The organism is Mesorhizobium sp. Z1-4, assembly GCF_004000235.1.
GTDB lineage: Bacteria > Pseudomonadota > Alphaproteobacteria > Rhizobiales > Rhizobiaceae > RCIO01.
Genome location: NZ_RCIO01000001.1, coordinates 1365997 through 1421031 on the forward strand (window position 1 = coordinate 1365997; position 55035 = coordinate 1421031).

Genomic DNA, 55035 nt, shown 5'->3' on the forward strand with positions numbered 1-55035 from the left:
GAAACGATGTCTGTTCAGATACAGGACGACTACAAGTCGCAGGCCAAGAGGCTGCGTGCGGCACTCGCGGATGACGGCCACACCGTCAGCCACTCGCGGGCACTGGAGCTTGTCGCACGGCTGCATGGCGCGCGCGACTGGAACACGCTGTCTGCCACCCCGGCTGCCACGGGAAGGGTTTCCGCACCTTTCATGGTGGGCGAGCGCGTGACCGGCACATTTAACGACAGTCCGGCGCAGGGCCGCGTGATCGGGGTTTCGGAAACGATCAAACCGGATCTGTGGCGTGTCACCGTGGCATTCGACCCGCCGGTCGATGTCGTGACGTCGAAGCTGTTTTCGAACGAGCGCCGGCGCATTCAGATGATCGTCGGGGCGGATGGCCGCTCGCGACGGCTGACCGGCAGCGAAACCGGCGTGATGGCGCTAAAACGCGCCTGATGCCATGAGCTATCGTGGCCGAAGGGGCGATCTTTGCGGATCGCCCCTTTGCCTCGCCGCCCGGGCTAGTATAAAGCCGGGTCACGCAACACCGAGCGAGCATTCGAAATGGACAAGTTCACCACGCTGACCGGCGTCGCCGCGCCGCTTCCGATCGTCAATGTCGACACCGACATGATCATTCCCAAGGACTATCTGAAGACGATCAAGCGCACCGGGCTTGCCGCCGGTCTGTTCGCTGAGATGCGGCTCAACGAGGACGGATCGGAAAACCCGGATTTTGTGCTTAACAAACCGGCTTACCGCAACGCGCAGATCCTGGTCGCGGGCGACAATTTCGGCTGTGGCTCGAGCCGCGAACATGCGCCCTGGGCGCTGCTCGATTTCGGTATCCGTTGCGTGATCTCGACCAGTTTTGCCGACATCTTCTACAATAACTGCTTCAAGAACGGCATCCTGCCGATCGTTGTCAGCCCCGAGGACCTCGACAAGCTGATGGACGATGCGGGGCGCGGCGCCAATGCGACGCTGACAGTCGATCTGGAGGCCATGGAAATCCGCGGGCCCGATGGCGGCGTGATCAAGTTCGATCTCGACGAATTCAAGCGCCACTGCCTGTTGAACGGCATCGACGACATCGGCCTGACCATGGAAAAGGCGCCGGCCATCGACGCCTTCGAGAAGCAACTGGCCGAAAGCCGCCCCTGGGCCTGACCGCCTGCGGCAAGCAACCATTCGCGCTGGCCCTGCCATGAAAGACCAGGCGTATCGTATACCTGCCGTTCGTTCAGCAGGAGGAATTGATGCGCAAGCTGATTTCGACCGGCTCGCCTTTCGAAAAGACCGCAGGCTATAGCCGCGCTGTGGCCGACGGCGACTGGTGTTTCGTTTCAGGCACGACCGGCTATGACTATGCGTCCATGGCGATGCCGGACGCGGTGGAAGACCAGACCCGCAATGCACTCGCCACCATCGCCGACGCGCTCGAACAGGCCGGGTTCGAGATGGCCGATGTAGTGCGCACGCATTATTACGTGACCGACCGTTCTTATGTTCAGCGCGTGTTTCCGATCCTCGGCGAAGCATTTGGCGACATCCGCCCTGCGGCCACGATGATCGTTTGCGAGCTCAACGAACCCGAGATGAAAATCGAGATTGAGGTCACGGCTTTGAGGCGCGAGCGCGGCTGAACCGCCTGCTTGCGCTTGCCTTTGTGCCCGGCGCCCACTAGCAAGGCGCCGGTTCACGAAATCCGAAAGGCAATTCCATGGCATCGCGCAAACTCCTCCTCCTTCCCGGCGACGGCATCGGCCCAGAGGCCATGGGCGAAGTGTGCAAGCTGATCGCGCTGATGAACGAAAAGATGAGCGCCGGCTTCGAGGTCGAGGAAGGGCTTGTCGGCGGCGCTGCCTATGACGCACATGGCGCGGCGATCTCGGAAGACGATATGGCGAAGGCGATGGCTGCCGACGCGGTGCTTTTCGGTGCCGTGGGCGGGCCCAAATGGGATGGCGTTCCCTACGATGTCCGCCCCGAAGCCGGCTTGCTTCGCCTGCGTAAGGACATGGAGCTTTTCGCCAATCTGCGCCCGGCGATCTGTTACCCGGCCCTGGCGGCGTCCTCCTCGCTGAAGCAGGACGTGGTGGAAGGTCTCGACATCCTGATCGTGCGCGAGCTCACCGGCGGCGTCTATTTCGGCGAGCCGAAGGAGATCACCGATCTCGGCAACGGCCAGAAGCGCGCCGTCGATACGCAGGTCTACGACACCTACGAGATCGAGCGTATTTCGGGCGTGGCCTTCGAACTTGCGCGCACCAGGCGCAACGAAGTCTGCTCGATGGAAAAGCACAATGTGATGAAGTCGGGCGTGCTTTGGAAGGAGGTCGTGGAGGCGACCCACAAGGCGCGCTACTCCGACGTCAAGCTCAGCCATATGCTGGCAGATGCCGGCGGCATGCAGCTTGTGCGCTGGCCTAAGCAGTTTGACGTGATCGTGACCGACAATCTGTTCGGCGACATGCTGTCGGACGTCGCGGCGATGCTGACCGGATCGCTGGGCATGCTGCCGTCGGCCTCGCTGGGCGCGCCGGACGAAAAGACCGGAAGCCGCAAGGCGCTTTACGAGCCGGTGCACGGTTCAGCGCCCGATATCGCCGGCAAGGGCATAGCCAATCCGATCGCCATGATCGCCTCTTTCGCCATGTGCCTGCGCTACTCGTTCAACATGGTGGCCGAGGCGGACCGGCTGGAAGCAGCGATTGCTGAGGTTCTCGACCAGGGCCTGCGCACCGGCGACCTGATGTCGGACGGCATGACGCAGGTCGACACTGCCGGCATGGGCGACGCGATTGCGGCGAAGTTCCTCGAACTCGGGGCCTGACGAACGGCGCCCGCAGCGCATGGATTGACGCTGCGCCCGGCTTGGGCGAGTTTCGGCCAAGCCATTCTCGCCCGGCAACCCGCTGAACGGACCGCATAATGATCGAGTTTCTCGCGCCGCACTTCGTCTGGCTGAACGATCCGACCGCCTGGGTCGCATTGTTCACCCTCGTTGTTCTCGAGGTCGTGCTCGGCATAGACAATCTGATCTTCATCTCGATCCTGACCAACAAGCTGCCCGTGGAACATCAGGCGCGGGCGCGGCGGCTCGGCATCGGGGCGGCGCTTGTCATGCGGCTCGTGCTTCTGGCCACGATTTCCTTCATTGTTCAGCTGACGGACCCGCTCTTCGAGCTCTTCGGACACGGTTTCTCCTGGCGCGACCTGATCCTCGTTGCGGGTGGCCTCTTCCTGGTCTGGAAAGCGACCAAGGAAATTCACCACACGGTCGATCCCGAAGACGACAAGGACACGATGGTCGGCAGGGCCGTACAGATGACGGTGGGTGCAGCGATCTTCCAGATATTGCTGCTCGATCTGGTGTTCTCGATCGATTCGATCATCACCGCTGTCGGCATGACCGACGAAATCGCGATCATGTATATCGCGGTTATCTGCGCGGTGACGGTAATGCTGCTTGCCGCGGAGCCATTGTCGAAATTCATCGCCAAGAACCCGACCGTCGTGATGCTTGCGCTCGGCTTCCTCCTGATGATCGGCATGACGCTGATCGCCGACGGGTTCGGCTTCCATGTGCCGAAAGGCTACATCTACGCCGCGATGGGCTTTTCCGCCCTGGTGGAAGGGCTCAACATGCTGGCAAGGCGTGCCCGCAAGCGCGAGAAGGAAGGCGCCGGGCATTAGCATGCACGGCAAGGGCGTAGGCTTGGAAGCCCGCAACAGCGATTAATCCCTTTGAAACTCCTGCGTGCGAGGGTTGTCCGGTAACCCGTACAGGTGCGCCTATGCAGACGGTTTCGCTCCCATTGCCGCAAGCATCATCGGTTTTTCGCGCGCGCCTCACTGCCACCGCGGTGGTCGGGTTGGCTGTTCTTGCCGCTTCGCTTTTCGGCATATTGACGCGCCCGGTGGGCTTTCTGGCCGCCTTCTGGCCGGCCAATGCCATTCTTCTCGGGCTCATGGTCCGAAACAAGGACTATGCCAGCCTCCCAACCTGGCTCGCTGCGTTCTTCGCCTATCTCGTTGCCGATTTGGCGACGGGCAGCGAACTGGCGATCACCTTGTGGCTGACATCTGCCAATATGGTCGGCGTAATTACCGGATATCTGCTCTTTCGGCTGTTGGGCGACGATGACAGGGCTCTCCGCAGGCCGTTGTCGGTGTTGTACCTGTTCGCGATAAGCGCGGCTGCGGCGCTTGCTGCTGCGTTGACGGGCGGCGGCGCGGCAGAGGTGCTGTTCGGACGAGACTTCATATCCGGGCTGGAGTTCTGGTTTGTCACCGAGCTTGTAAACAGTCTCGTGATCTTGCCAGTCATTCTCGCGTTTCCAGGCTTCGTCCGGTTCAGGCTCACCGATCGCCGTGGCCTCGGCCGCGACGAAGTGGCACGACTACTTCCAGCGGCCGTGCTTTTCTGTTCGGCCGCGGCCAGCGTGGTTATTGGCGGACCTGGAGCCATTGCGTTTCCGGTTCCGGCCCTCATCTGGTGCGCCCTCAGCTATACGGTGTTCACGACATCGACACTGACACTGGTGCTGTGCGCCTGGATGCTCGTCGCGGCCTCAACCGGCCTGCTTGCGGGCCCCATTCCACCAGACGCGCTGGGCTCAACGAGCTCCGTCCGCCTGGGTATTGCGCTGATCGCCCTCGGGCCGCTCTCCGTAGCAAGTATCAATGCTGCGCGCGAAGAGCTGCTGCGCAAACTGACACATAGCGCGAACCACGACATGCTGACCGGTACTTTGTCGCGCCGCGCGTTCATGGATCAGGGCCATGTGATAGTCGGAAAGCAGGCAGGCCAAGGCGTTCCGACCTCACTATTGATGGTCGATGTCGACTATTTCAAGAGCGTGAACGATCACTATGGACATGCTGCCGGCGACCGCATCTTGACCGAATTCGCTCGCCTCTCAAGCCTGGCGGTGAGAAAAAACGATCTGTTCGGCCGCGTTGGGGGCGAGGAGTTTGCCGTGCTGCTGCCGGGAACCGGCCTCGAGGAGGCAACTGCAATCGCCGAGCGCATAAGAGGCATTGTGGAGAACTCAGAGATCGCCATTTCGGACGTCAAGTCCATCGGCATCTCGGTCAGTATCGGGGTCGCTGCCACAGATGGCATGGCCGATGCCTGCCTCGACGGGCTGATGGCTGCATCCGACGCGGCGCTTTACCGCGCAAAATCAAAGGGCCGCAACCTGGTGCAAGCCGCCTGACGCAGCCAGTTACAGCCTCGAGGGTATCCGGATCGTCGGGCGGCGCGGCAGCGTGCGCAGCGACACGGTGAAGCTGTTGCCGTCCATGAATTCAAGCGCGAAGTCCGAACCCATGCGCGACGTGAACTCCGACAATGGCGTCGCATTGCGGTGCATGGGCAGCACGATCGAGGAAAAGAGCCGTTTGACGATGGCGCTCACCGTGTCGGCCGAAAGCGTCAGCCCGCCGTCTATCGGCACCATCACGATGTCGAGCCGGCCGATCGCGGCGTAATGCTCGTCTTCCAGATGGTGGTGCAGATGGCCGAGATGGCCGATGCATAGCCCCGCCACCTCGAAAACGAAAATCGAATTGCCGCCCTCCTCCACCCAGCCGCCGCGCATGATGTCGGTGGGGACGTTGCGGATATAGATGTCTTCAACGACCACCCGATGTTCGGCCGGGCCGCCCTCCGGGTTCCAGCCGGGCAACACATATTCGATGTCGGGGTTCGGGTAGTTGGTGAAATGCGTGGTGTGGGCCTTGTTCATGGTTACCACGCGCGGCACCGGGTCAGTGCCGTAGACGCCGCTATAGTCGGTAGCGACGGTCACCCCGGCCGGCGTCTCGATCACATAGGTGGAGTGGCCCGCATAAGTGATGGTGACTTCCTCCGCCTCGGCCTGGGCGAGCGTGAAGGAGGCGAATTGCACCTTTGGCAGGCTTTGTGCGATCGCCAGGCACTGGCTTGGAACCGGGCCTTGCTGCGCTTGCGCCTGCACGGCAAGGCAGATTGCGGACAGTGCACCGGCAAGCGTCATTCGCAGCATGGCAGCCTCCGAAAACGATCAGAGGCACAGCTTAGCGCGCATTCGGCCCATTGCATCCGCCGCCGGTCCTGCCGCCGGTCACGATCCCGCGATCATCTCATCCCAGCGGGCGATTAGCGCTGCGTAGCCATCGTCGGGCTGGTGGTCCCAGCAGGGTTCGTCATCGCCTATCGTCACGAATTTCTGTTTCGATGCGGTCCAGATATGGCCGGCCGGAGCGAGCCAGGACGTGTCGTCCAGCGTTCCGGCCTTGATGTTGACCTGCTCGCTGCCCGCTGTGCCATGGACAATGCGCACGCCGCATTGGGGGCAGAAATAGCCTTCGCGGCGTTTGCCGGATTCCGACATGCGGGTGAAACGGGACATGCCGCCTTCAACTGCCAGATCTTTGCGCCGCAAACGCAGCGACTCGCCAAAGGCACTCGATGTGTGGCGCTGGCACTCCGTGCAGTGACACAGGTAAAAGACGATCGGCCGGCCGGTAATGCTGTAGCGCACTGCGCCGCACTGGCAGCCGCCGTTAATCGGCAGGGTTGGGAGAGTAACTTTCCGCATCGGCAGGTTCACATGCGTGCTTCTGGACGTATCAAGCACTTTTCACTATAAGGCGCGCCGTTTCCGACACTAGAGACTTTTCCAAGGAGTCACATGGCCGGCCATTCCCAATTCAAGAACATCATGCACCGCAAGGGCCGCCAGGATGCGGCGCGTTCCAAGATGTTCTCCAAGCTCGCGCGCGAGATCACGGTTGCCGCCAAGATGGGCACGCCCGACCCGGACATGAACCCGCGCCTCAGGCTCGCCATCCAGAATGCCAAGGCGCAGTCGATGCCCAAGGACAACATCCAAAGGGCGATCAACAAGGCTTCCGGCGGCGACAGCGAGAATTACGAGGAAGTGCGCTATGAGGGCTACGGCCCGGGCGGCGTCGCGGTCATCGTGGAAGCGCTTACCGACAACCGCAACCGCACTGCTTCCAATGTGCGCGCAGCCTTCACGAAATCAGGCGGTGCGCTCGGTGAAACCGGCTCGGTTGCGTTCATGTTCGATCGGGTGGGCGAGATCATCTACCCGACCGATGCTGCCACTGCAGATGCGGCAATGGAGGCGGCGATCGAAGCCGGCGCGGAAGACGTGCAGTCGGACGAGAACGGGCATGTGATTTCCTGCGCTTTCGAGGATGTTGGCGACGTGACCGCTGCGCTGGAGGCCGCACTCGGCGAGGCCGAATCGGTAAAGACGATCTGGCGGCCGCAGACGGGCACGCCTGTTGACGAAGACCGCGCGCAGTCGATTCTCAAGCTGATCGCGGTTCTCGACGACGATGACGACGTTCAGAATGTCTATGCGAACTTCGAGGTCGACGACGAGACGATGGCGAAGCTCAGCGCCGCCTGACCACCAACCGGCTGGCTGTATGCGATGGCCACAGCGCCTACCCCCGAATTGACGGTGCGCCCGGCGGCGGCCGCCGATCTGGCTGCGATTGCCGAGATTTACGCTCACGCCGTGCTGGAAGGCACGGCGAGCTACGAGCTCGAACCCCCTTCGCTGTCCGAGATGACGAACCGCTTCAATGCGCTGCGAAGCGGCGGGTTTCCTTATCTGGTCGCAGAATATGACAGCCGCGTCGTGGCTTACGCCTATGCCGGGCCCTTCCGGCCGCGCCCCGCCTACCGCTTCATCGTGGAAGATTCCATCTACGTCGCCCCACCGGCGAAAGGCCGGGGAGTGGGGCGCGCTTTGCTCGAACGGCTGATCGAGGAGGTGCGGCAATTGGGTTTCCGGCAGATCATCGCCGTCATCGGCGACGGGCATGAGGCCAGCGCCTCCGTGAGGCTGCATCGGCGCCTGGGATTTGCCGACAGCGGCCGGCTGGTCGGGTCAGGCTACAAACATGACCGTTGGCTCGACACGGTATTTATGCAGCTTTCGCTGAATGGCGGCACCGGGTTTCCACCTGACCCGCAATCGATGCCGGAGCGCAGGTTCAGGGGCGAAGCCTGAGGGTCAGGCTTTCACCAGCTTGAGATTGCGGTCGAAAACGCCGAGCACGCGCGGCAGCTCGTGGCCCCTCTTCAGGATCTGCCCCGATGCCGCGACAACCGAATAGGCGCCCTGGCGGTTTTTCAGCCGGGGTGTTTTGGTGATTCGGAAAAGGGGAACCTCGCTGGTGCGCCGGAAAACCGAAAAGACGGCCTGATCCTTGAGGTGGTCGATTGCATAATCGCGCCACTCCCCGGCGGCGACCATAATGCCGTAGACCCTTAATATCTGGTCCAGCTCGCGGCGATTGAATGTTACCGGAAGTCCATACCGCTCACGCCGTGCCTCGCTGAGCGGTATGGGTATCGAGGAATCGTCCTGACCCTCCGCGGCTGCGCCTCCATCCGTCATCCGGAACACCTTTCGTTACAGTCCTGCGACAAAGGTTGCGCGTCGGCTGCCGAATTGCAAGCAAAACGGGCGGTTTGGGGGTCGTCCAGAGGGGTGCATTCACAAAACGCCACATGCTGTTTGATTTGGTGATGGCGTGCCACATTCTCGCCGCGAAGCAATCAAGCTCGTGCCTCAATGTCCGAACACGATCCGCCTCGTTGCCTGAGACGGTTCGGTTCGATCAGGTCCCGAAACCCCAAGCCCCCCGCCCACGGGGCCGGTTGGACCGAACCAACTCCGCAGAGTACCCGGAGGATCAGGCACCGAATCCCGACACGCCGGTTCAGTCAGTTCGACGAACCGGCGTTTTCGTTTCCGGCGGCCACCATCACCATGCAGACGAGAAGTTGACGATGGTTGCGCCCAATATGGCGCCGGGCAGTCCATCGGTACTGGTTTCCTGCAACAGGACGGCACAGCCGCCATTGCCCTTGCCGGCAATGTCGCTCATGGGCAGTTCAAACCGCGCGGCAACGCCTTTCCACACGCCTACCGTCTGATAGGCGGTCACGGCGTTGTGGTAAGTCAGCGATTTCCCCCGGTTTTCCCCGCGCTTGACGTTGACCACATGGGTGGCGTCGAAATTCACCAGCACGACATGCGCCTTGCGGCGGCCGTTTTCGCTGCCGCCGGTCTCGATGACGAGGTTGTCGCCCTCATATCTGGCCGCAATATCGACCGACAGGCCTTCGGCTGTGCCGATACGGTCCTCAATCGCATTCATAACCGCCGTGCGGCGCGACCCGGCCATATGCGTGCGGCCGTTGACGATCATCTGCGGCGTGTAGATCGAGCTGGCCTGAAAAGACCGGCCATAAGCGCGCTGGCGCTGCGTGTTTTCCGGCCGGGCCAATGTGTCCTGCCAGCCGAGATAATCCCAGTAGTCGACATGGTAGCTGAGCGCGACCACATCGCCGCGTTTCGCAAGATCGCCGAGGAAGGCGTCAGCCGGCGGGCAGGAGCTGCAGCCCTGGCTCGTGAAAAGTTCGACCACGGCCACAGGCTCGCCGGCCGGTTCGGCAATCGCCGCATTTGCGCAAAGCATCAGCGGCGCCGCTGCCGCAAGCATGAAAATGACCGGACGAATCATGTCGCTCAGATAACCCGTATTGCCACGCCCCGCTTCTCCGATGCGGTTCGGCATGATCCCATCTGCAAATTAGGCTTTTCACGATCTCAATCGGAAGTCACGTTGCGGTGAGAGAATTGCTGCCTGCCGTTGCCGGTTTTCGGAGCCCGAATGGACGAGACACTTTTTACATCGATCGATAATTATTGCGAGCGAACGGGACCGGAAATCTGGTCCGAGCCGCTGAACGCGATCACCAACCTGGCCTTCGTTGTTGCCGGGATTGCCGGACATGTGCTTTGCCGGCGCCATGGTGCAGACCGGTTCGCGGTGTTCCTGTGCTGGTGGGCGATCGTGATCGGCGTGGGGTCGGGGCTGTTTCACACCTTCGCCAATGGCATAACCCTTTATGCCGACGTGCTGCCGATCGTCGCTTTCATTCTGCTTATCAACTGGTATGTCGTGACCCGGTTCCTGGACATCGACGCAATCCCGGCGCTGGCCATCCTTGCAGCGTTCTATCTCATTGCCGGAGCGCTGGCCGGGTTGGCACCGGAAAGCCTGCGCGCGGCGACCAACGGCACAATCGGTTATCTGCCGGCATTGCTTGGGCTTCTGTTTTTTGGCGGTTGGCTGTCGATGCACGGTCATCCCGCTGCCCGTTACATGTTCTGGGCGGCGGGCGTGTTCGTGGTGTCGGCCTTCTTCCGTTCAGTGGATATGGCGATGTGTGCGGCCCTTCCTATAGGGACGCATTTCCTGTGGCATACCCTCAACGGCCTGGTTCTGGGCGTGCTCCTGGCTGGCGCGGCCAAATTTGGCGGAAAGCGGGGCGCCGTTCAGGCTTTCGGCCGGTGACCGAAGATGGCAGAGCCCACCCGGACTTTGGTGGCGCCGAAGGCAATTGCGGTCTCATAGTCGCCGGACATTCCCATTGAGAGGTGCTCGACACCTGCTTCGCCGGCCAGTTTTTCCAGCAGAGCGAAATGCGGGCCGGGATTCTCGTCGAAGGGCGGAATGCACATCAGGCCTTCGATCTGGAGCCTGTGCTCGATGCGGCAGCGCTCTACGAAGGCGACAGCCTCTCCGGGTTCGATGCCCGCTTTCTGCGCCTCCAGCCCCGTGTTTACCTGCACATAGAGCCGCGGCGCTCTGCCCTGCTTTTCGATCTCCCTGGCAATTTCCTTCGCGATCTTTTCCCGGTCGATCGACTGAATGACATCGAAAAGAGCAACGGCCTCTTTTGTCTTGTTGGATTGCAGCGGGCCGATGAGATGCAGCACGATATCGGAGAAATCCGCCTTCAGCCCGGGCCATTTGCTCTGGGCCTCCTGCACCCGGTTTTCACCGAATGTGCGGTGTCCGGCATCGATGACAGGACGGATGGCTTGTGCGTCGAATGTCTTGGTGACGGCGACGAGCTCGACAGCGTCTTTCGGCCGGCCGGCCTCGGATTGTGCCCGGGCGATATTGCCCAGCACCGCCTTCAGCCCCTCCACCGCGTTTGCCTCAGCCGACATGCCTCGCCTTCCCTGCCATCGTTATGCCTGTAATCTCCCGCAGTTGACGCTTCCGCCAAAGCATGGTGAAGGTCCGCGGCGCAATTTCCGGCACTTTCTGGTTTGAATTCTCTTCCATGGCAACTGAACGTTACAATCCGCGTGTCTGTGAACCCAAATGGCAGAAGGCCTGGGCAGACGCCAAGCTATTCGAAACGGCGAACGACGACCCGCGCCCGAAATACTACGTGCTGGAGATGTTCCCTTATCCCTCAGGGCGCATCCATATGGGCCACGTGCGCAACTACACGATGGGCGATGTGGTTGCCCGCTTCCGGCGCGCCCGGGGCTACAATGTGCTGCACCCGATGGGCTGGGACGCGTTCGGCCTGCCGGCGGAAAACGCGGCGCGCGACAACAAGGTCAATCCACGCGACTGGACCTATGCCAACATCGACACGATGAAGGGCCAGCTCAAGACGATGGGCCTGTCGCTCGACTGGTCGCGCGAATTCGCGACCTGCGATCCCGATTATTACAAACACCAGCAGAAGATGTTCCTCGATTTCTGGAAGGCCGGGCTGGTCGAACGCAAGACCGCCAAGGTCAACTGGGACCCGGTCGACATGACCGTGCTCGCCAACGAGCAGGTAATCGACGGCAAGGGCTGGCGTTCCGGCGCTCTTGTTGAACAGCGCGACCTGACGCAGTGGTTCTTCAAGATCACCTCGATGAGCCAGGAGCTGCTCGACGGACTGGATACGCTCGACCGCTGGCCAGACAAGGTGCGGCTGATGCAGGAAAACTGGATCGGCCGGTCCGAGGGCCTGCAGATACGCTGGAAACTCGACAAGGCAACCGCGCCCGAGGGCGAAACCGAGCTCGAGGTTTACACGACGCGGCCCGACACCATTTTCGGTGCGTCTTTCATGGCTGTCGCGGCCGACCACCCGCTGGCGAAAAAGGCGGCGGCGCAGAATGCCGAACTCGCTGCGTTCGTGGCCGAGGTGAAGCGCATGGGCACGTCGGCGGCGGCGCTGGAAACCGCCGAGAAGAAGGGGTTCGACACAGGCATTCGCGTCGTGCACCCGTTCGACGAAAGCTGGACGCTGCCGGTCTATGTCGCCAACTTCGTGCTCATGGAATACGGAACGGGCGCGATTTTCGGCTGCCCGTCCGGCGACCAGCGCGACCTCGATTTCGCCAACAAATACGGCTTGCCGGTCGTTCCGGTGGTGATGCCCGCCGAAGCGGACGCCGCGACTTTTCAGGTTATCGACGAGGCCTATACCGACGACGGCGTGATGATCAATTCGCGCTTCCTCGACGGCATGACCCCGAATGACGCTTTCGAGGACGTGGCGAAGCGGCTGGAACAGGTGCCGATGGGCAACCGCCCGATGGCGGAACGCAAGGTGCAGTTCCGCCTGCGCGACTGGCTGATCTCACGCCAGCGCTTCTGGGGCTGTCCCATTCCCGTGATCCATTGCGATGCCTGCGGCGCGCAGCCCGCCTCAGAGGCGGAACTGCCGATCGAGCTGCCGAACGATCTTTCATTCGACAAGCCGGGCAATCCGCTCGACCATCACGCGACATGGAAACACGTCAAGTGCCCGAAATGCGGTGGCGACGCGCGGCGCGACACCGACACGATGGACACGTTCGTGGACTCGTCCTGGTATTTCGCGCGCTTTACCGATCCGTGGAACGCGGAAGCGCCGACGACGCTGAAATATGTCGATGGCGCGAATGGCTGGTTGCCGGTCAATCAGTATATCGGCGGCATCGAGCATGCGATCCTGCACCTGCTTTATTCGCGTTTCTTCGTGCGCGCGATGAAAGCGACCGGTCATGTGAACGCAATCGAGGAACCGTTCGAGGGCATGTTCACGCAGGGCATGGTCGTTCACGAGACCTATAAGGGCCCGTCGGGTTATGTGACGCCGGCGGAAGTGACGATCGAGGAAGCGGACGGCCAGCGCACGGCCAAGGTGACGAGCACCGGCGACGCGCTGCAGATCGGCCCTATCGAGAAGATGTCGAAGTCGAAGAAGAATGTCGTCGATCCCGACGACATCATCGGCTCGTACGGCGCCGATACCGCGCGCTGGTTCATGCTGTCGGATTCGCCGCCCGAGCGCGATGTGATCTGGACCGAATCCGGGGTGGAAGGCGCGCATCGGTTCGTTCAGCGCGTCTGGCGCCTGGTTTCGGAGGCGGCACCCGCGCTGAAGGATGTCAGCGCGGCCACAGCGACCGAAGGTGACGCCGTGGCGCTGTCGCGCGCGGCGCACAAGACTCTGAAGGCGGTCGGCGAGGATATCGAGAAACTCGGTTTCAACCGCGCGGTGGCGCGGCTCTACGAACTCGCCAATACGATGCAGCCGCTGCTCGCGCAGGCGGCAAACGGCAAGGCGGATGCCGCCACTAGCGCCGCGCTGCGGCAGGCGCTGGAGTTTTTCGTTGCCATGATTGCGCCGATGATGCCGCATCTGGCCGAGGAATGCTGGGTCGCACTCGGCGGCCGAGGCATGGCTGCAGAACAGGCATGGCCGGCGTTCGACGACAAGCTCACCATCGACGACGAGATCGTCTACCCGGTGCAGATCAACGGCAAGAAGCGGGCCGAATTGACAATCGCGCGCGACGCGGACCAAGCTGCGGTGGAAAGCGCCGTCATGGCGCTGGAAGCGGTGCAGAAAGCGCTCGACGGAAGCTCGCCCCGCAAGGTGATCGTGGTGCCACAGAGGATTGTCAATGTCGTCGTTTGACCCAATGCGCCGCAGCCTTGCCACCGGTCTCGGACTGGCGTTCATCGGTGCGGCATTGCTCGGTGCGGGCTGCACGGCCGGGCCGCTCTACGGCAATGCGGGGTCTCCGGCGTCGATACCTTCGCGCCTGGCGAGTGTCGAAATCGAGCCTGTTTCGACGCGACAGGCGCAGGAAGTGCGCAATCATCTGATCTTCATGTTCGGCGGCGGGCGGGGCAGCCCGGCAAACCCTGCCTATGTGATGCGGATCAATGTCACCAGCAGTTCCAGCGCTGCGGCTCAGATCGTGGTCAGCGCCACGGAACAGTCGCCCTCGTCATCCCTGCTGACTATGACCGCCGCCTATACGGTGCGCGATACCGAGGGCGGCCAAATCGTCGCAGAAGGCAGCCGGCAGGTCGTTTCGGCCTATGACGTTCCGCGCCAGCATTTCGCCGCGGACAGGGCGTTGCGCGATGCCGAGAACCGGGCCGCACGCGAGGTTGCGGAGCAGGTCAGGCTGGCGGTCGCGCAGCAGCTTGCATCCGGCCGCTAGGGCTATCGTCTTTTCGCCTTGTTGACGTCGTTTGTTGCCGCTGGCGCGTGTCATTCCCGCGTCACGCAAATCAATCAGTAAGCATTGCACCGGCATGCGCTTCCTGAACGGACGACAGGACGATGGTTTCGACTTTCACAGACCTCGTAGCGGCACGGTTGCTTCCCCGCGACCTTGCCCCAAAAGACAGTCACATTGTCGACCAGCTGATTGCGGAGCGCGCCGCCGGGTTATCGGCGCATCCGCTGTGGCCGCTGATGCGGCCGCTGCTCTACCGTTTCCTGCATTATTCGGAAGCGGTGCGGATGGCGGATCATATCGCGACGCTTTCCGGCCGCGGCGTGCTCGATTTCGTCAGTGACCTTCTGGCGCTCGACATTCAGGTCGCCGGTGCGGACAACATTCCGGCCGAGGGCGGGTTCATCATGGCCTGCAGCCACCCGACCGGCATTGCCGATGCGGTTGCCGCCTTCGACGTGCTGAAAACCAAGCGCAGCGACATGGCGATTTTCGCCAACCGCGATGCGCTGCGCGTGTCGCCGCGGCTGCGCGAAGTGCTGATCCCGGTCGAATGGCGGGAAAGCGAAAAGTCGAGGGCGAAAAGCCGGGCGACGCTGGAGCAGACTGCGCGGGCTTTTGCTACCGAGCGCGCTGTGCTGCTGTTTCCTTCCGGCCGCATAGCCTACTGGAACAAGGACCATGTGGCCGAACGCCCATGGCAGACGACGCTGGTTTCGCTCGCCAGGCGTTACCGGGTGCCGGTTGTTCCGGTGTCGATAACGTCGCGCAATTCCTGGTGGTTCTATTTCGTGTCGCCGCGCAGTACCGAACTGCGCGACATGACGGTATTTCACGAGCTTCTGAACAAGAAGCACAAGCCCTTTGCGCTCAATATCGGCAAGCCGGTGATGCCGGACGAGCTCGACGGCAATGCAGCCGACGCGACCCGGCAGCTGCAGGATCACGCGGTGAAGGTGCTGTGCGTAAATCCGGAAGCAGAGTTCAGGCGCGCGTGAACCCGTCCCAGCTGTTGCGTCAGGCGATCTTCTGGCCGGTCTTGGCCCAGTCCGCCAGGAACGCATCGAGACCTTTGTCTGTCAGCGGGTGCTTGACCAGCTGTTTCAGGATAGCCGGCGGCACGGTGGCTACATCCGAACCGATTAGGGCTGCCTGCTTGACGTGATTCACGGTCCGAACCGAAGCCGTCAGGATCTCGGTGTCGAAGTCGTAGTTATCGTAGATCGTCCTGATCTCGGCGATCAGCTCCATGCCATCCTCGCCGGTGTCGTCGATGCGGCCAACGAATGGCGAAATGAAAGTCGCGCCTGCCTTTGCCGCCAGCAGTGCCTGATTGGCCGAAAAGCAGAGCGTGACATTGACCATGCGACCGTCACCGGTGATCGCCTTGCATGCCTTGAGACCGTCGAAGGTCAGCGGAACCTTGATGCAGATGTTGTCGGCTATCTTCGACAGAACGTCGGCCTCGCGCATCATCTGATCATATTCGGTCGCGGCAACCTCGGCCGATACCGGGCCGTCGACGATGCCGCAAATCTCCTTGGTGACTTCCAGGATATCGCGGCCCGATTTCAGGATCAGCGATGGGTTTGTCGTCACGCCGTCGAGAAGCCCGAGTGCGTTGAGCTCGCTGATTTCAGAGGTGTCGGCGGTGTCGACGAAAAACTTCATGGATGTCTCCTGGGCAGATGGGCGGTTGGCGCGGGCGCCATTCGGCCTTGCTCTATCGCAAGAACCGGGCAAGGTCACCCACCATGAGCAAAGATTCGCCCAGAACGGTTCCGGTGCTTGTGCCGACGCCGGTAGACCGGCCGTTCTCCTACGCCGTGCCGGAAGGTGCGGAGGTACGGCCGGGCTCCATCGTGCGGGTGCCGATCGGCCCGCGCGAAGTCGCGGCAGTGGTTTGGGACGGGGCGGGCGAAAATGTCGATGCCAGGAGGCTGAGGCCGATTTCGGAGGTTTTCGACTGCCCGCCGCTCGGCGAGGCGGCGCGGCGTTTCGTCGATTGGGTCGCCGCCTATACGATGACTTCGCCGGGCATGGTGGCGCGGATGTTCTTGCGGGCGCCTGCGGCCTTCGAGCCGGAGCCGCCACAGCCCGGGCTTCGCTATTCGGGCGGCGAGCCGGAGCGGGTGACAGCAGCCCGCAGCCGCGTGCTGGAGCTTGCGCGCAACGGCATGGCCTGGACCCGGTCGGGGCTGGCCCATGCGGCCGGCGTGTCGCTCAGCGTGGTCGATGGGCTCGTTGCACAGGATGTGTTCGAAACGGTGCTTCTGCCACCGCAGCCCGTGGTTGCGAAACCCGACCCCGACTACGCGCAGCCCGAACTTACCGTCGATCAGGAGGAAGCCGCCGGCAGCCTGCGCGAACGGGTGCGGGAAAGTGCTTTTTCAGTCACCATGATCGATGGAGTGACTGGCTCCGGCAAGACGGAGACCTATTTCGAAGCAATCGGTGAGGCGATTCGGGCAGGCAAACAGGTGCTGATCCTGATGCCGGAAATCGCGCTGACCCAGGCATTTCTGGAGCGCTTTCACGATCGATTCGGTGCCAAGCCGGCGGAGTGGCACTCCGATGTCACGCCACGTATGCGCGAGCGCGTCTGGCGGCAAGTCGCGCAAGGCAATGTGCAGGTGGTGGCGGGCGCGCGCTCGTCGCTCTTCTTGCCGTTCGACAATCTCGGGCTGATCGTGGTCGATGAAGAGCACGACACCGCCTACAAGCAGGAAGACCGGGTTTTCTACAACGCGCGTGACATGGCGGTGGTGCGCGGCAATATCGGCCAGTTTCCGGTGATACTGGCATCGGCCACGCCCTCCGTCGAGACGCGGGTCAACGCCGAGACCGGGCGTTACCACAGCGTGGCGCTTCCGACGCGCTATGCCGAGGCCGTTTTGCCGGAACTCAAGGCGATCGACATGCGGCGCCATCCGCCAGCGCGGGGCGGGTTCCTGTCGCCGGTCCTGATCCAGGCACTGCGCGGTGCGCTGGAGCGAGGCGAGCAGTCGCTGCTTTTCCTCAACCGGCGGGGTTATGCGCCGCTGACACTGTGCCGGGTGTGCGGGCACCGGTTCCAGTGCCCGGACTGCTCGTCCTGGCTGGTTGAGCATCGTTTTCGCGGTCAGCTCGTTTGCCACCATTGCGGGCATCACGAGGCACGGCCGGAGGCCTGTCCCGAATGCGGGACCTTCGATCACCTCGTTGCCTGCGGCCCCGGGATCGAGCGAATCGCGGAAGAGGCGATGGAGCATTTTTCCGATGCGCGCATCATCGTCCTGTCTTCCGATCTTGTCGGCGGCGTGAAGCGGCTGCGGCTTGAATTCGAGGCCATTGCCAAGGGCGAGGCCGATATCGTGATCGGAACGCAGCTTGTCGCCAAGGGGCACAATTTTCCCGGCATTACGGTGGTTGGTGTCGTCGATGCCGATATCGGGTTGGCGAACGGCGATCCGCGCGCGGCGGAACGGACGTTCCAGCTGCTCAGCCAGGTGACCGGCCGGGCAGGACGCGCGGGCGGGCGCAGCCAGGGCCTGATCCAGACTTACCAGCCGGACCATCCTGTGATGCAGGCGCTGATTTCAGGCGATGCGGAAAGCTTCTACCAGCGCGAGATCGCGGAACGGCAGCGGGCGGCCATGCCGCCTTTCGGCCGGCTGGCGGCGATCGTGGTGAGCGCCGCAACGCGCGGCGAAGCCGAAGCGCATGCGCGCGCCCTGCGCCGGGCAGCGGCCCCAAGCGACCAGATCAGCGTCCTCGGACCCGCCGAAGCGCCGCTGGCCCTGATTGCCGGGCGGTACCGTTTCCGGCTTCTGGTCCATGGTACGCGCCGGGCCGGCATGCAGGACTACCTGCGGATCATGCTGGAAGCCGCACCCAGGCCGCGCGGCTCGGTGCGCGTGCAGGTCGACATCGATCCGCAGAGTTTTCTTTGACGTTGCGGAAGCTCCTCCCTAGAGTTCCGGCTCAACTTCGGGAGACGTCATGAAGAAGATCGCAGCGTCGGCAGCCGCCATATTCATCAGCTCAGCCCAGATGGCACAGGCTCAGCAGCCGATCATCACGGACATTCTATGGCCCAACATCAACTCCTATTGCACCTTCCAGCGCAACGGCCAGAACTTCGACTACAACAATCCCGACAGCTGGCGTTTCGTCTTCTTTGACAATACCGACACGATTACCGGCTCCAATGCGCGCTACGCCTATATCGGGCTGCACCACCAGGTGCGCCAGCTTGAGGAAATCGACACAATGACGTCGGGCGAGGGCGAGTTGCGCAGCTACCGTACCTGGGGCGAACCCAGCTACGAGGTGAAGGTCTCAATGATCAAGGGTGAGAGCGGCGGCGAAAGCACCTCCTATACCGGAACGATCTCCGTCAGCGGGCCGGGCGGCTCGGAAGAGGTGGAGTTTCACGGTGACTGCGGCGTCTGACACCGCGCTGGCCATCCAGCCGCAAGCTGCTAGACTGGCCGCATTGATGCGCAGTTCGAGGGGCGCCAGATGGAATTTGCTTTTCCTTGGCCGTTGAGCCTCGGGGAATGGCTGGCGTGGAGCTGCGCCGTCGTTACCGTGCTGCTCGGGCTGTTTCTGCTTTTCGCACCCACCAGCGGGCTGCGCCTCTACCGGCTGCAGACGCTGCCGGAGCATCCCGAGGCGGTGGCCAGTGCCCGCGCGAATCTGGCCGGCTTTCAGATCGCGCTGGGGCTCTGCTGCATCCTGCTAGCGCAACCGCTGCTCTATATCGCCCTTGGGCTCGCCTGGGCACTGACGGGATTCGGGCGGCTCGTGTCGATGCTCTCTGACGATGGCAATACGCTCTACAACTGGATTTCGCTGATACTCGAGATCATTCTGGCGCTGTCGGTGCTGCTGTTTGCCTTCGGGCTGGTCCCCTGATCGCAGGCTTTCCGCGGTCAAAGAGGGGCGTGCGACAAAAACGCGCCAAAAGGCCGACTTCCGGCGTGTTGCGAGTCCCGGAAGCGTATGCTAGACGGCGGTCAATATTTGGCTGGGGGAGCCGGTGTGTCCCGGTGGCTGGCCAAAAATAATCAGCAAGGTCAAAGATTTAGCAAGAGCTCAGAGCTCCAGCGTAAATCTTGCGGCCAATCAGACAGGAAGAGCGGCACTTCGTGGCGAATTCTGGTTCGATGATTTCTGGAATGGCCGAGCGTTATGCGGGATCACTTTTCGACCTCGCGCTCGAAGCCAAGTCGGTCGAGAAGGTCGAAGCGACTCTCGGCGAGGTTGAAGACCTGATCAACGCAAATGCCGATCTGAAGCGTCTTATCGAAAGCCCGGTCTTTTCGGCGGACGACCAGTTTCGCGCCATCGACGCGATCGCCAGGAAGGCGGGCATCGAAGGCCTGGTCGGCAACTTCCTGCGTGTCGTGGCGCGTAACCGGCGCCTGTTCGCCGTGCCGTCCATGATCGCCGCTTACCGCCGCGTCGCCGCCGCGCATCGCGGCGAGGTGGCTGCCGAAGTTACGTCGGCACATGAACTCACGGCCGAACAGATGCGGGAGCTGAATGCCTCGCTGAAGGAAGTGGCCGGAAAAGACGTCGCGATCAAACTCAACGTTGATCCCGCCATTCTCGGTGGTCTGATCGTGAAGATCGGCTCGCGCCAGATCGACACGTCGCTACGCACCAAACTCAATTCGCTTAAGCTTGCACTGAAAGAGGTCGGCTGATGGATATCCGCGCCGCGGAAATTTCCGCAATCCTCAAGGACCAGATCAAGAACTTCGGCAAAGAAGCCGAAGTTTCCGAAGTCGGTCAGGTTCTCTCCGTTGGTGACGGTATCGCCCGCGTCTACGGTCTGGACAATGTCCAGGCCGGCGAGCTGGTCGAATTTCCGGGCGCCATCAAGGGCATGGCCCTCAACCTGGAAGCCGACAATGTCGGTGTCGTTATTTTCGGCAACGACCGCGACATCAAGGAAGGCGACACCGTCAAGCGGACCGGCGCCATCGTCGACGTTCCGGTAGGTCCTGGCCTGCTCGGCCGCGTTGTCGACGCGTTGGGCAATCCTATCGACGGCAAGGGCCCGATCAAGTCTGCCGAGCGCCGCCGCGTTGACGTGAAGGCGCCGGGCATCATTCCGCGCAAGTCGGTGCATGAGCCCATGTCGACCGGCCTCAAGGCCATCGATGCGCTGATCCCGGTCGGCCGCGGCCAGCGCGAGCTGATCATTGGCGACCGCCAGACCGGCAAGACCGCGATCATTCTTGACACCTTCCTCAACCAGAAATCGCTCAATGCAGGCGACGACGAGAGCCAGAAGCTCTACTGCGTCTACGTCGCCGTCGGTCAGAAGCGTTCGACCGTCGCGCAGTTCGTGAAGGTTCTGGAGGAGCGTGGCGCTCTCGAATATTCGATCATCATCGCCGCGACCGCTTCCGATCCGGCCCCGATGCAGTTCCTGGCCCCAATGGCCGGCTGCGCCATGGCCGAATATTTCCGCGACAACGGCCAGCACGCGCTGATCGGCTACGACGATCTGTCCAAGCAGGCCGTTGCATACCGCCAGATGTCGCTGCTGCTGCGCCGCCCGCCGGGCCGCGAAGCCTATCCGGGCGACGTGTTCTATCTGCACTCGCGCCTGCTCGAGCGCGCCGCGAAGATGAACGAAGACAATGGTGCGGGTTCGCTGACGGCGCTGCCGGTCATCGAGACGCAGGCCAACGACGTGTCGGCCTACATTCCGACCAACGTGATCTCGATCACCGACGGTCAGATCTTCCTTGAAACCAACCTCTTCTTCCAGGGCATCCGCCCGGCCGTGAACGTCGGCCTGTCTGTTTCGCGTGTGGGCTCCTCGGCTCAGATCAAGGCAATGAAGCAGGTTGCAGGCTCGATCAAGGGCGAGCTGGCGCAGTACCGCGAGATGGCGGCGTTCGCTCAGTTCGGCTCCGACCTCGATGCGGCAACGCAGCGCCTGCTCAACCGCGGTGCGCGCCTGACCGAGCTTCTGAAGCAGCCGCAGTTCTCGCCGCTGAAGACGGAAGAGCAAGTCGCAGTGATCTTCGCCGGCGTGAACGGTTATCTCGACAAGCTGACCGTTGCTCAGGTCGGCAAGTTCGAGCAGGGGCTGCTGGCCCATATGCGCTCCGACGGCAAGGACGTACTCGCCGCCATCCGCAAGGAAAAGGCACTTTCCGACGACCTCTCCGCGAAGCTGAAGGCACAGATCGACGCCTTCGCCAAGAACTTCGCCTGAGGCCGACGAACCGAGACTGACAGGATCAGGGTCGCCGCATGGCTTCTTTGAAAGACCTTCGTAACCGCATCGCCTCCGTTAAGGCGACGCAGAAGATCACCAAGGCGATGCAGATGGTCGCCGCGGCGAAGCTGCGTCGTGCGCAGGAGGCGGCCGAGGCTGCACGCCCTTATTCGGAACGGATGGATGCCGTGCTGGCCAACATCGCGCAGGCGGTGGCTGGCGGCGGCGAAGCGCCGGCTCTGATGACCGGCAACGGCAAGGACGATGTGCACCTGCTCGTCGTTGCAACTGCCGATCGCGGCCTTTGCGGTGGCTTCAATTCGCAGATCGCGCGTCTGGCGCGCGATCATATCCGCAAGCTCACAGCCGAAGGCAAGAAGGTCAAAATCCTTACCGTCGGCCGCAAGGGTTATGACATGCTGCGGCGCGATTATGCGCAGCTGATCATCGACCGTGTCGAGCTCAAGGAAGTCAAGCAGATCGGCTTCGCCAATGCCGACGAGATCGCGAAAAAGGTCATCGCGCGTTTCGACGCCGGGGAATTCGACGTCTGCACGCTGTTCTATTCGCGCTTCAAGTCGGTGATCAGCCAGATCCCGACCGCGCAGCCGCTGATTCCGGCGGCTACCGGCGAGACGGAAGAAGGCAGCAACGCGGTCTATGAGTACGAGCCGTCGGCCGAGGAGATCCTCGGTGATCTCGTGCCGCGCAACATCGCGGTGCAGATTTTCCGGGCCCTGCTGGAAAACGCTGCCGGCGAGATGGGCGCCAAGATGACCGCCATGGACAATGCGACGCGCAACGCCGGCGAGATGATCGACAAGCTGACGATCACCTACAACCGCCAGCGCCAGGCGCAGATCACCAAAGAACTCATCGAAATCATTTCGGGCGCGGAAGCGCTCTAGGACAGGACGAAGGGTACGAAAAATGGCTAGAGCAGCTACCCCGAAAAAGGCTCCGGCGAAGGCCGCGACGGCCGCGGCCGCCAAGAAGACAACCGCGCGCAAGCCGGCTGCAGCAAAGGCAGGTGCGGCATCCAAGAGCACCAAGGCTTCCGGCGCCACCGGCAAGGTGCACCAGGTTATCGGCGCCGTCGTCGACGTCGCGTTCGGCGATCACCTTCCGCCGATCCTGAACGCGCTCGAGACCGACAACCAGGGTACCCGCCTTGTGCTGGAAGTCGCTCAGCACCTGGGCGAAAACATCGTCCGCACGATTGCCATGGACACCACCGAAGGTCTGGTGCGCGGCCAGGCAGTCACCGACACCGGCAGCCCGATCGCGGTGCCTGTCGGCCCGGAAATGCTCGGTCGTATCGTCAACGTCATCGGCGAACCGGTCGATGAAGAGGGTCCGGTCAAGGGCAGCGAAGTGCGCGCCATCCACCAGCCGGCTCCGGAGTATATCGAGCAGTCGACGGAGGCCGAAATTCTGGTCACCGGCATCAAGGTCCTCGACCTTCTGGCGCCCTACGCCAAGGGCGGCAAGATCGGCCTGTTCGGCGGCGCCGGCGTGGGCAAGACGGTGCTCATCCAGGAGCTCATCAACAACGTTGCGAAGGCGCATGGCGGCTACTCGGTGTTCGCCGGCGTTGGCGAGCGTACCCGCGAGGGCAACGATCTCTATCATGAGTTTATCGAGTCCGGCGTGAACAAGAAGGGCGGCGGCGAAGGCTCCAAGGCCGCGCTTGTGTACGGTCAGATGAACGAGCCGCCCGGCGCGCGTGCCCGCGTTGGCCTGACCGGCCTGACCGTTGCGGAGTATTTCCGCGACCAGGGCCAGGACGTGCTGTTCTTCGTCGACAACATCTTCCGCTTCACGCAGGCGGGCTCGGAAGTGTCGGCGCTTCTCGGCCGTATTCCTTCTGCCGTGGGCTATCAGCCGACGCTGGCGACCGACATGGGCGCGCTGCAGGAGCGCATCACGACCACCACCAAGGGTTCGATCACCTCGGTGCAGGCCATCTACGTGCCCGCCGACGACTTGACCGACCCGGCGCCTGCTACCTCGTTCGCACACCTTGATGCGACGACCGTGCTGAATCGTGCGATTTCGGAAAAGGGCATCTACCCGGCCGTGGATCCGCTCGACTCCACCTCGCGCATGCTCGACCCGATGATCGTCGGTGAAGAGCACTACCAGGTAGCGCGTGACGTGCAGCAGACGCTGCAGCGCTACAAGTCGCTGCAGGACATCATCGCGATCCTGGGCATGGACGAGCTGTCGGAAGAGGACAAGCTGACCGTTGCCCGCGCCCGCAAGATCGAGCGCTTCCTTTCGCAGCCCTTCTTCGTGGCCGAAGTGTTCACCGGTTCGCCCGGGAAGCTGGTCGACCTCGAGGACACCATCAAGGGCTTCAAGGGTCTTGTTGCCGGCGACTACGACCACCTTCCGGAGGCTGCCTTCTACATGGTCGGAACGATCGAAGAAGCGGTCGAAAAGGGCAAGAAGCTGGCTGCCGAGGCGGCCTGATCAGGGCGATAACGGCAGTAAGGCAATAGGGCAATAAGGAGAGCGGAAGAGGGACATTGGCATAGCTACTCGGGGAGCGTCCCCTACTGGCCTACTGCCTACAGCCCTACTCCCCCAAGTCTATGGCTGAAAGCTTCAAATTCGAACTGGTTTCTCCGGAACGGCTGCTGATCTCGGAAGAGGTCGAGCAGGTGATTATCCCGGGAACCGATGGTGAGATGACCGTGATGGCGTCGCATGCGCCGATCATGACCACCATCAAGCCAGGCGTCGTAACTGTGAAGCCGGTTTCCGGCGGCGAACAGCGTTATGCGGTGTTTGGCGGCTTTGCCGACATTCTTCCGCAGGGATGCACGCTGCTGGCGGAATCTGCCGTACCGGCGGACAGACTCGACCGTGCCGAGCTGCAGAAACGGATTGACGATGCGAGGCATAAGGCCGAGCACGCCGAAGATCTGGACGAGCGCAGCCGTGCCGAACTCTATCTGCATCAGCTGACGACGCTCGAAGGCGCACTGATTCCGGCCTAGCCGGTCCCATCAGCAGGAACCTAAAGCCGGGCCATGAGCCCGGCTTTTTTGTTGCCGGTCCGGTAGAGTCAGGGAGCGAGGTGCCTGAAGGCGGTCACAACCTGCCGGTAGACGCCGCGTTTGAAAGGCACGATAAGCTCAGGCATCTCAGCCATAGGTTTCCAGTCCCAGGCATCGAATTCGGCCGTGTGGCCACCTGGCGGTGGATCGATGGCAATCTCGGTTTCATCGCCATCGAAACGGAAGGCATACCATTTCTGGGTCTGGCCGCGATATTTGCCACTCAGTGCCTTGCCGAGGATATCGTCGGGCAGGTCGTAGTTGATCCATTCCGGGGCTTCGGCGAGCAAAGATACGCTTCGGATGCCCGTCTCTTCGTAGAGTTCGCGCTTTGCGGCCTCGAAAGGGTCTTCGTCCTTATCGATGCCGCCCTGCGGCATCTGCCAAAGCATCGGTGACGCCAGCAGCTCGGAGTCCGTATCCACAATCCGCCGGCCGGCCCAGACAAGTCCCTCTGTATTGAGCACCAATGCACCGACGCAGCGCCGGTAGGGCATCGCCTCGCGGTCCGGCGTTTGCCTGCGCTTGTCTTTGCCCATTCGGTCAGCCGGCCTCCGGGTCATTCGCCAGCGCCGAAATCGGGACGACCTCAATGCCGCGCTTTCTGGCTTCTGCGATCCATTCGGTGACTGCCGACACGGTTCCTTGAAACGCCGAACCGATGGCTATCGCATAACCCTTGGCGCGGGCAGTGCGTTCGGCTTCGTCCAACTTCTTGAGGATATCGCCGCGATCGCGCGTTTTGTCGATGTGAAGATCGGCGGCGGCATAAGGTCCGCGCGCCCCGGCGGCCAGCTCTTCGGCCATGCTGCGCGCCGATGTACCGTCATCGAGAAACATGAGGCCGCGCGCGGCAAGTTCATCCATGAAAGGTTTCATTGCCGCATTCTCGGTAACAAACCGCCCGCCGAGATAGTTCATGACACCGACATAGTTGGTCGTGCGCGACAGAGCGACATGAAGGCGCTGTGCGTTTTCAGAGGCGCCGGCGTCCACCGTGAGCGTATTTTTGCCCGGGTCGACATTGGGATAGTCGAAAGGCTCCATCGGAACTTGCATCAGGATTTCGTGGCCCTTCTGACGGGCCGTCTGCATCCAGCGGTCGATCGAATTGCCGCCGCTGGCAAATGCGAGCGTTACTTCGGCAGGCAGGCTGGCGATGGCCTCCTGCGTGCCGGTCTGAGAGACAGCGAGGCCACCGATCACGATGGCGATGCGGGCGCCCCGGGCGCCGGACCACGGACGCGCATAAACGTCGAAAGGCCTGCGCCCGTCGGCACCGCGCACCGGCAAAGGGCCCAACTCGGTTTCCTGGATCAGCGCCCTGTCCGGAAGGTGCGCCACCCGCAGGTTCTGTCCTTTGGCGCTCGGGTCGAACACTTCAACAGATGTGCCCGATGCGGGTGGGGGAACGCGGATGATAGAGGCGCCGCCGTCGGTGCGGGTTTCGGTCGGCTGAGGCCGCGACGCCTGTTGGGATGCGGTTGCCGTCTGTTCCTGCGGCACCGACACCACTGCCTGCGTAGCGGACCGGAAAGGCCGATCGCGCAGCGCGATTGCAGTGGAAGTACCGAAAACTGCCAGCACTGCAATCCAGAAAGCAAAAACCGAAAGCGGGGGAAACGAAAAGCGCGGCCGGCCGCGCCTGACATTCAGGCCCAGCGGCTGTTCGATCTCGCTGCGTTCGGCCTTGCTGTCCACTAAAAGGTCCTGTCGGTCGCTGTTATTGGGGCCGGCTGGACGATGGACAAAGCTGCGGCTGCCGGTAGTTCTCTAACGAACCGGTCCGCGGCTGGCGCGGACCGGCGATTTACGGCCTTACTCCTGGAGCTGTGCCTGGTCCGGATTTGGCGGGAAGGCAGGGTCTGTCTTGACGCCACGAATGAGGTCGAGCGCATGACCGAGCTGGACATCATCTTCCGGATCCGGCGGCACATAGGCCGACGAGCCGGAACCCTCGTCATCTTCCTCGACGCCCTGGATGTGGCCCCGCAGTTCCGATTCGCCGCGGGTGACGTCGCGTCCCAGCAGTTCGTCCGGCAGCGGCTGTTCAATCCGGATGTCCGGCGTGATGCCCGTGCCCTGAATGGATTTGCCCGACGGCGTGTAATAAAGCGCCGTGGTCAGTCGCAGGGCTCCGTTTTCGGCCAGCGGGATGATTGTCTGAACCGACCCCTTGCCGAAGGACTTGGTGCCCAAGACAGCCGCACGCTTGTGGTCCTGCAGTGCGCCGGCAACGATCTCCGAGGCGCTCGCCGAGCCGCCATTGATCATCACGATGACCGGCTTCCCGCCCGTAGCGTCCCCGGCGCGTGAATCGAAGCGCGTCACATCCTTGCGGTCGCGGCCGCGGGTGGAGACGATCTCGCCGCGTTCCAGGAAGGTGTCGGTTACACCCACGGCCTGATCGAGCAGACCGCCTGGATTGAGCCGCAGATCGAGAACGAAACCCTTGATCTTGTCGGCGCCGCCGGCCTCTTCCTCGATCTTGCGGATCGCGTCGCGCAGATCGTCGGAGGCACGTTCGGTGAAGGAGTTGATTTTCAGATAACCGACATCCTCCTCGACGCGATACCGTACGGCCTTCACCTTGATCACATCGCGCACGATGGTGAGCTTGATCGGCTTGTCGGCGCCTTCGCGCAGAATGGTCAGTTCGATCGGCGAGTTCACTTCGCCGCGCATCTTGTCGACAGCGTCGGAAAGCGTCAGGCCGCGTACGTCCTCGCCGTCGATCTCGGCGATGTAATCGCCGGCCAGTACACCGGCGCGGGCCGCGGGCGTGCCCTCCATCGGCGCGATCACCTTGACCAGCTCGTTTTCCATCGTGACCTCGATACCGAGGCCGCCGAACTCGCCGCGCGTCTGCACGCGCATGTCCTGGGCTGCTTCCGGATTGAGATAAGAGGAGTGCGGATCAAGCGAGGTGAGCATGCCGTTGATCGCGTTTTCAACCAGCGATTTCTCGTCCGGCGGGGTCACATACTGGGCCCGTACACGTTCGAACACATCGCCGAAAATCGCCAGATTCCGATAAGTGTCGGAGGCCGCGGCATTGGCGGTGGAACCGGGTGTGCCGTAGACCAGGCTCATGGCCGATGCGCCCATGAGGGCGCCGGCGAGCAGAAGCGACATCCTACGAATCATTTCCAGTCCTTCCAGAATAACTCTGCGCCCACCATGGCGCGGGATCGATGGGTTTTCCGTCCTTGCGAAACTCCACGTAGAGCTCCGGTTCCCTATTTCCATCCGCGAGGGCCACCGCACTCGCCAGTCTGGCCTCCCCCATCGTGCCCACGGGTTCACCGGCCAGTACCGATTGACCGAGCGAAACGTTGATTCGGTCCATGCCGGCCAGAACGATATGATAGCCATCGCCAGCATTGAGGATCAATAGCTGCCCGTATGAACGAAAGGGTCCAGCGTAAAGAACCGAGCCGTCAGAGGGTGCAGTCACGATTGCCCCCGATTGTGTTGTAACGATGTCGCCAAAGCTGGTGCCGCCGGCCCCGTCGTCCTCCCCGAAGCGCAGGTCGATGCGCCCGCTGACCGGCATGGAAACCTGCCCCAGCATCGCCTTGAACGGCACCGGTCCCGCGAGGCGGTTCTGCTCCGGAACCGGGCGCTCGGAAGGTGCATTCGCCGCCTCGGCTGCGGCGCGCGCAGATACAATTTCGTTCTCGAGCGTTGAGATGAGCTCCTGCAGACTGCTGGCCTTAGCGGCCAGTTCGCCTGCTCTCTGACGCTCCGCCTCCAATACCTCCTGCGACTGCTCGCGCAGTTTTGCCTTCTCGGCGATCAGGGCGGCAAGGCGCTCCTTCTCCGTCACCTGTTCGGCTACTGTCTCCAGAAGCTTGTCGCGTTCCGCCGAAATCGTGGCGACCAGCCTTCTGAGCTCGGAAAGATCTGCGATCAGAATTTCGGTTTCGGCCCGCATCTCCGGTACCACCGAGCCCAGCAGAATGGCGCTTCTGACGGATGACAGCGCGTCCTCGGGGCGAACCAGAAGCGCAGGCGGCGGGTTCAAGCCCATGCGTTGCAGCGCACCTAGCACCTCGGCAAGAACGCCGCGGCGTTCCGCAAGCGATGCGCGCAATGCCTCTTCCTGTCCGCCGAGCGCATATATGCGTTCGCCGATCGCATGCGCTTCGTCGCTCAGCTTGCGCTCGGTCCTTGCCGCCTGGATCAGCAACGCCGTCAGCGTCTGCTCGTCGCCCTTCAGCGCAGCAACCTCGGCTGCGATCGCAGCCAGCCGCTCCTCCGACAGGCTTATCTGTCTGGCAACTTCGGCATAGGCATTGCGGCTTGCCGTTTGCCTGTCGACGATAACGTCGACCGTTTCCGCCCGCGCCGCGGGCGCGGCCAGCATGCAGAAAAGAACAGCAAAGAACCCGGCGAGTGCCGGACGGAAAACCATCATCGAAGCCCGAGCGTTTGCGACCGATTCTATGTGCGGCTCCGTTAACGAACGATCAACCTTATGAGCACCGAAGATGGCCGCATGAAGCCAAGGGATGCGGCTGTCAATTTCACGTGAACTTCCCGGGCGAAGGCCCGTCATGCGCGGTGGTAGGGGTGACCTGAAAGGATCGTCACCGCGCGATAGAGTTGTTCAGCGAGCATGATGCGCACGATCTGATGCGGCCAGGTCATGGCGCCGAAGGCAATTCTGCGCTCGGCTGCATCAAGCAGCGATTGGTCCAGCCCGTCCGGGCCGCCGATCAGGAAAGCGGCGGCGGAGCGGCCTTCGTCGCGCATGGCCGCAAGCATGCCGGCGAATGATTCGCTGTCCATCGGGCGGCCGCCCTCGTCAAGAGCTATCAGCGCGGCGCCCTGCGGCAGCTGGGCGGAAAGCTTCTGTGCCTCTTCGCGCTTGCGCTGTGCAGTATTCGCGGCGCGGCCCTCCGCATGCTCGCTCACACCGCCGAATTCCAGGCCGAGCTGCGGTCCGGTTTTTGCCAATCGGTCGAGATAACGCATCGCAAGCTCCCTTTCGGGGCCGGCTTTCAGCCGTCTGACAGCGTGTATCTCTATTCGCATTCCAGTCCGGTGCGTTACCCGCTGTCAGCGGGTCAGTGCACCGTCTCTTCTTCGAGATCCGGAGCCTGCCACATCTTTTCCAGATTGTAGAACTCCCGGATTTCCGGCCGGAACACGTGGATGATCACATCGCCCGCATCGATAAGAACCCAGTCGGAACTGGAAAGCCCTTCAACGCGTGCATTGCCGTATCCACCATCCTTCAGCGCCTTGAGCAGATGCTCGGCCACGGCCGCGACATGGCGATGCGAGCGCCCGGAGGCGATCACCATGAAATCGGCGAGGCTGGACTTGCCATGGATGTCGATGGGTACGATCTGTTCGGCCTTGGAGTCTTCAAGACTGGCAAGAGCCGTTTTGAGGGCCGGAGGGGCGGCATCAAATCCGCTCATCTGGACCGGCGAAGGCATGGTTTCTGCCTTCTTCCGTATTGCTGTTCTCAGCGTCTTCCCTTTCGTACAAGAACAACGGAATCGCGCACGGAATCTGCACGACACCCTGAAGATAGGCAGAGTCCTGCAACAGTTTCAAGACATTGCCGGCAGATTGCCGCCATTCAACGGTGGTTGAGGGCTGTTCAGCGGCTTTCCTGCGGCGCCAATTCGAGCTCCTCATCGGGTGTCACGAGGTCGACAGGCAGCGGCGTCTGCGCCGCCAGAGGTGCGAAACTGCCGGTCTCGTCGGCCGGCACCTGCTCGCGCTGGCTGATGCGCCAGAGCGCGAATGCCGCAAAGGCAATGGCGATAACCACCGCCACATAGATGAAGGCGACGGTTCCGAACACTGCGGTGAGCGCGGTCGCGACGGCCGGGACAATGACGCCCGACAGCGACCAGGCAAACAGCATGGTGCTGGCAAGCGTGACCATTTCCTCCTTTGAGGCACGGTCGTTGGCATGCGCGTTGGAGAGCGAGTAGATCGATTCCGTGGTTCCGCCCCAGACCAGGTAGATCGGAATGATGTAAAGCAGCGCGTAGCCGTCGAATATGCCGGCTGTGATGCCAGCCAGCGCCACCAGGATCGCGGTTGCGACCATGACGATACGCCTGTCGATACGGTCGGATACCCAGCCCAGGGGAATCTGGAACAGTACCGAACCGAGCGGCATCATCGACATCAACAGTGCCACTTCGACCTGGCTGTAACCGCTCGCCGCAACATGGATGGGCGTGAAACCGGCGACCATCATCGACATGCCGCCGACAGCCAGCATGCCGACCAATCCAACCGGCGAAATGCGCCAGGCGCGCACGATGGCGACCGATGCCGATTCAGGCGGCGGGGGCAGCGGCAGGCGCGTCATGCCGACCGGCAGAATTGCGAACGCGGCAAAGGCGATGCCGAGAAGCGGCGCAGTTGCAGAGGCAAGGTCGATCTGGCCGGTCAGGAACGAGCCGGTGCCGAGGCCGGCAACATAGGCGACGTAGAAGATCGCCATCACGCGACCGCGTATTTCGTTGTTGACTGCGTCGTTGAGCCAGCTCTGCGCGACGATGAACATGCCGGAGATGGCGAAGCCATATAGGGCGCGCGCGCTGATCCAGCTTGCCGCGTTGACGCCGCCGCCAATGACGGCATTGGAGAGAATAATCAGCGCCGAGAAGATCATGAATGCCCGCGCATGGCTGACGCGCCGCGTCAGCGCGCCGGTGACCAGGCAGGCGATGAGCCCGCCCGCGGACAGGGCGGTGAGGATCAAGCCGGCAAGGCTCGGCGCATATCCGGCACCCGCCAGGCTCAGCGGTATGTAGGCAAACATCAGGCCGTTGCCGACGGCGGTCAAAAACGTGGAAACGATAATCGACGCGACGGCCACGACCGTGCCCGCTTCAGCGGGCAGGACCGAATCAGAGTTGGGCGGTGCGGGCGTCGTCATGCCCGCAATCTGCTCCGCCGCGGCAAATCCGGCCCCTAAAAATGCGACATTCCGCTGCCGCGAAACCGCCAGTCAGGGCTGTTGCGCGCCATTGCGGATAGCGGTTGACGACAGCGAACTGCGGGGTCCGTGAATAAAGGTCCATGCCGGCGCCCGCATGCGGGCGAGCAGCGGCGCATCGGCCTCGTCGACGCGTGCGTAATCGAACGTCTTGGCCATGACCGACGACAGGAAAGCGAGTGTTGAACCGGGGCGATCGATGACGGCGATCGGAATCGAACGCGCGATTTCGCGCCACCGCTCCCAACGGTGGAAGTCACGCAGGCCGTCGGCACCCATAATCCAGACGAAATTGACGCCCGGCCGGCGGCTTCGGATCAGGTCGATCGTATCGGCGGTGAAACGCATCTGATGGCTTGCCTCAAACGCCGTCACCTTGATACGCGGGTCTTCGGCAAGTGCTTCCGAAGCCGCGATGCGCTTCGCCAACGGTGCGAGTTCGCGGGTATCCTTCAGCGGGTTTCCAGGCGTTACCATCCACCACAGCTGCTGCAGGCCGAGCCGGCGGATCGCGATCTCGCTTGCCAGCGCGTGCCCTGCGTGCGGTGGATTGAACGAGCCGCCGAACAGGCCGACCGCCATGCCCCTTTCGACGTAAGGGATGCGCAGGTAGCGCGCGGGTGGAGTATCGGAAGGTGCCACGTTCATCGCCTTGCCGGCGGGCTCAAGGACGTGTCTGACCCGAACCGCGGACGCGGTATTTGAACGATGTGAGCTGCTCGACCCCGACCGGACCGCGCGCATGCATGCGGCCGGTGGCGATGCCAATCTCCGCTCCCATGCCGAACTCGCCGCCATCAGCGAATTGCGTTGAGGCGTTGTGCAGCAAAATGGCGGAATCGACTTCATTGAAGAAACGCTCCACCGCAGCGGCGTCCTCCGCCACGATCGCCTCGGTATGGTGGGACGAATAGGTTTCGATGTGGTCGATCGCTTCACTGATGCCGTCGACCAGCTTCGCCGAGATAATCTTGTCGAGATATTCGGTCGTCCAGTCGGCTTCGGCGACCGGCTTCGCGCCGGGAAACAGCGCCCGGATTTCGTCGGTGGCGCGGATTTCGCAGCCGGCCGCGTCGAGTGCTTCCAGAATCGGGACAAGAAGTGTTTCAGCAACCGCGCGGTCGACGAGCAGGGTTTCGGCGGCACCACAAATGCCGGTGCGCCGCATCTTGGCGTTCATGGTTATTGCCACGGCCATATCCAGCCTGGCCGAACGGTCGATGTAAACGTGGCAGAGGCCTTCGAGATGCGCAAAGACGGGCACACGCGCCTCTGTCTGCACGCGCTCGACCAGCCCGCGGCCGCCGCGCGGCACAATGACGTCGATGTTGCCGCCAAGACCTTTCAGCATCTCGCCTACGGCGGCACGGTCGCTGGTCGGTACGATCTGGATCGCATCGGCGGGCAGGTTCGCGGCCTTCAGCCCTTCCACAAGGCAGGCATGAATTGCTGCGGACGAGTTGGCGGAATCGGAGCCGCCGCGCAGGATTACCGCATTGCCCGCCATCAGGCAGAGCGCGCCGGCATCCGCCGTCACATTGGGGCGGCTTTCGTAGATGACGCCGATCACGCCGAGCGGCGTACGAACGCGCTCGATGCGGAGGCCGTTGGGCCGGTCCCACTCGGCGATCACGTCTCCTACCGGGTCTTTCATCGCGGCAATGGCACGAATGCCGTCGGCCATGGCGCGAATGCGGCCCTCATCGAGGGTAAGCCGGTCGAGGAAAGCCGGCGTCAGTTTTGCTTCCTCGCCATTGGCGACATCGATTGCATTGGCGTTGAGGATAGACTCGCGGTCGCGCCAGATCGCGTCGGCCATCGAAATCAGCGCGGCATGTTTGCGTTCTGCATTTGCCATGGCCAGCGGGCGAGCGGCGGCGCGGGCGCGCCGGCCAATCTCGGCCATCAGAGCTTCCAGATCCTGATGTGCGTCGCCGCGGGTCTGCAACATGATCTACTCTCCCGCCGTCCCGTTTGCGGCTTTTGCACGTCCGCCGATGCGGGACATCACAAGATCGTCCCTGTGCACCATGGCGCCGCGCGCCTCATAACCCAGAACCCCGGCAATCGCAGAGGTCTTCAACCCGGCGATCTTTACGGCATCGGACGCGTCATAAGCAACCAGCCCGCGCGCCACCTCGTGGCCGTCCGGGGTGACAATCGCCACGGTGTCGCCGCGCGCAAAGGCGCCGGAAACGCTTTTCACGCCGGCGGGCAGAAGCGACTTGCCGGAGGCAAGAGCGGCTTTTGCGCCGTCATCGACGACGAGCATGCCGGCAGGCTCGAGATTGCCCGCGATCCAGGTCTTGTAACCCTTCACGGGATCGGAGGACGGTTTGAAATAGGTGAAGCGTTCGCCAGCGCTGATCGCGGCAAGCGGGTTGAGGCGGGTGCCCGATGCGATGACCATCGCGGTACCCGCCGCCGTCGCAATCTTGCCGGCGTCGAGCTTGGTGCGCATGCCGCCGCGCGACAGCTCCGAGCGGGCAGCGCCGGCCATCGCTTCGATCTCCGGCGTTATTTGTTCCACATGCGGAACGAAGCTTGCATCGTCGGATGTTCCGGGCGGTGCGGTGTAAAGGCCGTCAATGTCGGACAATAGCACCAGGAGGTCGGCGCCCATCATGGTCGCGATGCGCGCGGCGAGCCGGTCATTGTCGCCGTAGCGGATTTCGCTGGTTGCAACGGTATCGTTCTCGTTGATGACCGGCACAGCGTTCATTTTCAGGAGCGTCGAGACCGTCGCCCGGACGTTGAGATAACGCCTGCGCTCTTCGGTGTCGCCCAGCGTGACGAGAACCTGTCCGGAGACGGCATCATGGCGGCCAAGTTCGCGTGACCAGGCGCTAGCAAGCGCAATCTGGCCGACCGAGGCCGCCGCCTGGCTTTCCTCAAGCTTCAGTTGGGCTGGCTTGAGACCGAGTATGGTGCGGCCGAGCGCAATTGCACCCGACGAAACGACCATCACCTCCGCGCCACTTCCGGTCAGTGCGCAGATATCGTCGACCAGAGCCGCCAGCCAGTCGTGTTTCAGGCCGGTCTTGCGATCCACGAGAAGCGCTGAGCCGACCTTCACCACGACGCGGCGCGCTGTGGAGAGCGGGGTAGCGCTCATCGATCGTCATCCTCGGGGTTGCGCGCAGCTTCGACCGCCGTCATCAGCTCGCGCAGCACTTCGGTAACGCCCTCATTGGCGGCGGCGGAAAGCAGCATGGGAGCGCGGCCGGCTTCCTTCTGAAGCGCGGCGACGCGTTCGGCACGCATTTCGCCATCCAGCAGGTCGACCTGCGACAGCGCCAGTATCTCCGGCTTGTCGATCAGGCCGTGACCGTAGGCCTCAAGCTCGCGGCGGATCGTGCGGTATGCGGCTGCGGGATCTTCCTCGCGCGCCGAAACCAGATGCAAGAGCACCGCAGTGCGCTCGACATGGCCGAGAAAACGGTCGCCGATGCCGACGCCCTCATGCGCGCCTTCGATCAGGCCCGGAATGTCGGCCAGCACGAATTCGCGGGCGTCGATGCGCACCACGCCGAGATTGGGGTGGAGCGTTGTGAAGGGGTAATCCGCGATTTTTGGCTTGGCGGCCGTGACTGTAGCCAGGAAAGTCGATTTGCCGGCGTTCGGCAGTCCGACCAGACCCGCATCTGCGATCAGCTTCAGCCTGAGCCAGATGGTGAGCTCTTCGCCCGGCAGTCCGGGATTGGCACGGCGCGGCGCCTGGTTGGTCGAGGACTTGAAATGCTGGTTGCCGAAACCGCCATTGCCGCCCTTGGCAATGCAGACGCGTTCGCCGACCTCGGTGAGGTCGCAGATCAGCGTTTCATTGTCCTCGGCGAAGACCTGTGTGCCGACCGGCACTTTCAGGGTCACATCGGCGCCCTTGGCGCCGGTGCGGTTGCGGCCCATGCCGTGAACGCCGGTCTTGGCCTTGAAATGCTGCTGATAGCGGTAGTCGATCAGAGTGTTGAGGCCGTCAACGGCCTCGACCCAGACATCGCCGCCGCGGCCGCCGTCGCCGCCGTCAGGGCCGCCGAACTCGATGAATTTTTCGCGCCGGAACGACACGGAGCCGGCACCGCCATCGCCCGAGCGGACATATACCTTGGCCTGGTCGAGAAATTTCATCGAATTGACAGCCGTGCGGGATAAGGGTTGGAAGCGCTGTCGGCGCCACGAGGCGCGAGCGATATAGGAATCACCACAAGACCGCAATCTTTGGCGGTCGCCAACCTCTTGCGGAACCGGCTCATGAAATGCGTCTCCTACAATATTCAGTACGGCATCGGCCTCGATGGCCGCTACGACATCACCCGTATCGCAGATGCCGTGCGCGGAGCAGATGTCATCGCCCTGCAGGAGGTGACGCGCAACAACCCGAAGAACGGCGGCCGCGACATGGTGGCGGAGCTGCGCGCGGCGCTGCCGGACTATTTTGCCGTGTTCGGACCGAATTTCGAAGCCGACCTTGGCTCCAGCATCAAAGACGGCCGGGCCGTTGATGTGCATTTTCAGTTCGGCAATATGGTGCTTTCGAAACAGCCTATCCGCCTGTCCCGCAATCTTCTGCTGCCGCGTCGGCGCAGCTTCGACAAAGTCAATCTGCAGCGCGGCGCGCTGGAAGCGCTGGTGGAGACGGAATTCGGACCGGTGCGTTTCTATTCCGTTCATCTCGACCATCGCGATCCCGACGAACGGCTGGAGCAGGTGCGGTTCCTGCGCGAGCGGGTGCTCAATTACGGGATCGAAGGCGGCGGGTTGACCGGACTTTCCGAACTCGGCATGCCGGAGCCGCCGCTTCCGGAAAGCTATCTCCTGATGGGCGATTTCAACATGCTGGCCGGGACGGATGAGTATCTCGCTCTGGCCGGCCGGTCCGACCCTTCGATGGGCATGCCGCTGTCAGCGGCGCGCGCGGTGGATTGCGCGGCTCATGACGCCGGGGCGGAGCCGGCAACGACTTGGGTTGAACCCAAAGACCCGGAAGATACCGGTCTGCACAAGCGCATCGACTACGCTTTCGTTTCGCCGGACCTTGCGCCGCGGCTCAAGGCGAGCCGGGTCGATCAGGCGGCCACCGGCTCCGATCACCAGCCGCTCTGGGTCGAATTCGGCTGAGATCAGCTGAAGGTCATTACCGACGACACGATGATCGCGAGCAGCGACAGGGTCGTCACCATGCCGAAGAGCCTCGGATTGATGCGCTCGCGCCCCAGCACCAGTGCGATAGCTGTCGCAGCCAGAATGATGCCGACAAAACCTAGTTTGGCCAGAAACCAGGGGCCGAGCGCCGCTGGGTTGCCGCCGTAACGCAACCACAGCATCGCGAAACCCGACGCGATCATGAACAGCAGTGCGATACGCGAATTGGTCGACAGTCTTGCGCCGATGGACATCAACATTGCCCTTGTTTCGGGTTCCGCTTTTGCGGCCTGCCTGGCCAGCAAGGGCATTGCCACGCCCGTCGCACCACCGGCGACGAGCGACAAAAGGTGAATAATCAGAAGGATCTTGAAGGCGAGGTCCACGTTCGGGGCTCCCGTTTGCGTTGGCGAGCATGCCTGCTACAACCTCAACATTGGTTGAGGTCAAGGAGTTTTCCGTTGATTCGCGAAATGTCGGTCGGCGAAGTGGCGGCCCGCAGCGGCGCGGCCGTTTCGGCGCTGCATTTTTATGAAACAAAGGGGCTGATCGGGAGCTGGCGGACTGCCGGGAACCAGCGCCGTTATCCGCCGGGTACGCTCAGGCGCGTCGGCATTATCCAATTCGGTCAGTCGCTCGGCATTCCGCTGGCGGAGATCAAGGAGGCGCTAGATACGCTGCCGAAGGATCGCGCGCCCCTCAAGCAAGACTGGGAGCGTCTCTCGCAACAATGGGCCGGCAAACTGGACGATCGGATCGCGCGGCTCAAAAAGCTGCGCGCCGCGCTCACCGATTGCATCGGCTGCGGTTGTCTGTCGACGGAGCTTTGCCCGCTGCGCAACCCCGCCGACAGGCTGGCGCGGAAAGGAAGCGGCCCGCGCCGGCTGCTTGGCGACTGAGCGCCGGCACGATCACGATTTCGCCGGCGCCCAGGTTCTGAGGCTCACCCAGGTTTTGCGGTCAAGGCTGTAGCGTTCGACCGGCACACGGCCGGCTGAGATCGAATCGATCATGCCTTGCCCCACATACTGGAAGCCGCATTTGTGGATCACGCGGCGCGAGGCGCTGTTGACCACGCGGCAGGAGGCGTGAACGTGCTCGACCTCCGTTGCCCGGAATGCCAGGTCGATCAGCGCGTGCGCGGCCTCGGTGGCATAACCATTGCCCCAATAGGGCTCGCCGACCCAATAGCCGAGCTCGAGCCCATGCTGTCTGAAGTCGAGCCCGGCACCGCCAACAAAAGCACCGTTGTCTGCCAGCGCCAGCGCATAGGCGCAACCCGTCACGCGCTTCGCCGTGCGCTCGATGAAGTCGTGGGCTTCCGCTTTGCCGTAGGGATGCGGCATGCGCGACAGCATGTCGGCGACGCGGCGGTTGTTGGCGAGCTGCGCCATTTCGACTGCATCATCGGTATGCGGCGGGCGCATCACCAGCCGCTCGGTAACCAGTACCGGGCAGCGGATACTGTGGCTGCCGTCTTCCGTTACGTCTTCATCCTCGATCATCATCCCGTTCCTCCATCTCGCAGCCGGCCTCAGGCCGCCTCGACCAATTCCTCGCCCATCGCTTTTTCGAATGCCGTTCTGGTGAGCCGCGTCGTCCACGTCGGAACCTGTGCCTGGCGCGAATTCGACCAGGTCTGGCGAGCGCCGGTCATCACGAAGCCGAGTTTTTCCTGCAGCCGCATGGAAGCCGGATTGTCGGGGAAGGCCGACGAGGTCACCGCGCGGATATCCCGCAACGCAAAGGCGTGCTCGATCAGCGCCGTCGCGGCCTCGGTCATGTAGCCATGGCCGTGCCAGGGTTCGGCCAGCCAGTAGCCGAGTTCCGGCTCGCTGCCATCGCCTTCGAGCGAGACGACGCCGATCAGGCGTTCGCGATGAATGGTGAAGACCAGGTCATCGCGCGTCTTGGCAAGCCCGGCAATCCAGTCTTCCGCGTCGGCCGGCCAGTAGGGGAAAGGGACCCTCGCCAGCATCCGCGCAACTTTCCAGTTGTTCAGTCCGAGCGCGATATCCTCGGCGTCCGGCAAAGCGGGCGGCCTTAGTGAGAGGCGTCGGGTAAGAAGAACCTGCATCTGGACCTCCAGAACGAAAAAGGGGAGATGGCTGCCCATCTCCCCTGATCTTTTTCTGGCTTATCCAGACACCGGGTCCCGAGATGGGCGCCGGTGTTTGGTGCGGAACCGGCTACTCCGCAGGCGTAATCGGATTTACCGATACGTAGGTTCGGCCGTTGGCTTTGGCGGCAAAAGCCACTTCGCCTGCGGTCGTTGCGAAAATCGTGTGGTCTTTGCCCATGCCGACGTTCGAGCCCGGGTGCCACTTCGTGCCGCGCTGGCGCACGATGATATTGCCCGACACGACGCGCTCGCCGCCGAACTTTTTCACACCAAGGCGTTTGGATTCAGAATCGCGCCCGTTGCGCGATGAACCGCCAGCTTTCTTGTGTGCCATTTCTCACTCCTTCGCGCGCTGAGGCGCCAAATCAGACCGGGTGATACCCGAAGAATTACTTTTTGGCCAGTTCCTTGGCCTGCTCACGCCAATCGGAAATCTGCTCGGCGCTGAAAGGCATCGCTTCGTCGATCTTGGCGATGTCCTTGTCGGACAGTTTCGCGATCTGCGCGAAGGTGGCGATGCCCTGCTCGATAAGCTGGCCGGCCGCGACCGGGCCGATGCCCTTGATCTGGGTCAGATCTTCCGGCTCGCCTTTCGGCGCCTTGAAAAGCGGCGCTGCGGCGGCGGTATCGGCCTTGGGTTCAGCCTTCGGCGCGGCCTTTTTCTCTACAGCTGGCTTCGCCTCAGCCTTCTTGGCGGGGGCTTCGTCCTTCGCGGCAGCCTGCTTCGCAGCGGCCTTCTTGGATGGCTTGGCGCCGCCGGTGAGAATTTCGGAGATGCGGACGGTGGTGAGAAGCTGCCGGTGGCCGCGCTTGCGGCGCGAATTCTGGCGGCGGCGCTTCTTGAAGGCGATGACCTTGGGGCCGCGGCCCTGCTCGATCACCTCGGCGGTTACCATGGCGCCGTCGACAAAAGGCGTCCCGAGGGTCACCTTGTCGCCCTCGCCAAAGGCCAGCACATTGCCGATCTCTACGATGTCGCCGACTTCGCCGGCCACGCGTTCGATGTTCAGTGTGTCGTCGGCGGCGACGCGGTACTGCTTCCCGCCGGTTTTGATGACTGCGAACATTTTTCGTCCTTCATTGTTCGGTCCGGCTCTGCAGCGCGAGAACGCGCAACGGCCGTCTTTTTGTCAGTCAGTTTCAGGTTCGCGTCCCTTCGGGCCGTCAATCCAGCGCAGCCTACTGCACCGCAAAGAACAGCCGGCGCGGGGAGGCCCCACGCCGGACGTGGCGGTTCGATACTGGATGCAGGTCTGCAAGTCAAGGCAATGCGGCGCCGGTTCTGCACCTGCTGCGGCCTGTGCTTTGCAGCGCAATGCGTATAAAAGCAAGGCACGGATCGCGCTTCGGAGGTTGGGTTGAACGGCACGCGAAAAGATGACGGAGAAACTGAATCGGAGCGGATCCTGCGGCAGGTGAACAGCCAGGCCGGCGCCAGCGCGTCCCGACAGGGCGACGACAAGGATGACTGGGCCGAATATTGGGGCCGCCGTATCGGCCGCACGCTCGGAATTTTGTTTCTTTTCGTGGTCATCTACTGGCTCTATCAGCTTCTGACCGGCAAGGGCTGACATTCGATGGCATTTGCAGTGCAGGACAAGCCGCGGGCTGTCATCGTGATTTCAAGCCACGTCGTACGCGGCACCGTGGGTAACCGTGCAATGGTGTTTGCGCTCGAGACGCTGGGATTTCCCGTCTGGGCAGTGCCGACCGTGACGCTGCCCTGGCATCCCGGTCACGGAAAGGCGACCCGGATCGTGCCGCAGGCGAAAGAATTCGCGGCGATGATGAAGGATCTGGAAGGAGCGCGCTGGCTGGGTGAGGTGTCGGCGGTGATCTCCGGCTACCTCGCCGAGGCAGAACAGGCGGCCGCGGTGGCATCGCTCGTTCATGCCGTCAAAAAGAAAAATCCGGCTGCACTTTATCTTTGCGATCCGGTTATCGGCGATCAGGGCGGGCTCTATGTGGCCGAAGATATAGCGGCAGCGCAGCGCGACCGGCTCTTGCCTTTGGCCGATATCGCAACGCCCAATCGCTATGAGCTCGAATGGCTGACCGGGGCGAAACTCGATACGCCGGATGCCGTCGCGGACGCCGCACTGGACGCCAGTCCGCCGACAATGCTCGTGACCTCGGCGCCTTCGTTCATGGCGCGGGGCACCGGCAACATCCTGGTTACGCCGGACACTGCGATGATGGCGGAGCACCGGCACATCGACAATCCGCCCAACGGGCCCGGCGACCTGACCGGTGCCGTATTTCTCGCGCGGCTTCTCGATGGGCAAGACCTGCAAACGGCGCTTCAGCTGACAACGGAATCGGTGTTCGAAATCCTCGCCCGAACGGCCAAGCGGGGGGCGGACGAGCTGACCCTCGAAACGGACGCGCAAAGCCTCTCGCACCCTATGGCGATGGTGCAGACCAGGTCGCTTGCCTTTCCAGGTGGCGGCCGCCGGGCCTGAGGTCGATGGTGGTTCAGGCCGGGGCCGACGGGTGCCGAGGCGGCTGGATTGCAGCAATTGCGGAAAACGACACGCCGCCTGAATTTCGGGTATTCGGCCAGTTCGCGGCGCTGGTCGACGCACTGCCCGGAGACGCGCTGATTGCCGTCGACATGCCGATCGGCCTTCCCGAACGCTGCGGCCCGGGCGGACGCGGGCCGGAGAAGCTGGTGCGACCGCTGCTCGGCATGCGCCAGTCGAGCGTGTTTTCGATACCCTCGCGGTCGGCGGTCTATAGCGGTGCAGCACCGGCTTTGACCGGCGATGGAGGCTGGCTTGCCGCGCACCAGAGGGCGAGCGCTGTGGCGCGCGACACGTCCGATCCGCCACGGGGCGTTTCGATCCAGGCGTTCGGGCTGTTTGCCAAGATCCGTGAGCTGGACACGATGCTGAGGGAAAATCTGTCGCTTCGCGGCCGCATTTTCGAATCTCACCCCGAACTGTGTTTCTGGCGCCTGAACGGCAGGCGCCCGCTTGGCGAGCCGAAGAAGGTAAAGGGCGCCGTTTACGCGCCCGGCCTTGCAGAGCGCCGGAGACTGCTCGTGAGAGCCGGCTTCGACGCCGAAAGCGTTGCCGCACCGCCGCCCGCCGGCGCTGCACAGGACGATTTGCTCGATGCGCTCGCAGTGTTGACCGCGGCGCGCAATCGCCGTTCCGGCAATGCGCTTATGTTTCCTGATCCGCCCTTGCTCGACAGTTACGGACTGCCCATCGCCATCAGTTGCTGATCTCAACCACAGTTCCATTTGCCGCTTGGGACGTATGCGGCTAAAGGCAATGGCATGACACATCTGCCAGAGAAACTTGCCACCGGCTACCGCAACTTCATGTCCGGGCGCTATGCCAGCGAACGGGACCGCTACCGTGCTCTCGCGCGTGAGGGGCAGGAGCCGCACACGATGGTGATTGCGTGCTGCGATTCGCGCGCTGCGCCCGAAACAATATTCGATGCCGGGCCCGGTGAGCTCTTCGTCGTGCGAAACGTCGCCAATCTGGTGCCGCCCTACGCGCCGGACGACAATTATCATGGCACTTCCGCCGCCCTGGAGTTTGCGGTTCAGAGCCTCAAGGTCAGCAGCATACTTGTGCTCGGCCATGGCCGCTGCGGCGGCATCCGGGCCGCACTTTCGCCCGACGCAGCGCCGCTCTCGCCCGGCGACTTCATCGGCCGCTGGATGAACATGGTGGCACCGGCTGCGGAAACCGTTGCCAAAAACGAGATCATGACGTCGTCAGAGCGCCAGACTGCCCTGGAGCGCATCTCCATCCGCTATTCGATGGCCAATCTGCGGACCTTCCCCTGCGTCAAGATACTCGAGGGCAAGGGGCGGCTGACGCTTTACGGCGCATGGTTCGATATCTCGACAGGCGAGCTTTGGGTCATGAACCCAGAGACGGGCGATTTTCAGCGCCCCGACGTTGACTGACGCATAGCCTGAAAGCGCCGTCTCAAGTTGGCGGCTGGTCGGTTTCGCGCGGCATAATCACCCGCGCCAGGGCGGGTTCGGGCAGGGTGCGCCAATAGGCCCAGCACAGCGCCGCCAGAATTCCCATGGCCGGTGGAACCGTTGCAATCGCGAATGTGGGATTGCCGAGAGCAGCGGCAATCAGCCCGCCGACCAGCCCACCGCCCATCTGCAGAAAGCCGGCGAATGCCGAGGCAGAGCCTGCAATATGCGGAAATGCCGCTACCGTGGCCGTCGACATGGCGGGCAGGACGAACGCCATTCCGAAGGCGTGAAACCCGATCGGAACCATGACGTTCAGAAAAGTCGGCTCCTGTACTTGCAGCAGGACGGCGAGCAGAACGCAGCCGAAAACAACGCAGGCGAGGCCGGCTGGCACGATGCTGTTGGCGCTGTGGCGGGCGAGCAAACGTCGCGTCACCAGCCCGCCGAGGAAAAAGCTGCCCGATTGCATCAGCATTCCGAGCCCGAACTCGACCGCAGTCATGCCGACGCGGTCCATGAGGATGAAGGGCAGAATGGTGGCCTGCGTGTAAAAGGCACCGATGCCACATCCCATTACCAGGCTGGATGACATGAAATAAGGGTTGGACAGGAGCGTGCGATAGGAGGCGACAATCGCGCGGGGCCGGATCTTCGAGGGATCGGGAGCCGCCGTTTCAACGAGCGCAAAGCGTATGACCACCGTCAGCACCGCCCCGGCCACGACCATGAAGATGAACACGGCCTGCCAGCCGAACAGACCGGTGAGAATGCCGCCGATTGTCGGGGAAAGGGCAGGTCCGAGACCCATCACCAGACCGATGAAGTTCATTACTCTGGCGGACTGGTCGGACGTATACATGTCGCGGACGATGGCGCGTGCAATCGCGATCCCCACGGCCGCTCCCACGCCCTGGACGAAACGCGCGGCAATCAACGCCTCGACATTCGGTGCCAGGGCCGCAGCGATGCTCGCCGCCAGATAGACGGCCATGAAACCGAAGGTTACCGGCTTGCGGCCATAGCTGTCGGACAGCGGCCCGCAGAAAAGCTGGGCGATGGCGAAGCCGGCAAAATAGGACGAGAGGCTAAGCTTGATCAGAGCGTCGGTGGTGTCGAAGGCGGTAACCAGCTCGGTCATCGCAGGCGTATAGACAGCCATCGAAATGGGGCCGATTGCAACCAGAAGGGCGCAAATCAGTCCGACCTTGCGTTCGCTCATCGCCTGAGCGGAGACGATACGGGACGTTTGAAGGTTCATGCGGCATCATCCGTTGCCGCGGCCCGGGCTCTGACCTCCATCATGTTGAGGTGCGCCTGGCGCAACACTTCCGATGCCGCAGCCCAGTCTGCCTTGCCGATGCCGCGGGATGCCTCCGCAGAAATTTCGCCGGCCAGCGCGGTGACGCGCATTAGCGTCTCGTCCGCCAGTGGCGTCAGTGAAATGCATTTTGCGCGGCGGTCGGCCGGGTCGCGCTTTCTTTTCACGAGACCCCGCGCCTCAAGCCGGTCGATCATCGCCGAAAGCGTCATCGCTTCGACGTTCAGCCGCTCGGCGATAACACTCTGGCGCTCGCCTTCGGCGCGGGCAATGTGGGCCAGCGTTCGTGCCTCGCCGGCGGTCAGTCCGAGACCGGATTCGCTCACCCGGCGGTCGAAATCGGCGCGGAACAAGCGAGCAAGGTCGGTGAGCAGAAAGCCGAAAGAGTGAGGGTCGATGGCGCGGTGCATGTAGAACACTAAGGATCACTGATAATAAGTCTTACTTATTAATTACCGGCGCCTTTCAGGTCAATGGTCGCATGGCCAGGTTGCATGCGCGGAAGACGGGCCCTAAATCGATCGAAGCCGGTTTCTCCGGCATGTTTTCAGCAATTCCGGACAAAGCCGTGAGCGCCATCGACCTGACATCTCATCCCATGACCCATTGGACGGGGCCGATTGGCCTGCCGGATTTCACAGCGTTGGACGATGCCGAGTTCAGGCCGGTTTTCGAAGCAGCACTTGCCGAGCATAATCGGGAAATCTCGCAGATCGCTGGATCGGCGGATGCGCCCACGATCGAGAACACGCTCGCGGCGCTCGAACTCTCCGGCGACGCGCTTGGCCGGGTGTCCGCGCTGTTCTGGACACGAGCGGGCGCTCATACCAATGACGTCATCCGCGCGCTGGAGCGCGAGATCGCACCGAAGATGGCCGCGCATTATTCGGCGATCGCGATGAATGCCGAACTCTTTGCGCGTATCGATGCGCTCTACCAACGCCGTGCCGAACTCGGACTGGATGCCGAAACCGACCGTGTGCTGGAAAAGACCTGGAAGGGTTTCGTGCGCGCCGGCGCCAAACTGGGGGACGAAGCCAAAGCGCGACTTTCCGAAATCAACTCCGAGCTTGCACGGCTGGGTGCTGCGTTCGGGCAGAACATTCTGGCCGACGAGGCGGAATGGGCGATGTTCCTCGACGAGGGCGATGACCTTGCAGGTCTGCCCGGCTTCCTGCTTTCGGCCATGCGCGGCGCCGCCGAAGAGCGCGGTCAGGCCAGCCGCTACGCCGTGACGCTGTCGCGCTCGATCATCGAACCGTTTCTCACCTACTCGGCACGGCGCGATCTTCGGGAAAAGGCATTCCACGCCTTCACACATCGCGGAGAAAATGGCGGCGAGACAGACAATCGCGACAACGTTGCGCGGATTCTTTCGTTGCGCGCCGAAAAGGCCAGGCTGCTGGGCTATCCGCATTACGCGGCGCTGAAGCTCGACGACACGATGGCCAAGGATGCAGGCTCGGTTCTCGGGCTGCTTCAGCCTGTGTGGGAGAGCGCCAAACGCAAGGCTGCCGACGACGAGGCCGAGCTTGGCCGCATCGCTGCCGCGAATGGCAGCAACGAGCCGCTGGCAGCCTGGGACTGGCGCTACTGGCAGGAGAAGCTGCGGGCGGAAAAGTACGATCTCGATGAGGCACAGCTGAAGCCCTATCTGCAGCTAGAGCATATTGCCGATGCTGCTTTCGACGTTGCGGGGCGGCTTTTCGGCCTCACTTTCAAGGCGCGCGGCGAGGTCCCCGGCTGGCACCCGGATGTGCGGGTGTTCGAGGTGCATGACGCAAAGGGCAACCATCGGGCGACCTTCGTGGCCGACTATTTCAACCGCGCCTCCAAGCGCTCCGGCGCCTGGATGAGCTCGCTGGAATCCGGCCACAAGCTTGGCGAGGGTGCGATGCCCGTCATCTACAACGTGATGAACTTCGCCAAGCCGCCGAAGGGCGAGCCGGCGCTGCTTTCCATGGACGATGCGCGCACGTTGTTCCATGAGTTCGGCCATGCGCTGCATGGCATGCTGACCGACGTCACCTGGCCTTCGGTTTCGGGCACCTCCGTATCGCGCGACTTCGTCGAGCTGCCGTCGCAGCTTTACGAACATTGGCTGACGGAGCCGGAAGTGCTCAACAAGCACGCACGCCACCACGAGACCGGCGAGGCGATGCCGGAAGAGCTTGTCGAACGCATGCTCGCGGCGCGCAATTTCAACGCCGGCTTCGCGACTGTCGAATTCACCGCGTCGGCGCTGGTCGACATGGCTTTCCATGCCGAAGCTGCCGCGCCAGCAGATCCGCTGGCATTCGAGGCCGAAACGCTGGCGAAGCTGGGCATGCCGGACGCAATAGCGATGCGCCACCGCACGCCGCATTTCGCGCATGTGTTTTCCGGCGACGGCTATTCGGCCGGTTATTACTCTTACATGTGGTCAGAGGTGCTGGACGCTGACGCCTTCAAGGCGTTCGAGGAGACCGGTGACATCTTCGACGGCGAGACCGCGCGCAAGCTTCATGACTTCATCTATTCGGCCGGCGGTTCGCGCGACCCGGAAGAACTCTACACGGCGTTCCGGGGCAAGATGCCATCGCCCGAGGCGATGATGGAAAAGCGCGGGCTGACGCCGGCGGAGTAGCCGTGGTCGGCGTGAATTCTGACAAGGAGAGTGATTTAATGCAGCAGCGGCAACTCGGCAGAAATGGCAAACAGGTCGGCGCGGTCGGGCTCGGCTGCATGAGCTTCGCCGGCGTCTATGGCGGCACCGACATTGCCGAAAGCCACGCGACGCTGGCGCGGGCCCTTGAGCTTGGCGTCACGCACCTCGACACCGCGCTGATTTACGGCAACGGGCTTTCAGAAGAGGTTATCGGCGCTTTCATCAAGGATCACCCGGGCCGCTTCACTATCGCTACCAAGGGCGGCATACGGGTTCATCCCGAGCGCGGTTTCGACAATTCCGAGGCTTATCTGCGCGAATGCCTTGAGGGCTCGCTCAAGCGGCTCGGTGTCGACCATGTCGAACTCTATTACATCCACCGGCGTGACCAGAGCATTCCGATCGAGGATGTGACCGGCACGCTGGCGCGTTTTGTCGAAGAGGGCAAAATCGGCGGCATCGGCTATTCCGAGATCGCGCCTTCGTCGCTGGAACGTGCCGCCGCTGTACATCCCGTGATGGCTGTGCAGAGCGAATATTCGCTTTGGACGCGGCTGCCTGAGCTCGGCATGCTGCAGGCCTGCGAGCGGCTTGGAGCTGCCTTTGTTGCCTTCTCGCCGGTGGCGCGCGGCATGTTCGCGCGTGAGGTGCCAGACGCCAAGTCGATCCCGGCTGAGGCGTTTCGCGGCCAGAACCCTCGGTTTCAGGAGCCGAATTTCTCCCGCAACCTGGCGCTTATCGAGCCGTTCCGCCGCTATGCGATCCAGCGCGGTCTTTCGCCGGCGACGCTGGCGCTTGCCTGGGTGCTTGGCAAGAATGACAACATCATCGCCATTCCGGGCACGCGCTCGGCGGCGCATCTCGATGAAGATGCAGCGGCCGCCGACCTGAAGCTGAGCGCTGCCGAGATCGCCGAAATCGAGACGATACTGCCGGCGGGCTTCGCGCATGGCGCTCGCTACAGCGAGGCGCAATCGAACGGTCCGGAGGTCTATTGCTGAACCGAGGGGCTATTCAGTAGGCCTTTTTCGGCGAGCGGTCTTCGGACAGTGACGCGCGCGAACCCTCGACGATCTGCTCGATCGCGTCGGCCAGATGGATTTCGGCGATAGCGTAGTCACCCCGCGCGACCCTGATCCTGTGCGCCTCCATCAAGACGTCGGCATGGGTGAAGCCAAGTGGCGGCTCGAAACGATATGAGGCGAGTTCGATGGTCAGGCCGAGCGGATCATTGAAATAGATCGAATCCATGAAGCCGCGGTCTTTCGGACCGGTGTTCTTGATGCCCCTTTCCTCAAGCCGCTCGACGGCCTGAAGGAAAGTCACGCGCGACACATTAAACGCGATGTGGTGGACGCATCCGGGCTCTGTCGGCGTGCGGCGCGGATCGGGCTTGCGCTCTTCGTTCGTAAAGATCGTGATCAGGCGCCCGTCGCCCGGATCGAAATAGAGATGGCTTTCGGCTGCTCGGTCGAGATTGGGCTGTTCGAAAATGAAGGGCATGCCGAGCACGCCTTCCCAGAAGTCGATCGAGGTCTGCCGGTCGGCGCCGACCAGCGTGATGTGATGAACGCCCTGTGCCTGCAGTTTCCGCATGTCGGGTTCCCTCCGTCGATCCTGGCGGCGCCAGCCTACAGGCGAATGGAAAGACGGGCCACTACGGGCGTCGTTGCCCAGACACTATCGCCCGATGGCAAAAAGCTGTAAGAGCCGCCGCAACAAGTGAGGCCTCCTCCCCGGCCCGCATCTCGAATCACAGAGCACCCGACATGAAACTCCGCAATATCGCGATCATCGCGCATGTCGACCATGGCAAGACGACACTGGTCGATGAACTCCTGAAACAGTCCGGCTCGGTCCGCGAACACCAGCGTGTGGCCGAACGCGCGATGGATTCCAATGATCTTGAGAAGGAACGCGGCATCACCATTCTCGCCAAGGCAACTTCGGTGGAGTGGAACAACACGCGTATCAACATTGTCGACACGCCCGGCCACGCCGATTTCGGCGGCGAGGTGGAGCGCATCCTCAATATGGTGGACGGCGCGATCGTACTCGTCGACGCTGCCGAGGGGCCGATGCCACAGACCAAGTTCGTGGTCGGCAAGGCGCTCAAGGTCGGTCTGAAGCCGATCGTTGCGATTAACAAGATCGACCGGCCGGACGGGCGCCATGTCGAGGTGGTGAACGAGGTGTTCGACCTCTTCGCGGCGCTGGACGCCACCGACGAGCAGCTCGATTTCCCGATCCTCTACGGTTCGGGACGCGATGGCTGGATGGCCGCAAATCCGGAAGGGCCGAAGGACGAAGGGCTGAAACCGCTATTCGATCTGGTGCTCAAACATGTGCCGGAACCGACGGTGCATGAAGGGCCGTTCCGCATGATCGGGACCATTCTGGAGGCCAATCCGTTTCTGGGCCGCATCATTACCGGGCGCATCGAGTCAGGCTCGCTGAAGCCCAATCAGGCGGTGAAAGTGCTGCATCATGACGGCAGCCAGCTGGAAAGCGGCCGCGTCTCGAAGATACTGGCTTTCCGCGGGCTCGAACGCCAGCCGATCGAAGAGGCGCAGGCGGGTGACATCGTGGCGATAGCCGGTCTCTCGAAAGGCACCGTGGCCGACACCTTCTGCGACCCGTCGGTTAACCAGGCATTGCCGGCGCAGCCGATCGACCCGCCAACGGTGACAATGTCGTTCATCGTCAACGATTCCCCGCTTGCCGGTACCGAAGGCGACAAAGTCACTTCACGCGTCATCCGCGACCGTCTGCTGCGCGAGGCGGAAGGCAATGTTGCGCTGAAGATCGAGGAATCGGCCGACAAGGATTCCTTCTACGTTTCAGGCCGCGGCGAGCTGCAGCTGGCCGTGCTGATCGAAACCATGCGGCGTGAAGGCTACGAACTCGCCGTCTCGCGTCCGCGCGTGGTGATGCAGAAGGACGAGAGCGGCCAGCTGCTGGAGCCGGTCGAGGAAGTCGTCATCGACGTCGATGAAGAACATGCCGGCGTCGTCGTGCAGAAGATGAGCGAGCGCAAGGCCGAGATGGTGGAACTCAAGCCGTCCGGCGGCAACCGCCAGCGTCTCGTTTTCCACGCGCCCACGCGCGGCCTGATCGGCTACCAATCGGAGCTGCTCACGGATACGCGCGGCACCGCCGTCATGAACCGTCTGTTCCACGAATATCAGCCCTATAAGGGCGAGATCGGCGGGCGCATCAATGGCGTGCTGATCGCCAACGAACCCGGCGAGGCCGTAGCCTATGCGCTGTGGAACCTGGAAGATCGCGGCCCGATGGTCATCGACCCGGGCGTCAAGGTCTATCAGGGCATGATCATCGGCATTCACAGCCGCGACAACGACCTCGAAGTGAATGTGCTCAAGGGCAAGAAGCTCTCCAACGTTCGCGCCGCAGGCAAGGACGAGGCCGTGAAGCTCACGCCGCCGGTGCGCATGACGCTTGAGCGGGCGCTTGCCTGGATCCAGGACGACGAGCTGGTGGAGGTAACGCCGAAATCGATCCGGCTGCGCAAGCTCTATCTCGACCCGCACGAACGCAAGCGCTTCGAAAAGGCAAAGACAGCCGGAGCGGCATAGAGGCGGGCCGCAAACGGACAGGCAGCGCGGCTCAGCTTGCGGGTTCGCGCTTTGCGTCCTCTTCCTCTCGGATCTTGCCCATCTTCACCATGAGTTCGGTCTGGCGGGTTTCCAGAACCTCGCGGATTCGCGCAACATATGCCTCGTTCTCATGTGCGGGAATGTCGGGATCATAAGCGTCGGCGACGGCAATCATCGCCTCGCGGTCGGTATCGTTGAACAGATCCTTCATGCGCTCCGCCGCCTTCTTGCTTGCACCCAGTGCCTGGAAAGCGGAGCGGCCCATGCGCAGTGAGCCGTCATAGGTTTCGCGGATGATGTCGCGGCAGCCGGCAGCCCACAGCTCGTAGACATGATGCCGGTTTCTGGCCCGCGCGATGACATGCAGATTGGGATATGTCGCCGTTGCGTAGCGTACCAGTTCGTTAATCTGCTCCTTGTTGTCGATCGCGATGACAAAGAGCTTCGCGTCGGCGATGCCGGCAGCCGCCAGCAGGTCCGGTCGGGTCGCGTCGCCGTAGTAAACTTTGACGCCGAAGGTGCGCAGCGCCTCGAGGTGGCTTGAGTTGAAATCAATGATTGTCGGCGTGTAGCCAGCTGATTTGAGCATGCGGTTGACGATGCCGCCGACCCGCCCCGCACCAGCGATAATAATCTGGCTCGGTTCTTCGATCTCGTCGGCCTCGCGCGTTTCGTCGCTCGTGTAGCGTGGCACGATGATGCGATCGTAGAATATGAAGAGAAGCGGCGTGAGCAGCATGGAAAGTGCGATCACCAGCAAAAGCTGATCTGCGATTGCCTGCGGCAGGATCGAGTTGGCAACCGTGAACGACAGCAGCACGAAACCGAACTCTCCGGCCTGCGCCAGGCCGAGCGTGAAGAGCCATTTGTCAGCGCCGCGCAGCTTGAAGAAATAGGCCAGTGCCAGCAGCACCAGGCACTTGGCCAGCATCAGGCCGAGGGTGAGCGCGATGGTCAACCACAGCGTCTCGCCCAGAAGCGTAAAATTGATACCGGCGCCCACCGTCATGAAAAACAGTCCGAGCAAAAGGCCGCGGAAGGGGTCTATGTCGGATTCCAGCTCGTGGCGGTATTCGCTGTTGGCAAGCACCACGCCGGCCAGGAAGGTGCCGAGTGCGGGCGACAGCCCGACAAGCGACATCAGAAGCGCGATACCGACAACCATCATCAGAGCCGTGGCGGTGAAGAGTTCGCGCAGCTGTGCCATCGCGATGAAGCGGAAGATCGGACGTGTGAGGTAGCTGCCTCCCGCGACCACGATACCGATCGCTGCGATGGTGACGAGCGCGGTCTGCCAGCTGTTCAGACCATCGACCAGGCTGAGGCCGGGACCGTGTCCTGCTTCGGCGGCATGGCTGGCTTCCGCGCCGTGAGGAGCGATTTCGGCTGCAGCGCCCAGCAGTTCCGGTGCCGCCAGCAGCGGCATCAGGGCAAGCATGGGGATGACGGCGATGTCCTGGAAAAGCAACACAGAGAAGCTTGCCTGGCCGCCATCGGAACTCAGGATGCCGCGCTCGTTCAGCGTCTGCAGCACGATGGCGGTGGAGGAAAGCGCAAGTACAAGGCCGATCGCCAACGAGATGCTCCACGTTTCGCCGAGCACCATGGCGACCGCCATCACAACGAGCGTGGTTGCAGCCACCTGCCCGCCTCCGAGGCCGATCAGCCGGCCGCGCATCTGCCAGAGTTTTTCCGGTTCCAGCTCCAGCCCGACCAGGAACAGCATCATCACCACACCGAACTCGGCGAAATGCTGGATCGAGACGACATCGACATTGAGCAGCGCGAGGATGGGGCTGATGGCAATGCCGGCGATCAGGTAGCCAAGCACGGAGCCCAGTCCGAGCCGCGAGGCGATGGGCACGGACGCAACACCGGCGACGAGGAAGATAAATGCGAGAAGTAGAAAATCCGTCATCCGGTGCCCCCGTCCGCTCCCGACCGGGCAGCTGGCGCCGCCCCACATTCCGGCGAGCTTACGCGCGCCGCTTTGGGCCGCGCAAGCTGGCGGCCGGTGTCCCGAGCCACATTGAAGCCGATCGAGCGGCCGCACGGTAGCTGGTCAGATGGCGGATGGCGCGTCGAGAGTATTGCGACCGGTGGAATGTTGCGGCGCGGGCTGGCTAGTGCGGACCAATGTTGATAGCGAAAGGCGACGGTCAATCAGCGAGGCGACACCATGTTCTCCAACACTTTCCCGGATCGCGCGGTCATATCTGAAACCGTGGCGAAGATGCTGCTGGAGATCAAGGCGGTACATTTCAGAGCCGACCAGCCATTCACCTTCACATCCGGCCTCGCAAGCCCGGTCTATATCGATTGCCGCAAGCTGATCTCCTATCCGCGCATTCGATCAGCGCTGATGGACTTCGGGGTGTCGGTGATTGTCCGCAATGTCGGTTTCGAACAGTTCGATGCGGTGGCAGGCGGCGAAACGGCAGGCATTCCCTTCGCTGCATGGCTGTCAGACAAGCTTGGCCTGCCGATGCTTTACGTGCGCAAGAAGCCCAAGGGGTTCGGCCGCGATGCACAGATCGAAGGGTCGCTGAACGACGGCGCGCGGCTGCTTCTCGTCGAAGACCTGACCACCGACGGCGGCTCGAAAATCAAGTTTGCGGAAGCGATCCGCAAAGCAGGCGCGGAAGTGACCGACACTTTCGCGGTCTTCTATTACGACATCTTCCCCGACACACCGCAGCGGCTGGCGGATGCCGGCATGCGGCTTCACTACCTTGCCACCTGGTGGGACATTCTGAAAGTCTGCAAGGACGAGAACCGGTTTCCGGCGGACACGATCAGGGAAGTCGAGTCCTTTCTCAACGACCCGATCGGATGGTCGTCGGCCAATGGCGGCATTTCGGAACGGCCGCAATAGGCGCACCTGGCGCGATCAGCTCAGGCGCTCGATCACCAGCCGGTCCATCGGCACGTCGTGCCATTGCGGGAATATCGTCGGCAGTTTCTGGAACTCGAACCCCACGCCGATCGTGAGCGGCTTTGTGGGCATCGCGGCGAGCGTACGGTCATAGAATCCGCCGCCGTAGCCGAGGCGATAGCCGGCGGGATCGAAGCCGACCAGCGGTGCAATCACGATATCAGGCAAAACGGCCTCGCCTGTGGCGGGAACAGGTATGTTCCAGATGCCCTTTTCCAGCTTATCGCCTGGCGCCCAGCTGCGAAACTCAAGCGGCTGACCCTTGGAGATCACCACCGGCAGGGCGATGCGCGCACCGGCGCCGAGCTTACCCTGAGCCCAGCCGCGAAGATCCGGTTCGCCGCGGAACGGCCAGTAGAAACCTATGATGCGGCCGCTGAATTCGCCGATTTCGCGGTCAAGCGTGGCGGCGATATTTGAGGTCGCTTCCGCGCGCTTGGCGGCGGCCGTCGAAAGCCGCTTCTCGATGAGGCGGGCTCGCTCCGACTTGCGCCATCTGGCTACCTCCAGCGCAGCCTGAGGGTCGTGAGCAAGGATGCCGGAATAGGCCGGGTCCGCCTCGTGCAGCAAGCAGGCGGGTGAGGCGTAACCGGCGCGTTCCTCGCGGTCGTTCACAGGCTACGCCGCCTTCGTTTCCGGAAATGCCAGCAGTTCTTCCAGCAGATTACGTTCGTCGACCAGGTCGGCCAGCGTGTATTCGTCGAAGACCGCCAGGAAGGCATCGACGCCCTTGCGTATTATTCCCTGCAGACGGCAGGCGGGAGTGATCACGCAGGCTCCGCCATCGTGCCCGAGGCACTCGACCAGCGCGAAACTGTCCTCAGTTGCCCGCACGACAGCGCCGACATTGATTTCGTCCGGACTGCGGGTGAGCGCGATACCGCCAGAGCGGCCGCGCGTCGTCTTCACATAGCCGAGCCGCCCGAGATTATGCGCCACTTTCAGGAGGTGGTTGCGCGACAGACCGTAGGTCGAAGCCACATGCGCAACCGTGACCGGTTTTTCGTCGTGCACTGCGAGAAAAATCAGCATGCGCAGCGCATAATCGGTGTGAAGCGTCAGTTTCATGGGGCTTCCGCCGTTGCATCCTGCCTATCGCGCCATCCAAGCCTGAATAGGGCAAGAAGCGAGATCGCAGCAAGTGCCTGTGCCTTTGTGATCTCAAGACCGGCGTAAATCGTGTGGTGTGCCGACGGCGGCAACGGGCTGCCGGCCACAACCGCCGCCACGCGGGCCTCGAGCGCCGGCAGAAGCCACAATGCCTGTAGTGTCACGATTGCCACAACTGCCGCCGACAGGCTCACCGTGGTGCGGGACGCCCTTGGGAAAAAGGTCGTTATGACGAGCCCGAGCGAGAGGCCCCACTCCACCGTGGAGAAGGCGGCGAATGTGACGCTGCCGACCTCAAGCGCTACGGGCAGCTCCAGCGACGGCGCCTGGAACTTGACCGGGGTCGCAAGGAAGGAAACGCCAATAAGCATTCCGAGCCATGCGAGTGCGACGAACGCCGTAACAGCGTCCGCAAAGGGATCCCGGTCAGGTCTGTCCATGCGATTTGTCCCCTGGCGGTATGCCGGCGGCAGGCAGGCGGAAGAACATTGCCAGCTTGAGGCTTTGCGCGATGCGTTCGGCGCGCTCGGTGAACACAGCTGCCACCTCCGGCGTGCAGAGGTCGGTCGCCGTGCGCC

60 protein-coding genes (1 of these 60 only partly in view) are annotated in these 55035 nt (G+C 62.6%); 30 read left to right on the forward strand and 30 right to left on the reverse strand.

Annotation, left to right across the window (positions count from 1 at the left end):
- Positions 1-6 precede the first annotated feature (6 nt).
- The 6 genes from EP165_RS06615 to EP165_RS06640 all read left to right on the forward strand — a co-directional run bounded on the left by EP165_RS06615 (position 7) and on the right by EP165_RS06640 (position 5210).
- Positions 7-441 (forward strand): glyoxalase superfamily protein, encoded by a 435-nt coding sequence (locus EP165_RS06615; protein ID WP_245440043.1) that lies wholly within the window; start codon positions 7-9, stop codon positions 439-441.
- Between the two features lie 108 nt (positions 442-549).
- Positions 550-1155 carry a 3-isopropylmalate dehydratase small subunit gene (gene leuD, locus EP165_RS06620; protein WP_127520679.1) on the forward strand — a complete coding sequence of 202 codons (606 nt, stop codon included), beginning with the start codon at positions 550-552 and terminating at the stop codon, positions 1153-1155.
- 89 nt (positions 1156-1244) lie between these two features.
- Positions 1245-1631 carry a RidA family protein gene (locus tag EP165_RS06625; RefSeq protein WP_127520680.1) on the forward strand — a complete coding sequence of 129 codons (387 nt, stop codon included), beginning with the start codon at positions 1245-1247 and terminating at the stop codon, positions 1629-1631.
- Positions 1632-1708: 77 nt separating this feature from the next.
- On the forward strand, positions 1709-2821 hold the full coding sequence (leuB, locus tag EP165_RS06630; protein ID WP_127520681.1) for a 3-isopropylmalate dehydrogenase: 1113 nt from the start codon (positions 1709-1711) through the stop codon (positions 2819-2821).
- A gap of 98 nt (positions 2822-2919) precedes the next feature.
- On the forward strand, positions 2920-3684 hold the full coding sequence (locus tag EP165_RS06635) for a TerC family protein (RefSeq protein ID WP_127520682.1): 765 nt from the start codon (positions 2920-2922) through the stop codon (positions 3682-3684).
- A 179-nt stretch (positions 3685-3863) separates the two neighbouring features.
- Positions 3864-5210 (forward strand): GGDEF domain-containing protein, encoded by a 1347-nt coding sequence (locus EP165_RS06640; RefSeq protein ID WP_164742962.1) that lies wholly within the window; start codon positions 3864-3866, stop codon positions 5208-5210.
- Positions 5211-5219: 9 nt separating this feature from the next.
- Here the strand turns inward: EP165_RS06640 and EP165_RS06645 are convergent, their stop codons facing one another.
- Both EP165_RS06645 and EP165_RS06650 read right to left on the reverse strand, forming a co-directional pair.
- Positions 5220-6020, reverse strand: a complete 801-nt coding sequence (locus EP165_RS06645) for an MBL fold metallo-hydrolase (RefSeq protein ID WP_127520684.1) — start codon at positions 6018-6020, stop codon at positions 5220-5222.
- Between the two features lie 78 nt (positions 6021-6098).
- Positions 6099-6575: a GFA family protein gene (locus tag EP165_RS06650; RefSeq protein ID WP_127520685.1), complete on the reverse strand. Its 477-nt coding sequence runs from the start codon at positions 6573-6575 to the stop codon at positions 6099-6101.
- Positions 6576-6668: 93 nt separating this feature from the next.
- On the opposite strand from EP165_RS06650, the gene EP165_RS06655 reads away from it, so the two are divergent.
- Positions 6669-7418, forward strand: coding sequence for a YebC/PmpR family DNA-binding transcriptional regulator (locus EP165_RS06655; protein WP_127520686.1), 750 nt, complete (start codon positions 6669-6671; stop codon positions 7416-7418).
- Positions 7419-7442: 24 nt separating this feature from the next.
- On the forward strand, positions 7443-8027 hold the full coding sequence (locus EP165_RS06660) for a GNAT family N-acetyltransferase (RefSeq protein WP_127520687.1): 585 nt from the start codon (positions 7443-7445) through the stop codon (positions 8025-8027).
- 3 nt (positions 8028-8030) lie between these two features.
- Here the strand turns inward: EP165_RS06660 and EP165_RS06665 are convergent, their stop codons facing one another.
- Together EP165_RS06665 and EP165_RS06670 are read right to left on the reverse strand one after the other, a co-directional pair.
- Complete coding sequence (locus EP165_RS06665) at positions 8031-8417, reverse strand: DUF2794 domain-containing protein (protein ID WP_127520688.1); 387 nt, start codon at positions 8415-8417, stop codon at positions 8031-8033.
- A 370-nt stretch (positions 8418-8787) separates the two neighbouring features.
- Positions 8788-9603: a DUF1223 domain-containing protein gene (locus EP165_RS06670; RefSeq protein WP_127520689.1), complete on the reverse strand. Its 816-nt coding sequence runs from the start codon at positions 9601-9603 to the stop codon at positions 8788-8790.
- A 96-nt stretch (positions 9604-9699) separates the two neighbouring features.
- On the opposite strand from EP165_RS06670, the gene EP165_RS06675 reads away from it, so the two are divergent.
- The gene (locus tag EP165_RS06675; RefSeq protein ID WP_127520690.1) at positions 9700-10386 is read left to right on the forward strand and encodes a ceramidase domain-containing protein; all 687 of its coding nucleotides are present in this window, start codon (positions 9700-9702) and stop codon (positions 10384-10386) included.
- Here EP165_RS06675 and EP165_RS06680 read toward each other — a convergent pair.
- A complete protein-coding gene (locus tag EP165_RS06680) occupies positions 10368-11048 on the reverse strand; it encodes a YggS family pyridoxal phosphate-dependent enzyme (protein ID WP_127520691.1) in 681 nt (226 codons plus the stop codon). The genes EP165_RS06675 and EP165_RS06680 overlap by 19 nt on opposite strands.
- Positions 11049-11164: 116 nt before the next feature.
- Between EP165_RS06680 and leuS the strand changes: the two genes are divergently transcribed.
- The 3 genes from leuS (at position 11165) to EP165_RS06695 (ending at position 15349) form a co-directional block, all read left to right on the forward strand.
- Positions 11165-13798, forward strand: a complete 2634-nt coding sequence (leuS, locus tag EP165_RS06685; RefSeq protein ID WP_127520692.1) for a leucine--tRNA ligase — start codon at positions 11165-11167, stop codon at positions 13796-13798.
- Positions 13785-14333, forward strand: a complete 549-nt coding sequence (locus EP165_RS06690; protein ID WP_127520693.1) for an LPS assembly lipoprotein LptE — start codon at positions 13785-13787, stop codon at positions 14331-14333. Before leuS ends, EP165_RS06690 begins: the two co-directional genes overlap by 14 nt.
- A 122-nt stretch (positions 14334-14455) precedes the next feature.
- A complete protein-coding gene (locus EP165_RS06695; protein WP_127520694.1) occupies positions 14456-15349 on the forward strand; it encodes a 1-acyl-sn-glycerol-3-phosphate acyltransferase in 894 nt (297 codons plus the stop codon).
- Between the two features lie 19 nt (positions 15350-15368).
- Here the strand turns inward: EP165_RS06695 and fsa are convergent, their stop codons facing one another.
- Entirely contained in the window at positions 15369-16022 is a 654-nt protein-coding gene (gene fsa / locus EP165_RS06700) for a fructose-6-phosphate aldolase (RefSeq protein ID WP_127520695.1), read from the reverse strand.
- An 83-nt stretch (positions 16023-16105) separates the two neighbouring features.
- On the opposite strand from fsa, the gene EP165_RS06705 reads away from it, so the two are divergent.
- From EP165_RS06705 to EP165_RS06740, 8 genes are all read left to right on the forward strand, one after another.
- Complete coding sequence (locus EP165_RS06705; RefSeq protein WP_127520696.1) at positions 16106-18283, forward strand: primosomal protein N'; 2178 nt, start codon at positions 16106-16108, stop codon at positions 18281-18283.
- A gap of 49 nt (positions 18284-18332) precedes the next feature.
- On the forward strand, positions 18333-18785 hold the full coding sequence (locus EP165_RS06710) for a hypothetical protein (protein ID WP_127520697.1): 453 nt from the start codon (positions 18333-18335) through the stop codon (positions 18783-18785).
- A gap of 69 nt (positions 18786-18854) precedes the next feature.
- A complete protein-coding gene (locus EP165_RS06715) occupies positions 18855-19250 on the forward strand; it encodes an AGROH133_08824 family phage infection protein (RefSeq protein WP_127520698.1) in 396 nt (131 codons plus the stop codon).
- Between the two features lie 251 nt (positions 19251-19501).
- On the forward strand, positions 19502-20044 hold the full coding sequence (locus tag EP165_RS06720; RefSeq protein WP_501981659.1) for a F0F1 ATP synthase subunit delta: 543 nt from the start codon (positions 19502-19504) through the stop codon (positions 20042-20044).
- Complete coding sequence (gene atpA, locus EP165_RS06725; RefSeq protein ID WP_127520700.1) at positions 20044-21573, forward strand: F0F1 ATP synthase subunit alpha; 1530 nt, start codon at positions 20044-20046, stop codon at positions 21571-21573. Before EP165_RS06720 ends, atpA begins: the two co-directional genes overlap by 1 nt.
- A gap of 38 nt (positions 21574-21611) precedes the next feature.
- Positions 21612-22484, forward strand: a complete 873-nt coding sequence (locus EP165_RS06730) for a F0F1 ATP synthase subunit gamma (RefSeq protein WP_127520701.1) — start codon at positions 21612-21614, stop codon at positions 22482-22484.
- A gap of 22 nt (positions 22485-22506) precedes the next feature.
- Entirely contained in the window at positions 22507-24051 is a 1545-nt protein-coding gene (gene atpD / locus EP165_RS06735; protein WP_127520702.1) for a F0F1 ATP synthase subunit beta, read from the forward strand.
- A gap of 122 nt (positions 24052-24173) precedes the next feature.
- Positions 24174-24581 carry a F0F1 ATP synthase subunit epsilon gene (locus EP165_RS06740; RefSeq protein ID WP_127520703.1) on the forward strand — a complete coding sequence of 136 codons (408 nt, stop codon included), beginning with the start codon at positions 24174-24176 and terminating at the stop codon, positions 24579-24581.
- A 68-nt stretch (positions 24582-24649) separates the two neighbouring features.
- On the opposite strand, the gene EP165_RS06745 is transcribed toward EP165_RS06740, so the two are convergent.
- The 11 genes from EP165_RS06745 to obgE all read right to left on the reverse strand — a co-directional run bounded on the left by EP165_RS06745 (position 24650) and on the right by obgE (position 35742).
- The gene (locus tag EP165_RS06745) at positions 24650-25180 is read right to left on the reverse strand and encodes an RNA pyrophosphohydrolase (RefSeq protein ID WP_127520704.1); all 531 of its coding nucleotides are present in this window, start codon (positions 25178-25180) and stop codon (positions 24650-24652) included.
- A 4-nt stretch (positions 25181-25184) separates the two neighbouring features.
- Positions 25185-26342, reverse strand: coding sequence for a divergent polysaccharide deacetylase family protein (locus tag EP165_RS06750; RefSeq protein ID WP_127520705.1), 1158 nt, complete (start codon positions 26340-26342; stop codon positions 25185-25187).
- Between the two features lie 117 nt (positions 26343-26459).
- Entirely contained in the window at positions 26460-27788 is a 1329-nt protein-coding gene (locus tag EP165_RS06755) for a S41 family peptidase (RefSeq protein ID WP_127520706.1), read from the reverse strand.
- Positions 27778-29061 (reverse strand): murein hydrolase activator EnvC family protein, encoded by a 1284-nt coding sequence (locus EP165_RS06760; protein ID WP_127520707.1) that lies wholly within the window; start codon positions 29059-29061, stop codon positions 27778-27780. Before EP165_RS06760 ends, EP165_RS06755 begins: the two co-directional genes overlap by 11 nt.
- Before the next feature lie 137 nt (positions 29062-29198).
- Positions 29199-29681, reverse strand: a complete 483-nt coding sequence (gene rlmH / locus EP165_RS06765) for a 23S rRNA (pseudouridine(1915)-N(3))-methyltransferase RlmH (protein WP_127520708.1) — start codon at positions 29679-29681, stop codon at positions 29199-29201.
- A 32-nt stretch (positions 29682-29713) separates the two neighbouring features.
- Positions 29714-30091 (reverse strand): ribosome silencing factor, encoded by a 378-nt coding sequence (rsfS, locus tag EP165_RS06770; RefSeq protein WP_127520709.1) that lies wholly within the window; start codon positions 30089-30091, stop codon positions 29714-29716.
- 167 nt (positions 30092-30258) lie between these two features.
- Positions 30259-31557 (reverse strand): MFS transporter, encoded by a 1299-nt coding sequence (locus EP165_RS06775; RefSeq protein ID WP_127520710.1) that lies wholly within the window; start codon positions 31555-31557, stop codon positions 30259-30261.
- Positions 31558-31629: 72 nt separating this feature from the next.
- Positions 31630-32265 (reverse strand): nicotinate-nucleotide adenylyltransferase, encoded by a 636-nt coding sequence (locus EP165_RS06780; RefSeq protein ID WP_206075867.1) that lies wholly within the window; start codon positions 32263-32265, stop codon positions 31630-31632.
- Between the two features lie 16 nt (positions 32266-32281).
- The gene (locus EP165_RS06785) at positions 32282-33568 is read right to left on the reverse strand and encodes a glutamate-5-semialdehyde dehydrogenase (RefSeq protein WP_127520711.1); all 1287 of its coding nucleotides are present in this window, start codon (positions 33566-33568) and stop codon (positions 32282-32284) included.
- A 3-nt stretch (positions 33569-33571) separates the two neighbouring features.
- Complete coding sequence (gene proB, locus EP165_RS06790; protein WP_127520712.1) at positions 33572-34732, reverse strand: glutamate 5-kinase; 1161 nt, start codon at positions 34730-34732, stop codon at positions 33572-33574.
- Entirely contained in the window at positions 34729-35742 is a 1014-nt protein-coding gene (gene obgE / locus EP165_RS06795) for a GTPase ObgE (protein ID WP_127520713.1), read from the reverse strand. The genes proB and obgE overlap by 4 nt, the downstream gene beginning before the upstream one ends.
- Positions 35743-35865: 123 nt before the next feature.
- Here obgE and EP165_RS06800 point away from each other — a divergent pair, with 123 nt between their 5' ends.
- Positions 35866-36732 carry an endonuclease/exonuclease/phosphatase family protein gene (locus EP165_RS06800; protein WP_127520714.1) on the forward strand — a complete coding sequence of 289 codons (867 nt, stop codon included), beginning with the start codon at positions 35866-35868 and terminating at the stop codon, positions 36730-36732.
- 2 nt (positions 36733-36734) lie between these two features.
- Here the strand turns inward: EP165_RS06800 and EP165_RS06805 are convergent, their stop codons facing one another.
- On the reverse strand, positions 36735-37142 hold the full coding sequence (locus tag EP165_RS06805) for a hypothetical protein (RefSeq protein ID WP_127520715.1): 408 nt from the start codon (positions 37140-37142) through the stop codon (positions 36735-36737).
- An 87-nt stretch (positions 37143-37229) separates the two neighbouring features.
- Between EP165_RS06805 and soxR the strand changes: the two genes are divergently transcribed.
- A complete protein-coding gene (gene soxR, locus EP165_RS06810; protein WP_127520866.1) occupies positions 37230-37655 on the forward strand; it encodes a redox-sensitive transcriptional activator SoxR in 426 nt (141 codons plus the stop codon).
- A gap of 12 nt (positions 37656-37667) precedes the next feature.
- Here the strand turns inward: soxR and EP165_RS06815 are convergent, their stop codons facing one another.
- From EP165_RS06815 to EP165_RS06830, 4 genes are all read right to left on the reverse strand, one after another.
- Complete coding sequence (locus EP165_RS06815) at positions 37668-38261, reverse strand: GNAT family N-acetyltransferase (RefSeq protein WP_501981660.1); 594 nt, start codon at positions 38259-38261, stop codon at positions 37668-37670.
- Between the two features lie 29 nt (positions 38262-38290).
- The gene (locus EP165_RS06820) at positions 38291-38833 is read right to left on the reverse strand and encodes a GNAT family N-acetyltransferase (protein ID WP_164742963.1); all 543 of its coding nucleotides are present in this window, start codon (positions 38831-38833) and stop codon (positions 38291-38293) included.
- 112 nt (positions 38834-38945) lie between these two features.
- On the reverse strand, positions 38946-39212 hold the full coding sequence (rpmA, locus tag EP165_RS06825; RefSeq protein ID WP_127520718.1) for a 50S ribosomal protein L27: 267 nt from the start codon (positions 39210-39212) through the stop codon (positions 38946-38948).
- Between the two features lie 55 nt (positions 39213-39267).
- Entirely contained in the window at positions 39268-39945 is a 678-nt protein-coding gene (locus tag EP165_RS06830; RefSeq protein ID WP_127520719.1) for a 50S ribosomal protein L21, read from the reverse strand.
- Positions 39946-40236: 291 nt separating this feature from the next.
- Between EP165_RS06830 and EP165_RS06835 the strand changes: the two genes are divergently transcribed.
- Genes EP165_RS06835 through EP165_RS06850 form a run of 4 tightly spaced genes read left to right on the forward strand, consistent with a single transcriptional unit; the run spans position 40237 to position 42806 of the window.
- Positions 40237-40449, forward strand: a complete 213-nt coding sequence (locus tag EP165_RS06835) for a hypothetical protein (RefSeq protein WP_127520720.1) — start codon at positions 40237-40239, stop codon at positions 40447-40449.
- A 6-nt stretch (positions 40450-40455) separates the two neighbouring features.
- Positions 40456-41340, forward strand: a complete 885-nt coding sequence (gene pdxY / locus EP165_RS06840) for a pyridoxal kinase PdxY (RefSeq protein WP_127520721.1) — start codon at positions 40456-40458, stop codon at positions 41338-41340.
- 5 nt (positions 41341-41345) lie between these two features.
- Positions 41346-42107: a DUF429 domain-containing protein gene (locus EP165_RS06845; RefSeq protein ID WP_127520722.1), complete on the forward strand. Its 762-nt coding sequence runs from the start codon at positions 41346-41348 to the stop codon at positions 42105-42107.
- 54 nt (positions 42108-42161) lie between these two features.
- The gene (locus EP165_RS06850) at positions 42162-42806 is read left to right on the forward strand and encodes a carbonic anhydrase (RefSeq protein WP_127520723.1); all 645 of its coding nucleotides are present in this window, start codon (positions 42162-42164) and stop codon (positions 42804-42806) included.
- 22 nt (positions 42807-42828) lie between these two features.
- Here EP165_RS06850 and EP165_RS06855 read toward each other — a convergent pair whose 3' ends face one another.
- Together EP165_RS06855 and EP165_RS06860 are read right to left on the reverse strand one after the other, a co-directional pair.
- On the reverse strand, positions 42829-44088 hold the full coding sequence (locus tag EP165_RS06855; RefSeq protein WP_127520724.1) for a multidrug effflux MFS transporter: 1260 nt from the start codon (positions 44086-44088) through the stop codon (positions 42829-42831).
- The gene (locus EP165_RS06860; RefSeq protein WP_127520868.1) at positions 44085-44558 is read right to left on the reverse strand and encodes a MarR family winged helix-turn-helix transcriptional regulator; all 474 of its coding nucleotides are present in this window, start codon (positions 44556-44558) and stop codon (positions 44085-44087) included. The genes EP165_RS06855 and EP165_RS06860 overlap by 4 nt, the downstream gene beginning before the upstream one ends.
- 188 nt (positions 44559-44746) lie before the next feature.
- Between EP165_RS06860 and EP165_RS06865 the strand changes: the two genes are divergently transcribed.
- Complete coding sequence (locus EP165_RS06865) at positions 44747-46774, forward strand: M3 family metallopeptidase (RefSeq protein WP_501981661.1); 2028 nt, start codon at positions 44747-44749, stop codon at positions 46772-46774.
- 38 nt (positions 46775-46812) lie between these two features.
- Positions 46813-47796, forward strand: coding sequence for an aldo/keto reductase (locus tag EP165_RS06870; protein WP_127520726.1), 984 nt, complete (start codon positions 46813-46815; stop codon positions 47794-47796).
- A 13-nt stretch (positions 47797-47809) separates the two neighbouring features.
- On the opposite strand, the gene EP165_RS06875 is transcribed toward EP165_RS06870, so the two are convergent.
- Positions 47810-48391: a VOC family protein gene (locus EP165_RS06875; protein ID WP_127520727.1), complete on the reverse strand. Its 582-nt coding sequence runs from the start codon at positions 48389-48391 to the stop codon at positions 47810-47812.
- A 173-nt stretch (positions 48392-48564) separates the two neighbouring features.
- Between EP165_RS06875 and typA the strand changes: the two genes are divergently transcribed.
- Positions 48565-50391: a translational GTPase TypA gene (typA, locus tag EP165_RS06880; RefSeq protein ID WP_127520728.1), complete on the forward strand. Its 1827-nt coding sequence runs from the start codon at positions 48565-48567 to the stop codon at positions 50389-50391.
- 31 nt (positions 50392-50422) lie between these two features.
- On the opposite strand, the gene EP165_RS06885 is transcribed toward typA, so the two are convergent.
- Positions 50423-52330, reverse strand: a complete 1908-nt coding sequence (locus tag EP165_RS06885) for a cation:proton antiporter domain-containing protein (RefSeq protein ID WP_127520729.1) — start codon at positions 52328-52330, stop codon at positions 50423-50425.
- A gap of 261 nt (positions 52331-52591) precedes the next feature.
- Between EP165_RS06885 and EP165_RS06890 the strand changes: the two genes are divergently transcribed.
- The gene (locus EP165_RS06890) at positions 52592-53287 is read left to right on the forward strand and encodes an orotate phosphoribosyltransferase (protein WP_127520730.1); all 696 of its coding nucleotides are present in this window, start codon (positions 52592-52594) and stop codon (positions 53285-53287) included.
- A gap of 15 nt (positions 53288-53302) precedes the next feature.
- Here EP165_RS06890 and EP165_RS06895 read toward each other — a convergent pair whose 3' ends face one another.
- The 4 genes in view from EP165_RS06895 to EP165_RS06910 are tightly spaced (at most 3 nt apart) and all read right to left on the reverse strand, a layout consistent with a single transcriptional unit that may run on beyond the window.
- On the reverse strand, positions 53303-53962 hold the full coding sequence (locus tag EP165_RS06895) for a 5-formyltetrahydrofolate cyclo-ligase (protein ID WP_127520731.1): 660 nt from the start codon (positions 53960-53962) through the stop codon (positions 53303-53305).
- 3 nt (positions 53963-53965) lie between these two features.
- Entirely contained in the window at positions 53966-54415 is a 450-nt protein-coding gene (locus tag EP165_RS06900) for an Rrf2 family transcriptional regulator (protein ID WP_127520732.1), read from the reverse strand.
- Positions 54412-54897: a DUF4149 domain-containing protein gene (locus tag EP165_RS06905; protein ID WP_127520733.1), complete on the reverse strand. Its 486-nt coding sequence runs from the start codon at positions 54895-54897 to the stop codon at positions 54412-54414. The genes EP165_RS06900 and EP165_RS06905 overlap by 4 nt, the downstream gene beginning before the upstream one ends.
- Positions 54884-55035, reverse strand: partial view of a group III truncated hemoglobin gene (locus EP165_RS06910; protein WP_127520734.1) — the end only. The gene runs 310 nt beyond the window's last position; only the last 152 of its 462 coding nucleotides appear in the window; its start codon lies beyond the right edge, outside the window; the stop codon is at positions 54884-54886. The genes EP165_RS06905 and EP165_RS06910 overlap by 14 nt, the downstream gene beginning before the upstream one ends.

Coding starts and splice junctions, on each gene's coding strand:
- EP165_RS06815 (WP_501981660.1), bottom strand. CDS start 38,261: ATGATCGAGGATGAAGACGTAACGGAAGACGGCAGCCACAGTATCCGC.
- EP165_RS06785 (WP_127520711.1), bottom strand. CDS start 33,568: ATGTTGCAGACCCGCGGCGACGCACATCAGGATCTGGAAGCTCTGATG.
- EP165_RS06695 (WP_127520694.1), top strand. CDS start 14,456: ATGGTTTCGACTTTCACAGACCTCGTAGCGGCACGGTTGCTTCCCCGC.
- EP165_RS06660 (WP_127520687.1), top strand. CDS start 7,443: ATGGCCACAGCGCCTACCCCCGAATTGACGGTGCGCCCGGCGGCGGCC.
- EP165_RS06845 (WP_127520722.1), top strand. CDS start 41,346: ATGGTGGTTCAGGCCGGGGCCGACGGGTGCCGAGGCGGCTGGATTGCA.
- EP165_RS06760 (WP_127520707.1), bottom strand. CDS start 29,061: ATGATGGTTTTCCGTCCGGCACTCGCCGGGTTCTTTGCTGTTCTTTTC.
- EP165_RS06715 (WP_127520698.1), top strand. CDS start 18,855: ATGGAATTTGCTTTTCCTTGGCCGTTGAGCCTCGGGGAATGGCTGGCG.
- EP165_RS06720 (WP_501981659.1), top strand. CDS start 19,502: ATGATTTCTGGAATGGCCGAGCGTTATGCGGGATCACTTTTCGACCTC.
- EP165_RS06650 (WP_127520685.1), bottom strand. CDS start 6,575: ATGCGGAAAGTTACTCTCCCAACCCTGCCGATTAACGGCGGCTGCCAG.
- EP165_RS06645 (WP_127520684.1), bottom strand. CDS start 6,020: ATGCTGCGAATGACGCTTGCCGGTGCACTGTCCGCAATCTGCCTTGCC.
- EP165_RS06705 (WP_127520696.1), top strand. CDS start 16,106: ATGAGCAAAGATTCGCCCAGAACGGTTCCGGTGCTTGTGCCGACGCCG.
- EP165_RS06870 (WP_127520726.1), top strand. CDS start 46,813: ATGCAGCAGCGGCAACTCGGCAGAAATGGCAAACAGGTCGGCGCGGTC.
- EP165_RS06670 (WP_127520689.1), bottom strand. CDS start 9,603: ATGCCGAACCGCATCGGAGAAGCGGGGCGTGGCAATACGGGTTATCTG.
- proB (WP_127520712.1), bottom strand. CDS start 34,732: ATGAGCGCTACCCCGCTCTCCACAGCGCGCCGCGTCGTGGTGAAGGTC.
- typA (WP_127520728.1), top strand. CDS start 48,565: ATGAAACTCCGCAATATCGCGATCATCGCGCATGTCGACCATGGCAAG.
- EP165_RS06615 (WP_245440043.1), top strand. CDS start 7: ATGTCTGTTCAGATACAGGACGACTACAAGTCGCAGGCCAAGAGGCTG.
- EP165_RS06690 (WP_127520693.1), top strand. CDS start 13,785: ATGTCGTCGTTTGACCCAATGCGCCGCAGCCTTGCCACCGGTCTCGGA.
- EP165_RS06655 (WP_127520686.1), top strand. CDS start 6,669: ATGGCCGGCCATTCCCAATTCAAGAACATCATGCACCGCAAGGGCCGC.
- EP165_RS06755 (WP_127520706.1), bottom strand. CDS start 27,788: ATGATTCGTAGGATGTCGCTTCTGCTCGCCGGCGCCCTCATGGGCGCA.
- EP165_RS06635 (WP_127520682.1), top strand. CDS start 2,920: ATGATCGAGTTTCTCGCGCCGCACTTCGTCTGGCTGAACGATCCGACC.
- atpA (WP_127520700.1), top strand. CDS start 20,044: ATGGATATCCGCGCCGCGGAAATTTCCGCAATCCTCAAGGACCAGATC.
- EP165_RS06675 (WP_127520690.1), top strand. CDS start 9,700: ATGGACGAGACACTTTTTACATCGATCGATAATTATTGCGAGCGAACG.
- pdxY (WP_127520721.1), top strand. CDS start 40,456: ATGGCATTTGCAGTGCAGGACAAGCCGCGGGCTGTCATCGTGATTTCA.
- EP165_RS06730 (WP_127520701.1), top strand. CDS start 21,612: ATGGCTTCTTTGAAAGACCTTCGTAACCGCATCGCCTCCGTTAAGGCG.
- leuD (WP_127520679.1), top strand. CDS start 550: ATGGACAAGTTCACCACGCTGACCGGCGTCGCCGCGCCGCTTCCGATC.
- EP165_RS06890 (WP_127520730.1), top strand. CDS start 52,592: ATGTTCTCCAACACTTTCCCGGATCGCGCGGTCATATCTGAAACCGTG.
- EP165_RS06860 (WP_127520868.1), bottom strand. CDS start 44,558: ATGCACCGCGCCATCGACCCTCACTCTTTCGGCTTTCTGCTCACCGAC.
- rlmH (WP_127520708.1), bottom strand. CDS start 29,681: ATGCGAATAGAGATACACGCTGTCAGACGGCTGAAAGCCGGCCCCGAA.
- EP165_RS06900 (WP_127520732.1), bottom strand. CDS start 54,415: ATGAAACTGACGCTTCACACCGATTATGCGCTGCGCATGCTGATTTTT.
- EP165_RS06740 (WP_127520703.1), top strand. CDS start 24,174: ATGGCTGAAAGCTTCAAATTCGAACTGGTTTCTCCGGAACGGCTGCTG.
- EP165_RS06865 (WP_501981661.1), top strand. CDS start 44,747: ATGACCCATTGGACGGGGCCGATTGGCCTGCCGGATTTCACAGCGTTG.
- EP165_RS06905 (WP_127520733.1), bottom strand. CDS start 54,897: ATGGACAGACCTGACCGGGATCCCTTTGCGGACGCTGTTACGGCGTTC.
- obgE (WP_127520713.1), bottom strand. CDS start 35,742: ATGAAATTTCTCGACCAGGCCAAGGTATATGTCCGCTCGGGCGATGGC.
- EP165_RS06800 (WP_127520714.1), top strand. CDS start 35,866: ATGAAATGCGTCTCCTACAATATTCAGTACGGCATCGGCCTCGATGGC.
- EP165_RS06625 (WP_127520680.1), top strand. CDS start 1,245: ATGCGCAAGCTGATTTCGACCGGCTCGCCTTTCGAAAAGACCGCAGGC.
- rsfS (WP_127520709.1), bottom strand. CDS start 30,091: ATGCCTTCGCCGGTCCAGATGAGCGGATTTGATGCCGCCCCTCCGGCC.
- EP165_RS06745 (WP_127520704.1), bottom strand. CDS start 25,180: ATGGGCAAAGACAAGCGCAGGCAAACGCCGGACCGCGAGGCGATGCCC.
- EP165_RS06820 (WP_164742963.1), bottom strand. CDS start 38,833: ATGCAGGTTCTTCTTACCCGACGCCTCTCACTAAGGCCGCCCGCTTTG.
- EP165_RS06680 (WP_127520691.1), bottom strand. CDS start 11,048: ATGTCGGCTGAGGCAAACGCGGTGGAGGGGCTGAAGGCGGTGCTGGGC.
- atpD (WP_127520702.1), top strand. CDS start 22,507: ATGGCTAGAGCAGCTACCCCGAAAAAGGCTCCGGCGAAGGCCGCGACG.
- leuB (WP_127520681.1), top strand. CDS start 1,709: ATGGCATCGCGCAAACTCCTCCTCCTTCCCGGCGACGGCATCGGCCCA.
- EP165_RS06850 (WP_127520723.1), top strand. CDS start 42,162: ATGACACATCTGCCAGAGAAACTTGCCACCGGCTACCGCAACTTCATG.
- EP165_RS06780 (WP_206075867.1), bottom strand. CDS start 32,265: ATGAACGTGGCACCTTCCGATACTCCACCCGCGCGCTACCTGCGCATC.
- EP165_RS06665 (WP_127520688.1), bottom strand. CDS start 8,417: ATGACGGATGGAGGCGCAGCCGCGGAGGGTCAGGACGATTCCTCGATA.
- EP165_RS06855 (WP_127520724.1), bottom strand. CDS start 44,088: ATGAACCTTCAAACGTCCCGTATCGTCTCCGCTCAGGCGATGAGCGAA.
- EP165_RS06875 (WP_127520727.1), bottom strand. CDS start 48,391: ATGCGGAAACTGCAGGCACAGGGCGTTCATCACATCACGCTGGTCGGC.
- soxR (WP_127520866.1), top strand. CDS start 37,230: ATGTCGGTCGGCGAAGTGGCGGCCCGCAGCGGCGCGGCCGTTTCGGCG.
- fsa (WP_127520695.1), bottom strand. CDS start 16,022: ATGAAGTTTTTCGTCGACACCGCCGACACCTCTGAAATCAGCGAGCTC.
- leuS (WP_127520692.1), top strand. CDS start 11,165: ATGGCAACTGAACGTTACAATCCGCGTGTCTGTGAACCCAAATGGCAG.
- EP165_RS06830 (WP_127520719.1), bottom strand. CDS start 39,945: ATGTTCGCAGTCATCAAAACCGGCGGGAAGCAGTACCGCGTCGCCGCC.
- rpmA (WP_127520718.1), bottom strand. CDS start 39,212: ATGGCACACAAGAAAGCTGGCGGTTCATCGCGCAACGGGCGCGATTCT.
- EP165_RS06710 (WP_127520697.1), top strand. CDS start 18,333: ATGAAGAAGATCGCAGCGTCGGCAGCCGCCATATTCATCAGCTCAGCC.
- EP165_RS06885 (WP_127520729.1), bottom strand. CDS start 52,330: ATGACGGATTTTCTACTTCTCGCATTTATCTTCCTCGTCGCCGGTGTT.
- EP165_RS06775 (WP_127520710.1), bottom strand. CDS start 31,557: ATGACGACGCCCGCACCGCCCAACTCTGATTCGGTCCTGCCCGCTGAA.